The 53,415-nt window shown below is 58.5% G+C and carries 66 protein-coding genes and 1 CRISPR repeat array (1 of these 67 only partly in view); of the genes, 17 read left to right on the forward strand and 49 right to left on the reverse strand.

What is annotated here, in order from left to right; translation table 11 throughout:
- Positions 1–96: 96 nt before the first annotated feature.
- Positions 97–846: a C39 family peptidase gene (locus LKE08_RS11365; protein ID WP_324704339.1), complete on the reverse strand. Its 750-nt coding sequence runs from the start codon at positions 844–846 to the stop codon at positions 97–99.
- 124 nt (positions 847–970) lie between these two features.
- On the opposite strand from LKE08_RS11365, the gene LKE08_RS11370 reads away from it, so the two are divergent.
- Positions 971–1,186: a hypothetical protein gene (locus LKE08_RS11370; protein WP_324704340.1), complete on the forward strand. Its 216-nt coding sequence runs from the start codon at positions 971–973 to the stop codon at positions 1,184–1,186.
- Between the two features lie 99 nt (positions 1,187–1,285).
- Here LKE08_RS11370 and LKE08_RS11375 read toward each other — a convergent pair whose 3' ends face one another.
- Positions 1,286–1,639 carry a hypothetical protein gene (locus LKE08_RS11375; protein ID WP_324704341.1) on the reverse strand — a complete coding sequence of 118 codons (354 nt, stop codon included), beginning with the start codon at positions 1,637–1,639 and terminating at the stop codon, positions 1,286–1,288.
- 68 nt (positions 1,640–1,707) lie between these two features.
- On the opposite strand from LKE08_RS11375, the gene LKE08_RS11380 reads away from it, so the two are divergent.
- The gene (locus LKE08_RS11380) at positions 1,708–1,938 is read left to right on the forward strand and encodes a hypothetical protein (protein WP_324704342.1); all 231 of its coding nucleotides are present in this window, start codon (positions 1,708–1,710) and stop codon (positions 1,936–1,938) included.
- On the opposite strand, the gene LKE08_RS11385 is transcribed toward LKE08_RS11380, so the two are convergent.
- The 17 genes from LKE08_RS11385 to LKE08_RS11465 all read right to left on the reverse strand — a co-directional run bounded on the left by LKE08_RS11385 (position 1,935) and on the right by LKE08_RS11465 (position 13,920).
- Positions 1,935–2,216, reverse strand: coding sequence for a hypothetical protein (locus tag LKE08_RS11385; RefSeq protein WP_324704343.1), 282 nt, complete (start codon positions 2,214–2,216; stop codon positions 1,935–1,937). The genes LKE08_RS11380 and LKE08_RS11385 overlap by 4 nt on opposite strands.
- An 82-nt stretch (positions 2,217–2,298) precedes the next feature.
- The gene (locus LKE08_RS11390; RefSeq protein WP_324704344.1) at positions 2,299–2,697 is read right to left on the reverse strand and encodes a hypothetical protein; all 399 of its coding nucleotides are present in this window, start codon (positions 2,695–2,697) and stop codon (positions 2,299–2,301) included.
- The gene (locus LKE08_RS11395; RefSeq protein ID WP_324704345.1) at positions 2,690–2,869 is read right to left on the reverse strand and encodes a hypothetical protein; all 180 of its coding nucleotides are present in this window, start codon (positions 2,867–2,869) and stop codon (positions 2,690–2,692) included. The genes LKE08_RS11390 and LKE08_RS11395 overlap by 8 nt, the downstream gene beginning before the upstream one ends.
- Before the next feature lie 72 nt (positions 2,870–2,941).
- Positions 2,942–3,160, reverse strand: coding sequence for a hypothetical protein (locus LKE08_RS11400; protein ID WP_324704346.1), 219 nt, complete (start codon positions 3,158–3,160; stop codon positions 2,942–2,944).
- 75 nt (positions 3,161–3,235) lie between these two features.
- Entirely contained in the window at positions 3,236–4,696 is a 1,461-nt protein-coding gene (locus LKE08_RS11405; protein WP_324704347.1) for a hypothetical protein, read from the reverse strand.
- An 86-nt stretch (positions 4,697–4,782) separates the two neighbouring features.
- A complete protein-coding gene (locus LKE08_RS11410) occupies positions 4,783–5,481 on the reverse strand; it encodes a hypothetical protein (RefSeq protein ID WP_324704348.1) in 699 nt (232 codons plus the stop codon).
- A gap of 167 nt (positions 5,482–5,648) precedes the next feature.
- The gene (locus LKE08_RS11415; RefSeq protein WP_324704349.1) at positions 5,649–6,299 is read right to left on the reverse strand and encodes a hypothetical protein; all 651 of its coding nucleotides are present in this window, start codon (positions 6,297–6,299) and stop codon (positions 5,649–5,651) included.
- A 115-nt stretch (positions 6,300–6,414) separates the two neighbouring features.
- Positions 6,415–7,227 carry a hypothetical protein gene (locus LKE08_RS11420; protein ID WP_324704350.1) on the reverse strand — a complete coding sequence of 271 codons (813 nt, stop codon included), beginning with the start codon at positions 7,225–7,227 and terminating at the stop codon, positions 6,415–6,417.
- A 121-nt stretch (positions 7,228–7,348) separates the two neighbouring features.
- On the reverse strand, positions 7,349–9,634 hold the full coding sequence (locus tag LKE08_RS11425) for a hypothetical protein (protein WP_324704351.1): 2,286 nt from the start codon (positions 9,632–9,634) through the stop codon (positions 7,349–7,351).
- Between the two features lie 82 nt (positions 9,635–9,716).
- Positions 9,717–10,247: a hypothetical protein gene (locus tag LKE08_RS11430; protein ID WP_324704352.1), complete on the reverse strand. Its 531-nt coding sequence runs from the start codon at positions 10,245–10,247 to the stop codon at positions 9,717–9,719.
- A 114-nt stretch (positions 10,248–10,361) separates the two neighbouring features.
- Positions 10,362–11,144 carry a DUF4326 domain-containing protein gene (locus tag LKE08_RS11435; protein ID WP_324704353.1) on the reverse strand — a complete coding sequence of 261 codons (783 nt, stop codon included), beginning with the start codon at positions 11,142–11,144 and terminating at the stop codon, positions 10,362–10,364.
- Between the two features lie 108 nt (positions 11,145–11,252).
- Positions 11,253–11,717 (reverse strand): macro domain-containing protein, encoded by a 465-nt coding sequence (locus LKE08_RS11440; RefSeq protein WP_324704354.1) that lies wholly within the window; start codon positions 11,715–11,717, stop codon positions 11,253–11,255.
- A gap of 314 nt (positions 11,718–12,031) precedes the next feature.
- On the reverse strand, positions 12,032–12,478 hold the full coding sequence (locus LKE08_RS11445) for a hypothetical protein (RefSeq protein WP_324704355.1): 447 nt from the start codon (positions 12,476–12,478) through the stop codon (positions 12,032–12,034).
- 153 nt (positions 12,479–12,631) lie between these two features.
- Complete coding sequence (locus LKE08_RS11450; RefSeq protein ID WP_324704356.1) at positions 12,632–12,988, reverse strand: hypothetical protein; 357 nt, start codon at positions 12,986–12,988, stop codon at positions 12,632–12,634.
- Positions 12,960–13,166, reverse strand: coding sequence for a hypothetical protein (locus LKE08_RS11455; protein ID WP_324704357.1), 207 nt, complete (start codon positions 13,164–13,166; stop codon positions 12,960–12,962). The genes LKE08_RS11450 and LKE08_RS11455 overlap by 29 nt, the downstream gene beginning before the upstream one ends.
- Before the next feature lie 155 nt (positions 13,167–13,321).
- Positions 13,322–13,594, reverse strand: a complete 273-nt coding sequence (locus LKE08_RS11460) for a hypothetical protein (protein WP_324704358.1) — start codon at positions 13,592–13,594, stop codon at positions 13,322–13,324.
- Between the two features lie 83 nt (positions 13,595–13,677).
- Positions 13,678–13,920 carry a hypothetical protein gene (locus LKE08_RS11465; protein ID WP_324704359.1) on the reverse strand — a complete coding sequence of 81 codons (243 nt, stop codon included), beginning with the start codon at positions 13,918–13,920 and terminating at the stop codon, positions 13,678–13,680.
- Positions 13,921–14,035: 115 nt separating this feature from the next.
- Between LKE08_RS11465 and LKE08_RS11470 the strand changes: the two genes are divergently transcribed.
- Positions 14,036–14,185, forward strand: a complete 150-nt coding sequence (locus LKE08_RS11470; protein ID WP_324704360.1) for a hypothetical protein — start codon at positions 14,036–14,038, stop codon at positions 14,183–14,185.
- 234 nt (positions 14,186–14,419) lie between these two features.
- Here the strand turns inward: LKE08_RS11470 and LKE08_RS11475 are convergent, their stop codons facing one another.
- The 4 genes from LKE08_RS11475 to LKE08_RS11490 all read right to left on the reverse strand — a co-directional run bounded on the left by LKE08_RS11475 (position 14,420) and on the right by LKE08_RS11490 (position 16,174).
- The gene (locus LKE08_RS11475) at positions 14,420–14,980 is read right to left on the reverse strand and encodes an SLOG family protein (RefSeq protein WP_324704361.1); all 561 of its coding nucleotides are present in this window, start codon (positions 14,978–14,980) and stop codon (positions 14,420–14,422) included.
- A gap of 84 nt (positions 14,981–15,064) precedes the next feature.
- Entirely contained in the window at positions 15,065–15,298 is a 234-nt protein-coding gene (locus LKE08_RS11480; RefSeq protein ID WP_324704362.1) for a hypothetical protein, read from the reverse strand.
- A gap of 116 nt (positions 15,299–15,414) precedes the next feature.
- Complete coding sequence (locus LKE08_RS11485) at positions 15,415–15,678, reverse strand: hypothetical protein (protein ID WP_324704363.1); 264 nt, start codon at positions 15,676–15,678, stop codon at positions 15,415–15,417.
- An 85-nt stretch (positions 15,679–15,763) separates the two neighbouring features.
- Entirely contained in the window at positions 15,764–16,174 is a 411-nt protein-coding gene (locus LKE08_RS11490; RefSeq protein WP_324704364.1) for a hypothetical protein, read from the reverse strand.
- A gap of 183 nt (positions 16,175–16,357) precedes the next feature.
- On the opposite strand from LKE08_RS11490, the gene LKE08_RS11495 reads away from it, so the two are divergent.
- The gene (locus LKE08_RS11495; protein ID WP_324704365.1) at positions 16,358–17,452 is read left to right on the forward strand and encodes a hypothetical protein; all 1,095 of its coding nucleotides are present in this window, start codon (positions 16,358–16,360) and stop codon (positions 17,450–17,452) included.
- Positions 17,453–17,479: 27 nt separating this feature from the next.
- Here LKE08_RS11495 and LKE08_RS11500 read toward each other — a convergent pair whose 3' ends face one another.
- A complete protein-coding gene (locus LKE08_RS11500; RefSeq protein ID WP_324704366.1) occupies positions 17,480–17,731 on the reverse strand; it encodes a hypothetical protein in 252 nt (83 codons plus the stop codon).
- 27 nt (positions 17,732–17,758) lie between these two features.
- Here LKE08_RS11500 and LKE08_RS11505 point away from each other — a divergent pair, with 27 nt between their 5' ends.
- The 3 genes from LKE08_RS11505 to LKE08_RS11515 all read left to right on the forward strand — a co-directional run bounded on the left by LKE08_RS11505 (position 17,759) and on the right by LKE08_RS11515 (position 23,135).
- Complete coding sequence (locus tag LKE08_RS11505; protein WP_324704367.1) at positions 17,759–18,412, forward strand: hypothetical protein; 654 nt, start codon at positions 17,759–17,761, stop codon at positions 18,410–18,412.
- A gap of 1 nt (position 18,413) precedes the next feature.
- Entirely contained in the window at positions 18,414–19,625 is a 1,212-nt protein-coding gene (locus tag LKE08_RS11510) for a hypothetical protein (protein WP_324704368.1), read from the forward strand.
- Between the two features lie 303 nt (positions 19,626–19,928).
- Positions 19,929–23,135, forward strand: coding sequence for a hypothetical protein (locus tag LKE08_RS11515; protein WP_324704369.1), 3,207 nt, complete (start codon positions 19,929–19,931; stop codon positions 23,133–23,135).
- Between the two features lie 3 nt (positions 23,136–23,138).
- Here LKE08_RS11515 and LKE08_RS11520 read toward each other — a convergent pair whose 3' ends face one another.
- Positions 23,139–23,339: a hypothetical protein gene (locus tag LKE08_RS11520; protein WP_324704370.1), complete on the reverse strand. Its 201-nt coding sequence runs from the start codon at positions 23,337–23,339 to the stop codon at positions 23,139–23,141.
- Between the two features lie 98 nt (positions 23,340–23,437).
- Complete coding sequence (locus LKE08_RS11525; RefSeq protein ID WP_324704371.1) at positions 23,438–24,028, reverse strand: hypothetical protein; 591 nt, start codon at positions 24,026–24,028, stop codon at positions 23,438–23,440.
- Between the two features lie 132 nt (positions 24,029–24,160).
- Here LKE08_RS11525 and LKE08_RS11530 point away from each other — a divergent pair, with 132 nt between their 5' ends.
- The gene (locus tag LKE08_RS11530) at positions 24,161–24,481 is read left to right on the forward strand and encodes a hypothetical protein (protein ID WP_324704372.1); all 321 of its coding nucleotides are present in this window, start codon (positions 24,161–24,163) and stop codon (positions 24,479–24,481) included.
- A gap of 20 nt (positions 24,482–24,501) precedes the next feature.
- On the opposite strand, the gene LKE08_RS11535 is transcribed toward LKE08_RS11530, so the two are convergent.
- Positions 24,502–24,861, reverse strand: coding sequence for an HU family DNA-binding protein (locus LKE08_RS11535; protein WP_324704373.1), 360 nt, complete (start codon positions 24,859–24,861; stop codon positions 24,502–24,504).
- A gap of 5 nt (positions 24,862–24,866) precedes the next feature.
- On the opposite strand from LKE08_RS11535, the gene LKE08_RS11540 reads away from it, so the two are divergent.
- The 4 genes from LKE08_RS11540 (at position 24,867) to LKE08_RS11555 (ending at position 26,426) form a co-directional block, all read left to right on the forward strand.
- On the forward strand, positions 24,867–25,118 hold the full coding sequence (locus tag LKE08_RS11540) for a hypothetical protein (protein ID WP_324704374.1): 252 nt from the start codon (positions 24,867–24,869) through the stop codon (positions 25,116–25,118).
- On the forward strand, positions 25,115–25,636 hold the full coding sequence (locus tag LKE08_RS11545; protein WP_324704375.1) for a hypothetical protein: 522 nt from the start codon (positions 25,115–25,117) through the stop codon (positions 25,634–25,636). The genes LKE08_RS11540 and LKE08_RS11545 overlap by 4 nt, the downstream gene beginning before the upstream one ends.
- Before the next feature lie 156 nt (positions 25,637–25,792).
- On the forward strand, positions 25,793–26,029 hold the full coding sequence (locus LKE08_RS11550; protein WP_324704376.1) for a hypothetical protein: 237 nt from the start codon (positions 25,793–25,795) through the stop codon (positions 26,027–26,029).
- 37 nt (positions 26,030–26,066) lie between these two features.
- Positions 26,067–26,426, forward strand: a complete 360-nt coding sequence (locus LKE08_RS11555) for a DUF6009 family protein (protein WP_324704377.1) — start codon at positions 26,067–26,069, stop codon at positions 26,424–26,426.
- Positions 26,427–26,440: 14 nt separating this feature from the next.
- On the opposite strand, the gene LKE08_RS11560 is transcribed toward LKE08_RS11555, so the two are convergent.
- From LKE08_RS11560 to LKE08_RS11590, 7 genes are all read right to left on the reverse strand, one after another.
- Entirely contained in the window at positions 26,441–26,761 is a 321-nt protein-coding gene (locus LKE08_RS11560) for a DUF6794 domain-containing protein (RefSeq protein ID WP_324704378.1), read from the reverse strand.
- Between the two features lie 226 nt (positions 26,762–26,987).
- Positions 26,988–27,563 carry a hypothetical protein gene (locus LKE08_RS11565; protein WP_324704379.1) on the reverse strand — a complete coding sequence of 192 codons (576 nt, stop codon included), beginning with the start codon at positions 27,561–27,563 and terminating at the stop codon, positions 26,988–26,990.
- Positions 27,564–27,589: 26 nt separating this feature from the next.
- On the reverse strand, positions 27,590–28,015 hold the full coding sequence (locus tag LKE08_RS11570) for a hypothetical protein (RefSeq protein WP_324704380.1): 426 nt from the start codon (positions 28,013–28,015) through the stop codon (positions 27,590–27,592).
- Positions 28,016–28,320: 305 nt separating this feature from the next.
- Positions 28,321–28,542 carry a hypothetical protein gene (locus tag LKE08_RS11575; RefSeq protein ID WP_324704381.1) on the reverse strand — a complete coding sequence of 74 codons (222 nt, stop codon included), beginning with the start codon at positions 28,540–28,542 and terminating at the stop codon, positions 28,321–28,323.
- A gap of 43 nt (positions 28,543–28,585) precedes the next feature.
- The gene (locus LKE08_RS11580) at positions 28,586–29,170 is read right to left on the reverse strand and encodes a hypothetical protein (protein WP_324704382.1); all 585 of its coding nucleotides are present in this window, start codon (positions 29,168–29,170) and stop codon (positions 28,586–28,588) included.
- On the reverse strand, positions 29,163–29,684 hold the full coding sequence (locus LKE08_RS11585) for a hypothetical protein (RefSeq protein WP_324704383.1): 522 nt from the start codon (positions 29,682–29,684) through the stop codon (positions 29,163–29,165). Before LKE08_RS11585 ends, LKE08_RS11580 begins: the two co-directional genes overlap by 8 nt.
- A gap of 86 nt (positions 29,685–29,770) precedes the next feature.
- Positions 29,771–30,730 (reverse strand): HNH endonuclease, encoded by a 960-nt coding sequence (locus LKE08_RS11590; protein WP_324704384.1) that lies wholly within the window; start codon positions 30,728–30,730, stop codon positions 29,771–29,773.
- Positions 30,731–30,762: 32 nt separating this feature from the next.
- Here LKE08_RS11590 and LKE08_RS11595 point away from each other — a divergent pair, with 32 nt between their 5' ends.
- Positions 30,763–31,002: a hypothetical protein gene (locus LKE08_RS11595; RefSeq protein ID WP_324704385.1), complete on the forward strand. Its 240-nt coding sequence runs from the start codon at positions 30,763–30,765 to the stop codon at positions 31,000–31,002.
- A gap of 50 nt (positions 31,003–31,052) precedes the next feature.
- Here the strand turns inward: LKE08_RS11595 and LKE08_RS11600 are convergent, their stop codons facing one another.
- The 9 genes from LKE08_RS11600 to LKE08_RS11640 all read right to left on the reverse strand — a co-directional run bounded on the left by LKE08_RS11600 (position 31,053) and on the right by LKE08_RS11640 (position 45,456).
- Positions 31,053–33,869 (reverse strand): helicase-related protein, encoded by a 2,817-nt coding sequence (locus LKE08_RS11600; protein WP_324704386.1) that lies wholly within the window; start codon positions 33,867–33,869, stop codon positions 31,053–31,055.
- 80 nt (positions 33,870–33,949) lie between these two features.
- Positions 33,950–35,563: direct repeats of the CRISPR family, unit length 36 nt; unit sequence GTGTTCAACGCCTAATGGCGATCAAAGGATTCTTAC.
- Positions 35,564–35,834: 271 nt separating this feature from the next.
- Positions 35,835–36,128, reverse strand: a complete 294-nt coding sequence (gene cas2 / locus LKE08_RS11605) for a CRISPR-associated endonuclease Cas2 (RefSeq protein ID WP_324704387.1) — start codon at positions 36,126–36,128, stop codon at positions 35,835–35,837.
- A gap of 12 nt (positions 36,129–36,140) precedes the next feature.
- A complete protein-coding gene (locus tag LKE08_RS11610) occupies positions 36,141–37,787 on the reverse strand; it encodes a type I-MYXAN CRISPR-associated endonuclease Cas4/Cas1 (protein ID WP_324704388.1) in 1,647 nt (548 codons plus the stop codon).
- Between the two features lie 108 nt (positions 37,788–37,895).
- Positions 37,896–38,576, reverse strand: coding sequence for a CRISPR-associated protein Cas5 (cas5, locus tag LKE08_RS11615; protein ID WP_324704389.1), 681 nt, complete (start codon positions 38,574–38,576; stop codon positions 37,896–37,898).
- The gene (gene cas7i, locus LKE08_RS11620) at positions 38,576–39,439 is read right to left on the reverse strand and encodes a type I-B CRISPR-associated protein Cas7/Cst2/DevR (RefSeq protein WP_324704390.1); all 864 of its coding nucleotides are present in this window, start codon (positions 39,437–39,439) and stop codon (positions 38,576–38,578) included. Before cas7i ends, cas5 begins: the two co-directional genes overlap by 1 nt.
- A gap of 59 nt (positions 39,440–39,498) precedes the next feature.
- Complete coding sequence (gene cas8a1, locus LKE08_RS11625; RefSeq protein ID WP_324704391.1) at positions 39,499–41,001, reverse strand: type I-MYXAN CRISPR-associated Cas8a1/Cmx1; 1,503 nt, start codon at positions 40,999–41,001, stop codon at positions 39,499–39,501.
- 591 nt (positions 41,002–41,592) lie between these two features.
- Complete coding sequence (gene cas3 / locus LKE08_RS11630) at positions 41,593–43,842, reverse strand: CRISPR-associated helicase Cas3' (RefSeq protein WP_324704392.1); 2,250 nt, start codon at positions 43,840–43,842, stop codon at positions 41,593–41,595.
- A 1-nt stretch (position 43,843) separates the two neighbouring features.
- A complete protein-coding gene (gene cas6, locus LKE08_RS11635) occupies positions 43,844–44,470 on the reverse strand; it encodes a type I-MYXAN CRISPR-associated protein Cas6/Cmx6 (RefSeq protein WP_324704393.1) in 627 nt (208 codons plus the stop codon).
- Positions 44,467–45,456: a WYL domain-containing protein gene (locus LKE08_RS11640; protein ID WP_324704394.1), complete on the reverse strand. Its 990-nt coding sequence runs from the start codon at positions 45,454–45,456 to the stop codon at positions 44,467–44,469. Before LKE08_RS11640 ends, cas6 begins: the two co-directional genes overlap by 4 nt.
- A gap of 710 nt (positions 45,457–46,166) precedes the next feature.
- Here LKE08_RS11640 and LKE08_RS11645 point away from each other — a divergent pair.
- Positions 46,167–46,406 (forward strand): hypothetical protein, encoded by a 240-nt coding sequence (locus tag LKE08_RS11645; protein WP_324704395.1) that lies wholly within the window; start codon positions 46,167–46,169, stop codon positions 46,404–46,406.
- Between the two features lie 197 nt (positions 46,407–46,603).
- Here LKE08_RS11645 and LKE08_RS11650 read toward each other — a convergent pair whose 3' ends face one another.
- The 6 genes from LKE08_RS11650 to LKE08_RS11675 all read right to left on the reverse strand — a co-directional run bounded on the left by LKE08_RS11650 (position 46,604) and on the right by LKE08_RS11675 (position 50,563).
- The gene (locus LKE08_RS11650) at positions 46,604–47,515 is read right to left on the reverse strand and encodes a hypothetical protein (protein WP_324704396.1); all 912 of its coding nucleotides are present in this window, start codon (positions 47,513–47,515) and stop codon (positions 46,604–46,606) included.
- Between the two features lie 318 nt (positions 47,516–47,833).
- Entirely contained in the window at positions 47,834–48,397 is a 564-nt protein-coding gene (locus LKE08_RS11655; protein WP_324704397.1) for a hypothetical protein, read from the reverse strand.
- Positions 48,398–48,556: 159 nt separating this feature from the next.
- Positions 48,557–48,841 (reverse strand): hypothetical protein, encoded by a 285-nt coding sequence (locus tag LKE08_RS11660; RefSeq protein ID WP_324704398.1) that lies wholly within the window; start codon positions 48,839–48,841, stop codon positions 48,557–48,559.
- Positions 48,828–49,748 carry a 3'-5' exonuclease gene (locus LKE08_RS11665; protein ID WP_324704399.1) on the reverse strand — a complete coding sequence of 307 codons (921 nt, stop codon included), beginning with the start codon at positions 49,746–49,748 and terminating at the stop codon, positions 48,828–48,830. Before LKE08_RS11665 ends, LKE08_RS11660 begins: the two co-directional genes overlap by 14 nt.
- Before the next feature lie 46 nt (positions 49,749–49,794).
- Positions 49,795–50,019 carry a hypothetical protein gene (locus LKE08_RS11670; RefSeq protein WP_324704400.1) on the reverse strand — a complete coding sequence of 75 codons (225 nt, stop codon included), beginning with the start codon at positions 50,017–50,019 and terminating at the stop codon, positions 49,795–49,797.
- 139 nt (positions 50,020–50,158) lie between these two features.
- On the reverse strand, positions 50,159–50,563 hold the full coding sequence (locus LKE08_RS11675; RefSeq protein WP_324704401.1) for a helix-turn-helix transcriptional regulator: 405 nt from the start codon (positions 50,561–50,563) through the stop codon (positions 50,159–50,161).
- A 320-nt stretch (positions 50,564–50,883) separates the two neighbouring features.
- On the opposite strand from LKE08_RS11675, the gene LKE08_RS11680 reads away from it, so the two are divergent.
- The 3 genes in view from LKE08_RS11680 to LKE08_RS11690 are tightly spaced (at most 14 nt apart) and all read left to right on the forward strand, a layout consistent with a single transcriptional unit that may run on beyond the window.
- On the forward strand, positions 50,884–52,056 hold the full coding sequence (locus tag LKE08_RS11680; protein WP_324704402.1) for a helix-turn-helix domain-containing protein: 1,173 nt from the start codon (positions 50,884–50,886) through the stop codon (positions 52,054–52,056).
- Positions 52,047–52,484: a hypothetical protein gene (locus LKE08_RS11685; protein ID WP_324704403.1), complete on the forward strand. Its 438-nt coding sequence runs from the start codon at positions 52,047–52,049 to the stop codon at positions 52,482–52,484. Before LKE08_RS11680 ends, LKE08_RS11685 begins: the two co-directional genes overlap by 10 nt.
- Before the next feature lie 14 nt (positions 52,485–52,498).
- Positions 52,499–53,415, forward strand: partial view of a hypothetical protein gene (locus tag LKE08_RS11690; RefSeq protein WP_324704404.1) — the 5' portion only. It continues 484 nt past the right edge of the window; only the first 917 of its 1,401 coding nucleotides appear in the window; it begins with the start codon at positions 52,499–52,501; its stop codon lies beyond the right edge, outside the window.

Consider the following 53,415-nt stretch of genomic DNA (forward strand, 5'->3'; position numbering starts at 1 on the left):
GAGAGGAGAGAGGAGAGAGAAATTCTGGGGTTTCCTGATTTCTCCCCTGTGTAACTATGCCAGCGCACAGTGCTATATTATCGAGGTTGGCGGGGTTCAGCGGCTCAGGTAGTGGGTCCACAGGTTGCCGTCCGGCATACACAGGCGGCGGATCAGAGAATAGGAGTAATGGAGGAACGCGCCGGACAGGTCGGTGCGATAGCCGCTGGCAAACCACTCCCCATAGGGGTCGTGGACGATCAACCCGTATTCGTCGTACCCCACCACGACGATGATATGCCCGAAGTCGGTAAAGTACCCGTGGATGATATTCGGATTTCCGGCGGCGACCCACGCCCTGATGCGATCGATATTCCCCGCCTCGAAGAAGCGATCGCGCACCCCGTAATCCCGGGCAATCTGGGCTAGGTCGTAGGGCGAATGGCGGCTGTACCCGTTGGCGATCGCGTATTCGTACAGTTCATCCTCGAATTGACCGGCGCGGGTGCGGCGCTCGGCGCCCAGGTACTCCAGACACATGGCCAGGGACGTGACGTTGCAGGCACCGGTGGGGTTGAACCGATTGTCGAGCTGGGATTTGTAGGGGACGTCGAGGGTGACGGACGGCGGCAGCGACAGCTCCCCCTCGCCTTCTACCAATTCGCAGTGGGGCGGATAGACGTAGAGTTGTCGGTAATCAGCCACCGGCTCGACCAGGTGCAGGCGCCAGTGGGAGTGGGCGACTTCACAGGCGTAAATATCTTTGCAATCCCCCTGCGAAAAATTCCACTTCTCCCCCTCGGATAATTCGCCCGATTGGAGCGGCGACAGCTTCAATACCGTCGAATGCAGTGCGACCACTTTCATTTGCGTTTCTTCCCCCCCGGATTGTACAATCCGACCGTTATAACCCACCGCGACCCCGAGCCGCACCCCTAGAACAAATGGGTTAAACTGGATTGCTGAGGGCGACGGACGGAGGGGGGAACCGATGAAGTGGACGGTACTGATTTACGACCGGCGGACGGAGTGCTGGAGTCCGCACCTGCCACCGACGGAGGAGGAAAAGCACTGGTACTCTATGTTCGAGACGGCGCACCAGAGGGCGCAGCCCATGTCCTTGGCAGAAGCCGAGCGCATCGCCCTGGAACACGACCGATTCTGTTCTCACTACAAACCGCTGATTACGACCGTTTGGAAACGATGACGGACGAACTGACCCAACTGGTGGATGCTCGACGAGCGGCTCGATTACCGGGCGGGGGGGTCGATACCCCCCGCGTGACGGGCTGCGGAAACGGGAACTCTATTTCACCTCGGCGATCGACACGAATTCGACATTCAAATCCGAATTGCCGGTCAGTTGTTTTTCGAGCCGTTCGCTCAAATTTTCGTAGTAGTAATAGAAATCCGAATTGTACCGCTCGATATCGTGCCGCCCCTCCACGGTATCTTTCACCTTCAGGCGGACGGTCACGAACAGTTCGACCTCCATTGTCTCCAATCCAGGGTGCATGGTTTTGACCTCCAATTGTTGCAGTCTTTTCAAATTTTTATCGCACCGTTCGAGCATTTCGTCGCAGTTGGCGATGAGTTGCCCGATCGACGCCACATCGGCGGCGGTGTCCCGCTCGAAATCGAACGTTTGTTTTTCTGTCAAAGGGTGAACTCCCAACTCCGATATCCGCACCCGGTCACGGGTTCCGCATCGCTTCGATTTCGGATGAGATGATGCGCCACCGAGTACAATGGAAGGCGGACGAAAGAGACGAAAGAATGGGAGGCGATCGCGTGGAAAAAAGTCAGAAGAAGCGGTGGGTTTCTCCGCAGAAAATCGACCGGTGCCGGGGCTGTGGCGTGCGGCTCACCGACGCCAATTCCGACTCGCAGAACCGCTACTGCTACGACTGCCGGAGTCGGTATGCCCCGATGGAAAATCCCGCCACCGACGGGCTCTAACGGTTCCGCCCCGCGACGGACAGCAGCGCCGTTGCCAGCAGCCGGAGGACGCGATCGCGGCGGTAAGCCCGATAGATGCGATCGATTTCTTTCCGACAGCCCCGGCGGGTGGGGAAGCGGCGGGGGACGGCGACGCGGGGGATGCCGTCCCGGAAGTAGCCGATCTTGTAGTCGAAGGAGCCCGTCGGCACGGGTGTCAGCCGGATGCCGCCGTCCATCAGTTGCCGGACGGATTTTCGCCCCGCCCGCTTGGGCGATACGCTCGAACGTACCCTCATTCATCAACTCCCGTAAGCTGCGATCGATGGGGGAGCCGGTCGCCCGACTCCCCTCAATCCGCACCGCGTAGCCCCCGGAGGGTCAGGTCGGGTCGAACATCAACTCGGTTTCGGGCACGTCGAGCGTCCAGATTTTCAGGTGTCCCCGGCAGAAGATGGGCTGGCGTAAGAGGCGGGGACTTTCCAGCTTCCAGTGGTAGTGTCCCGCCATCGCCCAGGGGTCGTCCATAAAGCCCTCGAAGCGGCAATCGACCACCCGCACCGACCCGAGTATCTGCCCGAGTGGCAGTTGCATCGGCATCCGACGTTCGGCGCCGACGCGGCGGATGAACGCGAACCCGTCGCGGTCGATAGACCGTCCGGCGTGGACGAACAGTTCGCCCCGGTAGGACGTTTGCCAGCGCCGGTTTTCGACGGACTTGCCGCAGAAGATGGCGGACGCCCACGGTTGCTTCAGGGTGATGACGTTGATTTCAACCATTCTTCAGGTGCCCCATCGTCCGGTTTATTTCTCCCTCCGCCTCCGCCGTCAGTTCCGGGAATCGGTCGCGCAGGTTTCGCATCACCGCGTCGGTTTGTTGATTGAGAATCGACTGCCAGATGGCGGCTTTGATGGCGCTCCGTTGTGCGTCGGTCATCGTCTGTCGCGTCATGGTTTTTCTCCAGAATGATTGTACCGTTTTCGGGGGGAGAACCGTCCCCCCAATGGGAATCGAGGGATGCGATTACCCCTCCAAAATCTGTCGGTTAATCAACCCCTCGAACCGCTCGATAAATTCGTCGCCGACTTCCTGGGTCAGGTTATACTTCGTTCCATTTGCCATGAGAACAAAGGTCGCACTTCCCTTCTCCCCAATCAGCCGATCCACGGACGCAATGTAATTTACGTTCAGCCAGCGGTAGGAGCCGGGATGACATTGGCTTTCAACTCGGATAAAGTTCATGTTTTACCTCCATGAATACTCCTCGACCCGCACGGCGTAGCGGCGGACTCCCGTGGGGGAACCCGCCATTGCCGATTACCGCTTCACCTTCCAACCCGTGCGCGGGTGCAGGTTTTCTTTCAGTTCCGCCACGCCGTCGATGTCGTGGCCGTCCTTGATGAGTTGCTTGAGCGCCGACTTCTTCACCTTCAGCGTCACCACCTCCTCGACGGCATCCGGCGCGACCCGCCGCACGTCCTCGGGCTCGGCGAGTACCTCCACCGCCTCGGTCTTGTGGAATGACAGGACGCGATCGCGCCCCTCGTTGCGGATGCCGAGCTTGCCCTGCTCAAAAAGCCACAGGGCGTAGCGGTCGATGCGGTTGATGGCGGAACGGACGCGGACGAGCGGCGTCTCGAATTCCTTCACCAATGCGTCGAATTTCGCTTTCTGGCCCTTCTCCTCCGCCTTCAGGCGATCGCGGACGTAGCAGATGGCATCGAGTCGCTGCTGGAACAGGCGGACGATGTGGCTCTCGTAGGCTTCATCCTCCGGGTCGAGGGCGATGAGTTCGTCGATGATTTCGTGCATTTTCAGCCGCACGGTTTCATCATCCTCGGGTGCGTCGGGGTCATCCTCGGGCGGGCGGGAGCCATTGCTGCTGCCATTGCCATTGCGGCCGGATGCCATGCCCACCAACTTCGAGGTATCGAGGCTCAGGTTTGCAATTCCCTCGGGGGTGAGGTCGTCATCGTCGGCCGTCATCGGGGCGGGCGTCACCGGGGCATCGGGTGCCACCTCCAGCTTCGACGTCAGCACCGACACCTTCTTGCCGCCGTCGTCCCAGATGACCCGCACCTTCCCCGCCGGGGTCGCCGTCGATGCGGTCACACCGTACCGGGGTTCGGCGCCGGGATACTTGCGGTAGAGGATGGCGGTTCCCTCCGGCCAGTCCCATTGCTCGGGTTGCTCCGACTGTGCGGGTTGCTCGGGTTGCTCCGACGGTGCGGCTTGCTCGGGTTGGGCGGGCGCGTCCACCGCCGCGATTTGCCGCAGGTAGTTGCGCTCGTCTTCGGTCAAGTCCCGGTTCCAGAACTGCTTCGCCCGTGGGTCGCCGAACCGCCGGATGAACGATTCTTTGCACTCGGTCAACTGCTGGCGGTTGTTGCACAGCATGAACTTGTCCTTCCAGGCGTAGAGGTTGGGGACGGCATCGGGTGCGGCGATCGCCTCCTTCAGGTTGGGGCGCCACTCCTTCGGCACCGCCTTCCACACCGCCGCCCAGCCGTCATCGCCGTGGGCGGACGCGATTTCATCCATTACGTCGGCGGGTTCGGTGCTGCTGAGGAGTTTCTTGCTCCAGGCCACCGCGTCGAGGAGTTCGGGCGCTTGTTCGAGGGCCTTCAGCCGCGCCTTCACGTCTTCGGTCAGCAGCTCCCACGCTTCCTTCACCCGGCTTTCGGGGTGGGCGCTCAGGAGGGTCTGGTAGCCGTCGCGGGTCGTACACAGCCGCATCTTCTTGGCCAGTTCTCGGATGTTTGCGAGGGTAGAAGTCATGTGTTTTGTTTCACTCCAATTGATGGACTCCTACCCCCGCACGGCGTAGCCGCAGACCGCCCCCCGAAGCGATCGCCGAGTCAGACCTACGGCATCGGCACCACGTCCCCGGCTTCTGCGGACTTCATCCCCTCGGGCAGGGCGTTGGATGTCACTTCGGATGTCTTCGCCGCCATCAGCGTCGCCACCTCGTGGGGCGACAGATTATCGAGACACAGCATCCGCTGGGTGCCGTCCAGGTCGATCATGCGGGTGAGGTTGGATGAGTCCGCCAAGACCGCCGCCGCCTGTTCCAGCGGCGCCCAGTCTGTGCGCTCCACCCACGACCACTTGAGGGAGTAATACGACGTGGGTTTGAGCACGCCGGTTTCGTCCGGTTTCTGGCCCGTGTGGCGGACGAATTCGGGGACGAAAATGCCCGTGGCGGGCTCGACGCCCCGCGCCTGGACGGACGCCACCAGCCGGTTGAAATCACTCAGGGAACGGCTCTTGATGTACGTCACCATCACGACCCCCTGGGGCAGTTCGCCAGACTCGGCGACGAACCAGATTTGCCCCCACAGGGCGTTTTGGGTCTGCCCCAAATCTCCGAAGAATTTCGAGAACTTGAGGATGGTCATCGACACCTTGGAGCCGTATTCCTCATCGCCAATCATCCACTTGCCCGACTGGCAATTATTGCGGGCAGCCAGCGGCATCTCGGGGATGAGAATTTCGTTTTCATTCTTGCGCCCGAAGACGTTCAGTTCGACCGATTCGCCGTTCGCTTGCGCTTTTGTCGCCATGACTTTCACCTCTGATTTCGATTCATTTTTTCGTTGCGGGGGAGTCGATTTCCCCCTCCATTTGTACGGCGTAGCATCCTTTGCTTTTCTGTTGTGTTCTCCCAAAAAAATCCCCGCGATGGGGGAGGTGGGAAAGTGGAGGATGCTCACCGGCGATGCCGTCTCGGTCAGCGGTTTCGGTGCGCTTCGATAATCCGCCGCAGTTCGGCTTTCTTCATCTTGTACCAACCCTTGGGTCGCGGGGTCATGCCCTTGGCGATATGCCGCAGTTGGTCGAGGGTCAGGTCATCCAACTCAATCGCGGCACTGCCGACGCTCTGGAACCGGCGGGTGGGTTTGGGCGGTGCATCGGGGTCGTCGGAGTCGGGGTCGTCGTCGGGGTCTGCGGGGTCGTCGGCTTCTACGGCTTGCACCTCCACCTCGTCCGCATTCACGTCAACGCCCTCGTCTGTTTCACCGTCAGCCGCACCGTCTGTTTCACCACCGGGGAGGTCGGGTTCGTCCGGGTCGTCCGCCGCTGTTTCGTCCGCGTCCGCCTCGGGCAGGTGGGCGATGGTGTGCCCCTCGAACAGGCTGAGGACGACCGCCCGGTAGGCGTCGAGTTCCTCGGGACACACTTCGCGGACGGTGGCGATCGCCTGCTGCATCAACGCCGCGGCGCTCTCCATCTTCGACTCGCAGCTCCCGATCCGCTGCATGAAAGCTTGGATCTGCCGCTGTTGTTCTTGCAACTGTTCGATTTGCCCTTGAATGGCGTCGAACTGGCTCTGCTGTCGGGCCAACAAGTCGTTCAATAACATCGCAATTTTCTCCTGCATCAATCTCCGAAGTTCGCACGGCGTAGCCAGAAAAAAAGCGACCGCCCCCCGGAGGAAGCGAGTCGCGTCATTCACTGTACCTATGTTGGGGATTTTCCCCTCGACCCGAACGGCGTCAGCGGTTCCCCCGGTCCGTCTCGAACAGGGTCGCGATCGCCGACACGATATCCCGGAAGGCGCGGGTGGGGACGGTCAGCTTCAGGGTCGCCTCGGTGCCGTAGTAGTTGAAGTCGAGGTCGCACCGCCAGGGACAGTCGCGGGGGAATCGCCACGCCAGCTCCAGTTTGGGGACGCCGCAGTATTGGGTGTCCGACGTTTCCACCAGGTACAGCCCGTCCGCGTAACCCGCCCGCTCGACGGTCGCCTCGTTGCTGGCAATTTTCTGCTGCCGCGCCGCCTGGATTTTCACCGTCATCGCCCGCTTGTCTTCGATGCACCCGTCCACCATCCGCTGGATTTGCTTGGCGACGGACAGCGGGTCGCGACCGATGGCGTAGGTGGCGGTCTTCTGCGGCCCCTCGTCGTCGCGGCGGCGGTAGCTCCAGAAGCGGACGGTTTCGGTCGCCGGGGAGTAATGGTCGGTGAATTGGCTCACCACCTCGACGGTTCGCCCGCCCGACTGGATGTTGTCGTAACGGACGACGGGCAGGGTGATGAAACTGCCGTACCACTGGCAGACGACCCGCCGCTTCCGCCCGTCCACCTCGAACCGCAGTTCGCAGTCCGTGCCATCGATGTGGGCTTTCGCCACCAACCAGTGCGATCGCTCCGACAGTTCGGATGTCCAGGTGCAGCCGTACAGTTCCGCCAGGTGGGTCAGCACCGGCGATACCGCCGCCGTCAGCCGCTCGGTCCGCTGCCGTTCCTCCAACTCCATCCGCTCGGCGAAAGTCAGTTGGGATTGGGTTCGTTCCGTTTCTGCGCTCATCTTTGATGGCTCCGAATTCTTCTCGACCCGCACGGCGTAGCCCCTCACGGCATCCGGAAGCAGGGGAGGCTCCCACCCGCAGGCGGAAGCGTTCCCCTAGAACGTCGGTTCCCCTAGAACGTCAGTCCAACCGCCCGATGAGTTTCACCTCGACGGACGAGCCGGTGTTGCCGTAGTCGTAGAGTCGGCAGCGGTAATCGCCCGAGCCGAGTTTGTCGCCCTTGCACTGGTCGGGGAACTCACCGATGGGCGTCTCGCCCACGAACAGCTTCTGTCCCCGCACCGTCAGCGTCGCCACCTGCCCGGTCAGCGGATGCCCTGCGTACACGCTGCGGTTCTTCCCGGCGAACCAGACCGTCTCCACCGGACGCCGGATGCGATCGCCGATGATGTCCGGGAACAGGTTGAACACCAGGCTGGCTTTCTCCACGCGATCGCCCCACACGCCGCGATTGTCCCTGTCCGCTTCGTACCGCTTCGGGTTGTGCTGGAGCTGCCACAGGGCGGTGCAGGCCTCGAAGCGGTCGCCCTCCCCTTCGGGACACTTGCACCGCAGGGTTTCCACCAGGATGCCGATGGCTTCCGACAGCCGCCTCGGACTCTCGCCGTACTTCTCTTTGATGGCGCGGATCTTCGCGTGGTACTCGTCGAGCACCGCCAGCGCCCACCCGTCCCACCGCGGCGATCGCTCCGACGGAAACAGGTACCGCCAGTGCTTGTTGGGCGAAACGTAGGGCTGGCACTCGCTCCAGGCCTTCGATACCGCGTCGGCGAGGACGTGGTAGCCCGCTTGTTCTAGGGGAAAGCGCCCGGGTTCGGTGAGGAAGAGTTGGTCGTTGCGCTTCTGGTCGAACAGGGCGACGGGGTGGGCTTTCTGCCAGACGGCGCACTCTTTCTCCAGGGTCGGGTAGATGTCCGCGAAGCGGGTGGCGGACTTGGGCGAATCCACTTCAATCTGGAGGGCGTCGAACAATCGGTCGAGCAGCCGGTGCCGGTCGGGTCGCTTGCTGGCTTCCACCACCCCGATCCACGTCGCCACCAACCCGATGGAGTCCGACGCCTGGGCGTTGACGATCGCTTCGATGCTGCCGGTGTAGGGAACCTTTTCCCGCTTCACCACGGGCGGATGCTTCGGCTCCTCGCCGGCCCAGCGCACTTCCGCCGCGATGTGGGGGATATCCTCGGCGCGGGAGAATACCAGCGCGTCCCCGTCGAAATCGCATTGGTGGTTGGTCATGGCGATGTCCGGGTGGATGGCGCAGCAGCCGTTGAGGGTGTCGGGTCGGTGTACGTTCCGATACTTGCGGATGCCGTCCGAGTTGACGATGGGGTACCGCGTCACCACCAACACCTGACCCTCGGCGACGCCGTTGATGCTCACCTCGTCCGGCGCCAGGGTGCGGTCGGGTTGTGCCATCGCCGATTGGTGGCGGTGCGCCCCCCCGTAGGCCAGCCGCTTCCACTCCCGCCGCAGTTGCTTGAGCGCCCACTCCAGGCATTTGCGGTGGGTCGAGAGCCGTCCGTATTTGTCCCCCGCCAGCAGTTGTGCCATCCGATCCGGTGGCGTCCCGGCGATTTCCGCCCGTTTGATGCCGCGATCGCACATCTGGGCGATCAGGTTCCGCTGATCGGATTGCAGTGCCTTGAGGCGATCGCATTCGAGCAAAACGCCGGGGAGTAAGTCCGCCGCGATCGCCTCTTTGCTGAACCAAATGTTGAACTGCCAGGAGTTGGAACAATCACTGATGCGGCTGTTCATCTTGTTGCCGATTGCCACCCGGGGCAGGTGGTATTCGCCGCATTCGATGTCATTGCCCTTGATGCTGCTCCTGTCCAACACGATGTCCCAGGTCAAGCCGTCTATCGGCGCGAGAGTTCCTTTGGCCAGGAAACTCTTTCCCGGTCCGTTGAATGTCAGCAGGTTGGTGTCATCCGGCAGCCAATCCTGGAGCCACACCATGCGGAACTGGAAGGCGCGATCGCCCCGGCCGTCGATGGCTCCCAACAATCGCGGGTGGATGAACCCCCGGCAGTCGTCGGTTCCCCAGCCCCGATATTCGGACGCTGTGAAGTCCACCACCTTGATTCGCACGGACTCGTACAGGTGGGCGGCGAAGGTCTGGGAAGTCAACAGGGAGCCGTACCGGGCGCAGTCGGGTTTGTCGGCAAACAATGCTTGGACTTGTGGCAACCTGACGTCATTCACCTTCATGAAGTAGGCGGTGGTGCCGCTGCTGAATGCCAGTGCCCACCCTTTCATCCGCAGTTTCACCGACTCGTTGGGGATGAGTTTGATGCCCCGGAGGTCTTTGTGGATGCCGGGGAATATCGTGCTGAGAATGTTGCGGGGAAATTCTTCGTTCGTCCACTCGGAAATGGCGGACTCGAATACTCGAATTTTATCCATAATGAAGCGAGGGGGAGCCATGAGACTCCCCGACAATATGGGCAATTAATGTGGGTTGAATGGCGGTTTATTTACCCGGTGATTACCCGGCGAGAACGCCGAAGTCCAGGTCGAGGGTCGAGGCGACTTCGAGGATGATGGGTTCCTCCTCGCGCCGGATGTGGGGCGCGTCGATGCGGCACAGCCCGACCGCCTTCTCGCCGTTTTCGTACTGTTGAACGTCCCGACTTTCCCACGGGAAATAGATGATGCCTTTGTGTGACGCGGCGTTCACCCGCTGCAACTCGCGGTAGGTGTCGTTCGGGTCGGGGACGAACAGTTTGCAACTGCCGTGAATCCACATCGAAACCCGCTTGCACTGCTGGCGTGCCGCAATATTTCCGAGGGTGTGAATCGCCCACTCGGTCGCTTCGATATCATCCGCGTCTCGGGGGAATTCCTCCGCCGCCAGGATGAGCAGCCATTCGCGGTACGCTTTCATCCGGGTTTTCCCGTAGAACGGATTGCCCAGCGGATTCGGGCGGGAACAGTCGAACCGGTACACCGGCTGGGTGAGTTTCTGTCCTTTGAATCGCGGCAGTTGGCTTGCCAGTTTGATGTCGATGGGGTACATTGTTCCTACTTCTCCGAAAACGAAATGTGCGACGAAACAACCCCCACAGATGGCCGTCTGCGGGGGCGTTTGATTGGATGGAATGGTTGGGATTTCTCCTCAATTGGAACGGCGTCAGCCGTCTGTTTCTCGGTTGCAGGCGAGTTCCCGTTCGAGTCCGCCGTTTGCCAGCCACAGCAGCGCCGCCTTCACCACGTCGCCGTGGCATCGTGCGGGTTTGCAGTAGCAGCACAGTTCGACCGGCACGTTCTCCTTCGCCACCTCCAGGATCGTGCGGAGCATATAGAGGATCTGCCGATCGCCCGCCAGGATGCGCCCTTTCAGGTGGCGGTGGTATTTGGCGACCACCTCATCCCGGGAGCCGTCCTCGCCGATGCGGTACGGATTCTGCAGGGGGGACGCAGCCAGCCCCAGGCGTCGGTTCTCACGGCCGATGTAGATTTTCCCCTCGCCCGTCCAGCCGTCCACCTTGCCGTTGACGACGGTAATCTTCTCGTGCAGGGGGGCGAACTTCGCGTAGGCGCGATACAGGCAATTCACGAACGGCGATCGCAGCCCCTCCCCTTCCCAGCGTCCGGGTTCTCCGTTGCGGTGGCGGACGATGTGGGTACACCGCCGCAGCCACGCCAACCCACCCCGGTCGGCGATCGCATCTTTGAGCCTCGGGTGCTGGTGCAGTTTGGCGGTGAGAATCTCCACCATCAGTTGTTGGTCTTTATCGAAGTCGAGGCTTTTCAAATCCTGGTAGGCTTCCTCCGCGTCCGCGTACCAGTTCCCCCGCAGTTCGACGGGGTACTTGTGTTTGATGCTGCCCTTCTTCAAAGCCAGTCGGGTGGGGTTGGTGAGGGCGCCGCCGAGCCCTCGGGTGCCGGAATAAATGTTGATGGGTCTGTGCATTTTCAACTCCGTAATACTCCTCAATTCGTAGGGCGTTAGCCGCCGATAAAAATGGGGAGGGCGAAGCCTCCCCGACACCATCCCCCGCGCCAGCGGTGGCGGTTCAATTCAGTTGCGATCGGGCAATTTGCACCAGCGACCGTCCACGTCTCGGAAGATGCGACCGACAACTTCCCAGTCGCCGCCGCCCAAGCCGCAGCCCATGCCGTAGGGCAGGTGGATGGGTCCGAGTTCCCCCCGTTCCTGCCTCAGTTTCAGTTTGAGCGCGATCGCCCGCAGCGCTTCGTAGTCGGTGTTGACGTTGGTGCGGCTGTGGGAGATATTGAACTGGCCGAATAAGTTGAGCACCAGCAGTTTCCGGCTTTCGTCCGCCCACACGGGCTGCACGGTTCCCAACAGTAAGCCGGGGTACGGTCTGTGGCGATCGCAGTATTTGCTGTACTGCCGGTAAACCCTCGGATACTTCCGTTTGATTTGCAGGGCGATTCCGGCGCCCATGAAGCCGAGGCAGTTGGTCTGGTGTCCGATGATTCCTGCGGTGATGTCGAGTAGATTTTGGTCGATAATTTCCATTGCCGTGAGAGAATGAAAGTCCCTGATATATGTGATGGGATGTCGGCTGACACCCCATCTTTTCTATGCGTCCGAGGGGCGGTACGGTTTGCAGCCGGGGAGTTGCCCCGACCGGATCAGCGGTATTTGTCCTTCAGCGTCCACAGGTTGATGCTGTAGCGATCGCGATCCTTGCCGAGCGTCGCGTGGGGGTTCTTGGAGTCGATGCGGTAGATAATTTCGAGCATGATGGGTATCGTCAATTGAAGGGTGAAGGTGGGTCATTAAAAAAAGGGAAAGCCCCGCCGAGAGGCAGGGCTTAGGGGTCAAGTTTGTCAATCTTCGACCATGAACGATTCAAAAGCAAAGCCGAAATTCTTGCCGTACTTATATCGTTCGTTGATGTAGGATGGTTGCGTCTCACTAACTGTGATGGCAAATTTCTCACCGGCTTGCACCAATCGCTCGAACTGCTTGCCTGGTTTGCGGACTTTGTGACCTGTGAGAACCCCGGTCAACTTTTGCTCTTGGTTGCCAACCAGCACAAGTTTCAATCCGGCTTTGCAAGCGAGGGCTGCCATCTCGATCGCTCTCGCATCCTGCCTGATGTCAAACACGAGTGTCTTATCTTTGACAAACTTGACATAATCGGCGAAGTCTTCCCAATCTTCCGCTGACCAGTTGTCGGGGTTTACACAATCATCGATCTTGACGAGCAAGAAGTCCGTGTATTGATAGAACCTGATCCAACTATTTAACTGATATTGGCGGTAATATTCCATGAGTTATTTCCAGTTTAGTTGACTGTGAAAACGCTACGGTCTAGGTGAGAAATCCCCCAATCCCCTCTTCGCGCCAGCGTCGGTCAGTTGTCTTCGAGGGCGGGGGGAACTGCGTCGGTGCGATCGCGGATCGCACCTATCGCTTTCGGTCGGTCACGCTTCCACGGGGACGCGCACTCGGGCGTAATCCTGCTCGTAGGAAACGGCGAGGAAGATGCCGAGTTTGTAGCCGACCAACTTCTGGAACCGCACCAGGTCGGACGGCTCGGCGAAGAACACATCGACGCAATAGCCGGTATAGGAATGGGTCGATTTGCGGGGTGTCGATGCGATCGCGATGGCGTTGTGGTACTTGGACGCGCCGAGGATTTCTGAGTAGTTCATGGCGGATAACTCCGTTCGGATAGAGGACAGTGAATGGCGATCGACGGCGATCGATTGAGAGGAGAAAACCCCGGCGGACGGGCCGGGGCTGATGATGTTAGAACTCCAGGTCTTCGAGGTCGTCATCGTCGAGGCGGTGCAGCATCTCCAGTTCTTCCGGAGTGAGCGGGTTCTCGACGATGGTGGGCAGGAAATTCAATCCCAACATCTGCTGGAGGCGGCGTTCCAACTCGGCTTTCGCTTCCGGGTCGGTCTGCCAGGTCGCTTCCAGGTATTCAACGGGCATTTGCGAGTAATCTTTCATGGGGTATTCTCCAATTCAATTGATGGGAAAGGGGACGGCTCACCGGAGGGCAAACCATCCCAAACTCCCTCCTTCGCGCCAGCGTCGGCCGCTGACGGATGGAGGAGAGATGAATTTAAAAAAAAGAAACCCCGCCGGGGGGCGGGGCTGGGAAATCAATCGATGACGCAGCAGTAACCGAACCGTTCGATCGCCGAGATGAGGCAATTTAAAGAGGGCAAAAGGCTGTCACCGTTAAAGGAGCCGTAGAAAACGCGGCCGTCTTGCGAGGCTTCTTGGTCGAACTCACCATTTTCGATGAGCGTTTTCACTTGCTCAAGAGCTTCAAGGTGCGTCGCGTCGAGTTCGACGGGAGTTGCCGACTCTTGAGTGAGAGGGCGAACAATATATCGCCAAAGGAATTTATCTTGAATCACGGTTTCGTTCATGTTTCTCCAAAGTGAGTGAGCAAAAGAATAGGCAGTTTAACGTCATGCCTGGGACAAGCCTCTATGTAGGGCAATTGACCGAATTATTCGGGGTCGGAATACAGCGAATCCAAGAACGCTTCGGGGACGTGTCGTGCGATGTATTCGTCGCGTTGCGTCAGTTGTACGTTGGCGATGCGGCCGATGAAGGAATCGCGATCGCAACCTACGACGAATTGCTCCAATTGCTCGAAGCGCATCAATCCGAAGGCGAATTGCGCGATCGCTCCGACGGCGATCCGGGTACGGAAGAGAATGGACTCGGCGATCGATTCGATAACGAACATGATTGTTGTCTCCAATCAGAATGTGAAATGGGACTGCCCATCCGGTCGGACGGACAATCCCGAAACCTCTTCTTCGCGCCAGCGTCAGTGAGTGACGGATGGGGGACATTACCAGGTGAGGACGACGGCAATCGGTTCCCCCTCGATGAAGCCCAGCGCCTCGCGATCGCCCCGGTGGGCGGCGGCGAACTCCCAGGCGATCCGCGAAGCGCACCTATCGCCCAGGACTGAGCGGCGGCGGCGGACTCGAACCGCAGGTGGATGAGGACGATATCCCCCGCATGATTTTCGGTGGCGCGGCAGTCCCCGACTCCGGCGACGAAGGCGTCGCGGTCGAAATCTTCGAGCAACGGTTCGAGTAAATTTAAAATGCGTTCCGTCGTTCTTTTCTCCACCATTGACGGATGATTTGCGGATGAGAAATGGGTCGGAATGACGGTTAAAAAAAAAGGGACGGCCCGCCCGCAGGCGAACCATCCCAACTGTTTTCTGTCGCGGACTAACCGACCTCTTGATGGGGCAGAACTTGGTACATCCGCAGGTTTGCCGGGTCGCAATAGATCGTGTGGAGTCCCCGAGAGCTGCTGTACTGCAACTGCCGGTAGGTGCCGCCCTGCCGCCCGTGAGTGCCCAGGTACACGCCCAGGCACATCGACGCGCGATCGGCCATCCACTCGTTGCGGCGGGTCAGCTTCTCGATGGAGTAGCCGCCGTCGGATACCAGGCACACCTTGCAGCGATCGCTCCGCTTCATCCGCTTCACCAACGCCGCGTACTCGTCCTGCGTCGAGCGGGGCCACTTCTGCCAGTGAGTGGGGAACGGCACCGCGCCCACCAGGTACAGGTCGGCTCCCCCGTCGATTAGATCCATGACGTACTTCGCCGCCGTCAGATCGACGCCGCAGGCCATGCCGCTGACGAACACTTTGATGCCGCGCTCCGTGGCGTATTCCACCAACCATTCGACGCACTCCCGGACTTCCAGGTGGAGGCGCCCGATGTGCTGGGGTCGGTGCCCGGTGAAGTGGGCGGTGACGGCTTTATCTTTGGGAAAGGTCACGGTATTTCTCCTCGTGTGATGTGCGATTTATGGGTAAAAAAAAAGGAAAGCCCCGCCACAAAGGACGGGGCAATCGGTCGAAGTTTATGCGTAATAGTCGGGGTACTGCTCCCAGGCGAACAGCGTCCATTCGACGATCTCTTCATCCATATGGAAATAGGGACAGTCTTGGCACTGATTCAGCCCGAGTTTGCAGTGACCTTCGTGTTCGGTCGGGTCGAAGTCTTCCACGCAGAAGAGGCAATCGAGATCGAGCTTGCCTTCACCGATGGGCTTGCGTTTGAGCAAGTAGTCGTTCTTCTGTTGTTTGGTCAACATGAGCTTTACCTGAATGACAACAATGGAAAGGGACTGCCCACCCAAACGGCGGACAATCCCAAATCCCCCTCTTCGCGCCAGCGCCGACACTTTCGAGGGGGCGGGGATATCAACGATTAACGGCAGGACAGGATGCAGCGCAATTCACAACTGGCGAACCCCTCAATCCCGTTCGGTTTGTTGTCGGTGCGGATGCCGATCGGCTCGAAGTCGTTCACTTCACACCAGCGATCGCGATCGTCGGTAGTGTCGAAGTGCAGGTGGACTTCTGCGAGGGTACCGTCGGGCAGAATCGTCAATTCATAATGGGCGATGCCGCAGTCGATTCCTTCCAACAAACTGGCATCGGTGTGGTCGGTCAATTCGTCGATTAATGTCATGATTTGAGACTCCACATTTGTGATGGTGAATGCGTAAAAAAAGAACCCCCGACAGACGAGCCGGGGGCGCGATGATTTTTCAATTCTAGGAGGGAACGTTCATCTGAGAGGCAGTCCAACGAGCGGCACGAATCATCATTTCTGCAAATTCGCGATCGCCCGTATAGATGACCTTGATGGTATCGCCATTGAAATCGCGCAACGCCAACTCAGCAACTTCCGACAAGCCACGACCGGAAATCTTTTGCCAAATAAACATCACATTCTGACAGTCTTTATCCCACAAAAATCGCTGAAAGTGGTAACTATGCATAGACTTCCAGAGCTGTTCGCGGTACTCTTTCAGCGTTTGCCCCTCGACTAAGTAAACACTGCGACCGAGAATGCGGAATTCGGGGCAGTATCCCGGACCAATGTGATAAGTGTTCTTACTGATCTGCCAGCTCACTTTCTCGGTGTTGTACTGGTTGATATCGAACGGTTCGAGAATAATCATCTGCGTCTCCAAAAAACAACCGCAAACCCCCTCTTCGCGCCAGCGTCGATCCGTTTTAATGCTGACGCGGTGCGGTCGGCGGGGGAAAGGTGGGGTGCGATCGCGACAGTGCGTCCACCACGAAAAGAAACCTCGTGAATGCGGTGTATCGTCGAGGTAAACCGATATCGGAGAGATGATGACATGGAAAGGGAAAGTCATGGAGGGGCCAGGGACGCGATCGTATTCGTGCCGGGATTTGACGCGAAGGAGAAGGACTATTACATCGACCGCTACCTGGCATTGGGGTTGGCCAATCGACTCGAAGACCGGCGGGCGTACATGGAGCCGGAGCCGGTCAAGATCGCGGGGCTATCGGGCCGTCGGTTCACATTTGAATCCCAGGGCGGGGCGAAGAAGACGGTGGATATCTACGAAATTTATTGGCGGGATTTGGTCGAAGATTTGAACGAGGGAACCATCCGCTACCGCGTATTTCGGGGGATTTACCTGCTGCTCTACTGGCTGTCCGCGTCGTTCAAAATCGGCCGGATGTCGGGGATATTCCTCCTGCAAGTGACCGCCATCCTGGGATTGATCGCGGCTTGGGAGTACGGCACGGTCATCATGGCGATGACGGCGATCGGCACCGACCCGAATGCCCTCGGATTTCAACTGCCGAGTCAGTGGGCTGAGGCGTTGGGGCGGTGGGGGCAGGCGCTGGGCGGGTGGCAGCTTTGGTTGGTGACGAGCGCCCTCCTCAGTTTTCTGCCCATTTCCATCAACGTGCTGATCCACCTGCTCGATTTTATAGTTCGCTACGCCGAGGACGACACGGTGGGGGGGGTGGCGACGCTGCGCGATCGGCTGCGGCACCGGCTGACCGGCGCTCTGGCCGACGTATTCGACTCGGGGGACTACGGCCGGGTGACGGTCATGGCTCACAGTTTGGGGTCGGTGCTGGCGGTCGATTGTCTGGCGGACTACCGGTTCCGCCCCGGGGAGGCGGTGCGGTTCGTGACGCTGGGAACGCCGCTGAAGATGATGGCGGCGATCTCGACGTGGATCAGGGCGGAAGTCGAGAAATGCCTGCACCGCGACGCGATCGCGGAATGGGTCGATTTTTATTCGGATCGGGATTGGCTGTGTACCCGGGTTCCCCTACACCGGGGAGTCCGAAGCGACCGCTTCCGGGCTGAGGCGATTTCGCTGCGGGTATCCCTGGCGCAACAGTTGACGGCGGAATCCCACCGCGCCTACTTCTTCGATCGCGCCGTCCTCGAAACCCTGCTCGACTGATGGGATGGAGCCGCGTCCGGCTTCGTCCTAGTCCGGGCCGGGGTCGATGATCAGCACCTTGTCGATCTGCACGACCGCCCGGATGAAGGCGACCCGATCCGCCAGCGCACCCCCTTCGATGTCGGCGGGGAGTTTTTTGGACCGGTAATATTCGATAAATTGGGCGCGATCGAATCCGGCTTCGCGGATAATCGCCTCGATCTCCTGCTGCCGCTGCTGCGACCACCGTTTAAATTCCCGGAATGACCGTTCGACCTCGAATTCTTTTTCTAAGTCCATCGCCGTCTGCGCTCCTCTCTCCCACCCATGATAGATCGGCGCGATAGGTTTTGCGGATGGGCGGTGGCGATAATTTGTGGGGGAAAATGCCGGCCGTTTTCCCCCGGTTTTGCCGCCCGATTTCCCGCCGCGATCGCCGACATCCGGTCGGGTAAAATATTGCACAATGGAGGTGGCGTTGACCCGGTGCGGGGGGAGGAAAATTCGATGGAAATGCGGACGATGGACGAGGGAAACTGGCACCGAACCTTCAATCAACTCGGCGGCGCGATTGACCCCCAGGTGCAGTTGCGGGGGTTGTTCGAGAAGCCCAAAAGCCACGGCCACCTGCTGGAGATGCTGTCCTTTACCGATGCGAATGTATCGGGCTATTCCGCGTCCGGCAAAACCCAATGGGCGACGTTCAAACAACTGTCGCAACTGCTACCCTGCTTCCCGTTCGACGACAAGGGGAACGTGACTGCGACCGTCGAAAGCTACGATTATTTGACCGAGCATTACACCCTGATTCAATCCATGTTGTGGGCCTGCCCGAAGTGGAAGGTGTGGCCGTTTGAAGCGGACGCGCCCTACCCCCGGCGATACATCTGCACGGGGCAGTACCGGCAATTGATTCTCCGGGAAAATGACCGCCAAATTGTGACGGGCGGACACTGGGCGGTCATCGTCAAAGGGGCGTGATATGCAGTGGAACGGAGATCCAAAATTCAACGTGTCCCCCTTCTGCCGGGACTTGCTGGCGGGGAATGTGGCGGGCATCATCGGCATCCTCGCCAAGGCGCGGGAGGTGATGGCCGGACTGAGTGCCCAGCAGGAAGATGACCCCAACACGCCGGAGCTCGAAGATGAGTTGCTGGCATTGGAGCCGTTCGAGCGCTACGTCGCCACCCTGCCCGACGATGATGAGGAGAAGGTGAGGATTCAAGCCCACACCCGCCGCTTCCTGGAGACGAGCCACTCGGTGAACCGGTACATCAACTCGAAGAAGTACGAGGATGCCGCCGCCCTATCCGGCGCCTACCAGACCTTCGCCCAAATCCTGCGCCGCGTCACGCCGGGGGGGAAGCGGTTGCAGGCGGATATCGAACGGGTGGCAAAAAACCTGAAGGTATCGGATTACTCCACGTCCCTCGACGTCGGGCTGCCGGGGATGCTCGAAATCATCCTCCGCACCTTCACCCGCTGCCCGAGCGATGACCTCATCCCCGCATCCAATATGGCATCGGCGGTGCTGCTCAAAGCCGAACGGGCCGGCGGTGCCCGGGCGATGGCGATCAAAACGGCGGCGTTCTACCACGATCGCCCCATCGACCCAATGGATATGCGATCGCTCCCGACGTTCGAGGCGACCCAGACCGCCCCGGTGTTCACCATCCCCACCGCCCCGAAAATTCCCGGTGTCGTCTTCAATCCCGGCGTCGGCACCATCGTGCCGGCCCCCGGTGACACCCGACTGCCATCCGGCCGGGAGCGGGCATCGTCTCGGGGGTGGGGTTCCTCGTCCCTGGCTCCGTTCGCGATCGCGGCGGTGCTCATCTTCGGGGCGATCGCCCTGAAGCGCAAGTACGATGTGGATCTGAAACTGGCCAGCAAAGTTTACATCTACGGCCGCAACTCGACGGAACCCGGCGACTACAACTGCACCATCTCCCTCGTCGAAACCAGCAAGCGGGAACTGCCGGAGGACGTGCTGGCCCTATCCGCCGACCTGTCGGGCTACGCGGAACTGTACGGCATGGCATTCGACCTGGCGGAGACGCCGCACCTGTGCGTCGATATCAACAGCCGCGAGCAGTTGGAAGATGGACGGGCGACGCAACTGCTGGACGACCTGCGGCGGCAGATGGGCGCCGAACTCGTCGGTGGCATCTGGACGACGAAGCGTCCCCTCTGACGCGATGCGGACGGCGGGAAAAAGATGCCCGCCCGCGCTAATTTGCAGCAAAAAAAAAGGGGCATTTGCCCCCGCTTTGTACTCGCATCATTTCGGCTATTCACCCCAATGAGGAACGCAATTCGACCTCGGTCGATTCAGACTCGCTTTCCGAATTGACCTATCATACCGGCTCGGTGCGATACCGTCAACCCTCGGAAATCTTAAAATATTCGGAGGAGTGGAAGCGCAGAGTTTCGCCTACCTAAACCGCCACCGCTATCCTGGTTCTTATCCTTCCTTTTAGACGGGGGCGGACGACGGATGAAGCGCCTAGAACAAAAGTTTGAAAAAAAGCCGAAATACAAGACCGAGATGGCGGTGTACGACTTCGGCGGCCAGGAGTGGTTGGACTCTACCATCACCTACCACAACAACCTGATCCGCGCCATGCACCCGGAGTTACTCATGGTGGTGGGCGCGGTCGATCCCGGCATCAAACTGGACTCGCAGGTGGAGGCGCTGCTCATCGACCGCATGAGGAAGGGCATTCCCCTCGTCGCCGGCGCTCCCGTCGGCGATCGCAAGTCGCGGCTGTACCTGGACATCGCGGGGTCGGCGCGGACCCACGGCAACTTCATCTTCACGGACGGCAACGTGGGCGAGGTTTACTTCAAGGACAGCATGGGCCGCATCAATTACGGCAGCATACTCTTAACCGAATGCCGGGTCATCCACCATTTCTCGAACCTGCGGATTCTGTGGGTGGACGAGGAAGACCCGGAGGAGCGCCGCAAGATGAAGGGCGGCTCCGGCATCGAACACGACTACAAGGAGGCATTCCTCCCCGGCGACGCCCACGCCAAATGCACCCCCGATTTCGCCCAGGCCATCGGCGCGTCCGACACCCCCATGCAAATCCGGGTCGGCATACCCGGGCGTTACGTCTGGAAGGGAACCGTCACGGCCAACCCCGATCCGGGTGACGATGACCTCGGTACCTGGTGGCTCGAATACGACGGCGATCGCGGCATCGACCTGATTCTGCCCCACAGCGGCGCGAAGGGCCACAAGCCGCCGTCGGGTACGAAGACGGTGGAGGAAACCTACATCGGGGTGGTCAACTACGTCGAGGAGCCGCGGACGGCCAAGGGGAGTCAGATGCTCTGGGCTTGGTTCAGTTGGGAGAGCCTCGAATTGGATATCGTCCCGCCCACCGAGGCAGAGTGCGCGGAAATCGCCGCGGCTTACCATTCTCCGAAGCGGCTCTCGGCGGTGCTGCGGGCGGGCGTGGACGCGGACATCGACTTTTCCGGCAGCGTGGGCGAGGAAGAAGATTTCGAGGGCGACGACGAGGCGGACGATGACCTCTACACCGACCCGCTCCTCGACATCATGGACTCGGACAAGTGGGGCGAACTCCAACACCACCCCTGGATGGCGACCCGCATCCGAGAGCGGCTGGCGCGGCGGTGGCGGCGGCTGGCAATCAACGGCAAGCCCGCCTTCGTATCCGCCATCGGCCTGCCGGACGAGACGCTGATGGACGACACCTTCGCCACCCGCTCGGTGAGTCCGGGCCGCCACCTCATCTTTCGCAACCCCATCCGTCACTGGGGCGACATCAAAACCTGGGTGAATGCCCGCGGCACCAACCCCCATCTGGATATCAACCGGGGTTCCATCTGGTTCAATACCCGGACGGCGGCGCAGATCGGCGGTGACTTTGACGGCGATTGGTACCAGATTGTCGAGGGGAGTCGCTACCCCCGCATCATGGCGGAGGCGCGGCAGCTCGATACCCTCTACGGCACGCCGCCCACCGTCGAGAAGTTCGCCAAAGAGCCCATCACCGGCGACCTCGAACGGGTGGCATTGCGGGCGATGGACAATAAGACCGGCGTGATTTCCAACCTGATCATGCGATCGCAGGCGAACGGGACGCTGAAGTACGCGGTCAAGATTCCGAATATCGACGTGCGGACCGGGCAGAAAACGGGCGGGGAGGCGGAGATGACCGTCATCGCGTTCCTGAGCCAAGAGATGCAGACGGCCGTAGACCGGATGAAAAATAATTTGTACCACAACGAGGTCGGCATCGCCAGGGTGAAGGAAATCGTCGAGGGAGCCGGGGATGCGCCCTGGATCAAAAACAGCATCTACAAGCACCCCGACGCCTACAAGTCGTTCCCCATCCCTGCCGCCGACTCCCAGGGAAATGTGGGCGCCGATTCCGTCTCGAAGATGATCGACGTGGTGAACTCCTACTGGCGCCCCTACACCGACCTGGCTCGCGACCTCGCCCACTACCGGGGCTATTTTCCGACCATCGCCGTGTTCGACCGCCATTGCGAACCCTACACCCGCGATATGGTGAACTTCGCCGTCCGCGCCAACGTCTGGTACGGCCGGCAGATGTCCGAGGCGATGAATCACGGCAAGGGTCCGGGCGGGTCCGACCCCACCCCCTGGATTTACGTCGAGGAGCGCCGCCGCCGCATCCGCGAAGTGCGCGATCGCATCCTTGCCATCAAACAGCAGATGGCCGATCGCATCGGGCAAGCAAAGGACTTGGCGATCGCCATTCGAGCGGCAGCATCCCCGGTGTCGATACCCGACCTGATCGATGAGTGGAACGAGATGGGGGACGCGATCGAGGAGGCGTACCTGGAGCGGGTCAAACAGATCCTCCCGTCCGCCCTCCACCCGCTGCTCGACTTGTTGAACGACACCCCCAAAGCGCTGCGGGATGGACTCTACAGGCAGATTGCCGATGCCTACCGCACCTTTGCCGACACCTGGGGCATTCCGGACGGCACTCCCACCACCGCCTACGACCTGCCCGCCGAACACCGCCGCCGCCTCCAGTCCCTCGCCTTCACCGAACCCGTCGCCGTCATCCCCCACCCGAATGGAGAATTGCCGGGGTTCGAGCCGGGGCTGCGGTTGAAAATCCTGACGCTGCACGACTGGGCCGCGGCTTTCTGGAACGGCATCCACCGGGAGGGAGCGTCGGAGGGGTCCACGGCCGGCATCTGCTTCGTCATGTGGGGCGACGAAATCATCGATCGCTCCGAGGAGGAAACGCCTAACCTGCAGGTCTTCCAGGCGGTGGGTTGCCAGCACAACGACCTGGCTCAAATTATCTGGGGCGAGTACGCCGCGGTGCCGGACCCCAATTCCCAGCAGCATCCGCCCAAAGCCCTGCCGGTCGAAGGCTACCCCCGCAACGTCTACCCCCCCAGCGACGCCATCAAAATTCCCCTCGGCGCCAACTGCAACGTCGGGGTGATGGGCTTGATGGCGGACGGCATCGGCACGGGGACGGGCGTGTACGTCGCCTCGTCCATCGACCGACCCCTGAAGCGGCTCGGTTCGGTATCCCGGGATGCCGACGCCGGCCGACTGCCCGACCTCACCGACACCCTCGGCGGTCCCAACTGTACCTGTCGCCTGTGGACGCAGACGCTGCACCGCCAGGACGGGCAAGTGTACTCCAAAACCGTGGCGGTGGCCTGGGGGTACCGATGAGAGTCAGCGGGAATCGCCCCGGCCTTCTTCGATGAGGTCGGCGAGGCGATCGATGACCCGCATCAAGTTTTCCCGCTCCTCGTTGTCCCGGAGCCGGATTTCTTCAATCAGGTGTTGGTTCTGTTTGAGGACGCTCCAGATCAGGTAGATCGCCACGCCCTGAAGTCCGGCGTCCAGCAGCAGTTGAATCGTGATGTCGTCCACGCGATCGCCTCCGCGTCGGTTATAAAAAAATCCCCCGGTGCGGGGGAATCGGTAGAAGGTAGAAGGTAGGAGAAAGCTGGAAGAAAAGGGAGCGCGGATCAGGCGTAGTTTAGGACATCCGCGTAGGTCGGCAGCAGCGGACTCGACAGGTTCGTCTCTAGATTCGCCCGCAGCCGGTATTGTTTGCCCGAAACTTCGCCGCCGGAGATGCGGATCTTCTGGTCGTACTCATCCGCCGTCGCGCTGGTGTCAAAGGTATTCAGGATGATGGCGGCGTCGATGAGTACCTGGAGGGGACTGACGGTGAATGCGGTCTGGAAGAACGGCGAATCGGACAGCAGGGGATTGCCGCTCAGGTCGATGCCCGCCACGCCCAGGTAGCCGTTGGGTCCCGATTCGTCCGGCGCGGTGATGAGGCTCCGGGGGGCGAGGCTGGAGACAATTGCGGTGACGGTGACATCGCAGATCCGCTCGGACTCCCGGATGCTGATGGGGGACACGCGGGAGGTGCCGGCCGGATATTCGTGGGCATCGTTGAGGGCTTTGGCTGCCGATGCCAAACTTACCCAATCCTTGGCGAATTGTTGGTCGCCGCTCACGCCCAAACTGCCGAAGAATTCTGCCGATGGGAGTCCGCTGCCGGCCATCGCCGACGCCACCGCATCTCTCGTTGCTGCTGCAAGGGTCATATCTTACTCCTGAAGCTCGGAAAATTTAAAATCCGCAATCTCGATATTTAATGATTCCGTAAGTTGCGGATTACAGAAATAGGATACACCAAAAAAAGTGAAAATAGAGTAACCGATTTATTTTCCGTTGCCATGCTTCTCTCGCAAATTGTCATCGACACCGAAATTTTGTCCGTCATCTTGACGCTGGCGAGTTTCTTTATGACCGGGACAATTGGACTCGCCACCGTCGTCTTTCGCCTGTCCCAGCATTACAATAAAACCCTAGGTCGGCTGGAAACTCGGATCAAAAATAATAAGCGGGACATCGACGCCTGCTTTCATATGCAGCGCCGTAATCTGTCCATTTTGCAGGTGCAGATTTCACATCTCCAAGGATTCCTCGAAGAGCGGGACGGCTACTCGATTCAGTCCCTCGATTCCCTCTTTGATACCGACAGCGATCGCGGATGAGATAAGTTCCGCCGATTGTTTCACCGCCTGCGGGTCGCCCGCTTCTTCGCCGGGGCTGTCTTAGCCTCGGTTTTTTTGGCTCTGGATTTCTTTTTCGGAGGCGGTGCGGGATTGAGGGCTTCCCGCCACGGGATGGAGGCTTTGAAGTGGGGGTAATACTGCTCCCGGCTCATGCGAAGTTCCTGGGTATTGGCGACGGGAATCGGCCGGGACGGGCGCAGCCGCTTGGTGAAGGTGCCGAAGCCGACCAGCAGCACTTTCTGGTCTTTTTCCACCGTCTCTTTGACGCAGTTGAGGAAGGTATCCACCACCTCCTTCACGTCCCCTTTGTGCATCTGTAGCTTATCCGATACCACATCGATCAGCTCTGATTGGTTCATGGTCGTTGCAATCACTCGACTCCTTTCAGCATATCGCCACCGCCACCGCAATGGTCCGTTTCGACCGCGATCGCACCAGTCCGAACGCCGGAAATGTCGCATCAAAAATGCGCCGCGATCGCCATTTTGTTCTGGGGGAAAAGGTGTCGGCAAATGGAAAAGATGCGGGCGGGCGCGGGTTTATTTGCCGGGGAAAAGGACGGCTGACGCCATCCGCAAGTCGGAAAATTTATCTGGAGCAGAAGGAGGCAAAATGAAAGCGGACATCGACGCGATGTTTCGGTGGGTCGGGTTCGGCAACGGAAGCTGGTACGACTGGGACAGCCAATGCCGGGTCCGGGTGTGGCGGCGGGCGAAGGGAACCGTCGCGGTGATGAGCGACCTGGACGAGGAGGACACCGGCACCAGCGTCACCAACTCGGTGGAGAATGTCATGACCCTGGTGCGGCGGCAGTTCGAGTTGACCGACCCGATTCAATGGGTGGAACACTACCCGAGGCACAACCGCAGGGCGGAACTGGTGCGGCGGCACGGCTGGGAACGGGCGGAACGGATGATGCGGGGAAACTTCCTCTACCGCGAGGAGTTCGCCCTGGTGACGGCAACCTGGGACGGGCGGCGGTACCGTCACCCCGACTGGGAACACCTGTCCGCAGATGAACTGCTGCACCGCCTCGGCATCGCCATCGACCTCGACCTCGACATGGACGGGTGCGATGCCCTGCCCCTGACCGCCGCTCAGGTTAGGGTGGGCGATCGCGTGGTGGAACGCTGAGTTTCCCCTAGAACCAACGGACGGAATGCGGGGGAGGGCGGTGAACCTTTCCCCCAGAACAGATGGAGGACGAGTGCGCGAACTGACCCGCCCCGGTGACAAGCTGACGCGGTGCGGAACGAGGATAATTCCCCTAGAACAAAAGGAGGACCAGTCATGAAATGCCCAGACTGCGACGGACGGAAGTTGATTCACATTCCCGCAGAACCGGGAGTCCATCAGCGCTATGACATCATCTGCCCCACCTGCGACGGAACCGGGGAGCTACCCGACCCATCCGAGTTTCCCGACCACTGCCCCGCCTGCGGTGAACCCATCCGCGCCGGACAACGGTGGTGCGACGTTCACCGGGGCGCCGCCGATATCGAATCGGAACTCGACGGGTTGTTCTAGGGGAGATGAGTTTCAACAGGCGAAGGGAGGGAGCGGGATGATGGTGAGGGCGGACATCGAGCACGAGGTGGCGATTACCTGGCTCGAAGATGTGGAGGCGTATCCCTGGGTTCGGGTGTGGACGGCGACGCTTCCGAGGCGGCGGGGCATCGCGAAATCGCGGGTGGCGGAACTGAAGCGGGGCGGGAACATCCTGGTCGGGTACGCCGACCTCTCCGACGACGCCCCCGAACCGTCCGAAATCCCCAGGGGAGGCCGGCCTTATTTCTTGAGGCGGGTCTTTGTCGTGGAAAAGGGCGACCGCCTGCACGGCGAGTCGGGAACATTCCCAGCCGAAGCCGTCGCAACCCAGACCATCCGGCCCGGAGTCGAGGGGATTCACCCCAGCCAGCGGTGACGGCAATGGTCGGGTCACTCTTGAAGCGATCGCCAAAATTCTTTCAGAATCCGGTCGGACTTGCCGTCGGCATCGAACCCATCCAGCGATTGTGCCAGCGGGCTCTGGCGCCACAGTCCCCAGTTATTCCTGAGCCACAGTCCCAGATCGAAGTGGGCGGTCGCCGCGAATTCGTTCATCGGCATGGCTTTGATTTCGTCCAGGTACTCGGGGTGCAGCATCGCTTTCAGTTTCGCGATCGCTTCCTCCAAGTTCTCGGGGATGCGGATGTCCCCGGTGTCGGGGTCGATGGGGGGGTCGAGGTGGTATTTGTCGGGGTTCTCGGGTTCGCTCATGGTGATGCTCCCGGCTGCGGATTTTTGCCTCCAGCTTATCCCCGCCCGCCCGCGTCCGATGCCGTCGGTTTACAATTCTTATCCGCCCGTCCGGGGCCGACGCGGTTCTGGGAGAGGGGGGATGGAGGTGCGATCGCGCCGAATGCGGGTCGAGCGTGAATCGAACGGCGATCGCGTCCATCATCTCACCGTAAATTCCGCCGTGTAATCGTAGCCCACATCCGTTTCACTCGAATCTCTCCATTTCTCTCAACCGTGCCGCCTGAGCATTTCGGAAGCGCCGCGCCATTTCCGCCGAAGCCGCCTCCCGTTCCTCTTCGGTGAGCGTCTGTTGCCTCATAAGATATTCCACGGTTTCGTCCATCTGGATCTTGAGTGTCAGCCCGAACTTCATCCCCTTTGCCAGGGCGATACTCCCCAGGTTGTCGGGTTCCGGGGGGATGCCGTAGCCCTCCCGCCCTTTCTCGACACCCAGTAGAAACAGGTCTTGCAGCTCCTTCTTCGTCCAGTCGGTCTTCGTCTGCTGAGGAGCAGGCATCCGGTCAGGGTCGAACTCCTCTACAATCTCTCGGCGGTACGCTTCTGCCTCCTCGAAGTTCTCAAAGTAGTAGTCCTGCGGCTGAGACTTTGGCTTTTTCAGACACCACCGCCCGTCTTGGCTCCATCGGCCAATCACTACCTCGGAGCCATTTTCATCCTTGGCATAGGCGTACTTACGTTTGGTTTGAACGACAAACACTTCCTTAATGCTTAAATCCGGGCTCAAGACGAAAAGCGTCTCCCCCCCATTTAATGTTTTCATCTTCTGTTCTCCACAATACTTTGGCTTCATCCTTTCGTGTGGACGGCGATCAACTGCTTCAAATACTCGAAATTTTCCGGCGCCGTCCCCGGTTTGATGTACCGGACGATCAGCCGCGTCTCCAAAATACGGCGCTGCAATCCCCGACGCAATTGCCCGAACCGCAACCCCTTCAGCTCGGCAAGGTAGTCCAGACAGGTGAGGGGGTAGCCGTCGTCTAGGTAATGTGCGATCGCCCACAGCCGCTTTCGACCGTCCACGATTTTTAAGGGTTGCACCTCGCGGCTGTCGAGCCAGAAATCCTTGATGGGAAGCCGCACCAGGATCGATTCGATTAACAGGGAATTGGTGCAGGTGTCCCACGCCTCCGACCGCTCGATGTCGATCTTCGGAATCAGGTCGGCGATCGCGGGCGTCTGCTCGTCGATACGGATTTGAGTTGGATCGAACATTTAACCTCCGGATAATGCGACGCTCACCTTCACGATTCTTTGCAGTTGTTCCGATTCAAAGCTACGGAGCAATCCGATCGAACCGGGCAGGGCGTCGAAGTGTTCGGTTGCCTTTCTGTGGCGACCGCCGCGATCGCTTCGCCAAGGCGGGGGGGTGTCAATTTCCGCGCCTCCGAGGGGAATCTTTCATCTTGATAGTATAAATCTTCCCGTGCGAACGTTTGGGTGTTAAGAAATGATGGCGCATCGACTGAAAGGCGACTGAGGACACAGCCGCCCCCCTCCCCCCGCACGGAGTCATCCGCTCACGGTCGTTTGTCGGCGTCCGCCGCGATTTCCTTGAGGATCGCCAGGGTATCCTCCAGTTGCGCGGCGGTTTCCTTGATGAGATTCCATTGGGTGAAAGTCAGGGTATCAACCTCGCAGCCCAGTTCTTCGACCGACCCGGCGAGGAGTCCCGCCACATTCTGGATGGCGAGGATGGCTTCGGTTTGTTCCACGGTGGATTGTTGCTGGTTCGAGTTCATGGCTGATTGAATGAGGATTTGACAGGGTGCAGCCGCCCGACGGTCATCGGTTCGACCGCTTCGCAATCGAATTCACCCAGTCCCGTAGGAAGGCAAAGTGGGCTTCGTCGATCTTTTCTTCGGGTGAGTGCGGTGGCAGCTCCCGGATGGATTCGGTGATGACCGCCTCGATCGCATCGCAGACGTGGGAGGGCCAGTGGCCGTGCATCCCCCTGGCCGACGCGATTTTGAAATTTCGGAACAGCGCCTCGGGCGGAATGGATGCGACGGCGTAAACCGGAGTCCGGACGTATGCCCCCGTCTGCAGATTTTCGACGGACACGGGTATCTCGACGCAGAGGAATCCTCGCTCGGGGCTTCCGAAGACGGCGCGGCTGTCGTCGGTCTGTTCGACATCGCCCGGAACTGTCCCCGCCCGCATCCCGTAAAACTCCGCCCACTCGCCGACGCGACCGTGCAGGTGCAGTATCGCCCGGACGATCGCCTCCCAGTTCGGCTCCTTTTCCAGGTCGAGTATCGCCCGATCCCAACGCCACAGGATGATGCGGTACTCCCCGCCATCTGCGGGGAAATCGGGTCTGGGGTGGTGGACGTACAGCGGATATCGGTCTTCGGGATTTTCATTCATGTCGCCTTCCCTCCCGCGATCGCGAGTGAAACTTGGGATTCAACATCCCGTCCGCGAATCCGTATTTGAGCAGCGGGAAGTCGAACTTGTAATCGCTGTCCAGGATGGCGTACTGCCGCGCCGCTTCCACCCTTTCCCCCACGAACTTCCGCTCGAAGACGACTCCGAAGTAGGCGGTTCCGCCTCGATTCGTCCAGGTCGGGTCGATGACTTCGCCGCGATCGTTCACCAACCAGGCGTGAATCAACGCCAGCGGCAGGTTTTCGTGGGTGGCGAACCCCTCGCAGTAGTGCCAGTTGGAGTGCAGCAGCAGCCCCTCGTAGCAGTTTTTGTAGCAGGACTTGGGTTCGCCCGGAATCGGCGCCGGATCGACCCGCTTCTCGAACGGGATGCCGTAGGCGAGAATCAGGGATTCATTGCATTTGTATTGGGCATCAAATCTGCTGTTGGCGGTGGTGCAAAACTCCGCGTGTACTTTCAAGTACGACCGCAATTTTTCCATTTTTTCTGACATGATTTGAGGTTTAATTGTCCTTATTTTGTATCCTGTAAAGGATCGGATTTTTAATTGTAATTAATGTCGCTTTCTGAGTGCGACGCTCACGCCGTTTTGTCCGCGAATGCCCGTCGGTGCCAAGCCAGCGCATCCGCCCTCGGGCAATACCGTTCGTTGTTGGGGAGCCAGAGCCGTCGCCCCCGGAACTGTTTCATGGGCGGGGCGTCGGGCGAATCTTCGTGGAGGGTGTCGGCGACTTCGATGGTGTAGTCGTCGTTGATGGTGAACCAGAAGCTATCGAACGCCCAGTGGTGATTCTTGCAGAGGCACAGGCCGTTGTCAATCCGGTCGTCGCCGAATTGGGCGAACGGCATGATGTGCGCCCCATCGACGATATTTTCCGAGCCGTTCAATATCTGCAACCCGCAGAACGCGCAGCGGTAACCGTAGACGTTGATGACCAATCGGCGGAATGCCGCATCTCGGACGATTCCCCGCTGTTCGTCTTCCCCTTCGACTTCTTCGGGGCTGTACACTTTGCCGCCGGTGGCGCGGAGTTGTTCCTGCAAATTTTCAAAGGCATCGATCTCCAGGGAGTGTTCGACCCGTTGTGTCTGCTCTGCAAACCAGGTTTGGATCAGCGCGGATGTCAGTTGAGTTCTCTGTACGGGATCGAGCAGCATGGCGAACAGTTCCGCGTCCAGGTAGGCGTATGCCACCGCCTGCCTCAACGAGCCGACCGCCCTGACCTTGACCTTCGATTTTTTGGACTCGACGAATTCAAAGCCGGGATTGGCCCTGAAATGCCAAAAGCCCTCCGATCGCAGGTGAAAGAAGGGTAGACCAATTTGAGGGTCGCGCTGGATGTCGAGATCCGTCCACAGGTTCAGGAACGTCGCGATCAACTCCGGCGACAGTTCGATGCGGTTGCGTCGGATCTGCCCCCGGCGGATGAGTTCGATGACCGACAGCAGCAGGACGGGTTTGTTGGGAGCCACGCCCCTCGCCCTGTCTACTCTCAAGCGGGAGAACTTGTTGCTGTAGTAGGAAAGGTCTTTAATCATGAGAGGTCACGTCAATCAGGTCAGGTCAACCCGTGAAAGAATACAGATGCACCCGCAACGCCCTCTACACCCACGACTGTTTGGGCCACGACGATCCGATCGCCAGACAGGGGTACTACGTCAAAGCCCACACCGCCGAGGAAGCCTGGGAGAAAATGGCGATCCGCTTTCCCGAGGAGGTGGATGCGGGGTTCACTGTCCAGGAGTGGGAGGGCTTCGATGTGGAAATCGTCGAAGTCGAGCGGGATGATGAGGGCAACATCATCGAGTAGTGTCGGGTGCGGGAGTGCTGTACGAATCACTTCAGTGTACCCCTGCGCGTTCACTCTGGCTTCGAGAGCAGGGCGCTCAAATCGCCGTCGTCCCCTTCCGGTTTCAGGTACAGGGTGCAGATCCGCTCGACTTCATCGGATGGCACCCGGTTGTCATCACACCAGCGCTTGACGCAGCGATCGCCCATCGTTTCCACCCATTCGTAATCGACGTTGGCGGTGGGAGTCTCCGCTTCGCAGGCGATTTCGTTGAAGGTGGCGACAATCTCAGGTTCGGTGACGCGCCCGGTGTCGGGTTCGTAGAACAGTCCGCGATACTTGCCGTCGTGCAAAAGCAGCAGGTACAGCAACGGTTTTTTGCCGGGGTAAGTTTTGGCACTCACCAGGTCGTCCCGCAGCGATTTGGCATAATCCCGGTTGAGTTGCAACTGCGCCGTGTGCCGGTAGTAGGGGGAGATATCGAGGCTGGCCAGCGCGTCCAAATTCATCTTTGCGGATTCGACGGTGACGGATTCGGATGCCATTTCCGCCATGTCTACCAGCTGCGTGACTTCTGTCGTCAGAACGGGCAGGTCGGTGAGCTTCCGAGATTCCCGGTGGCGGGACATCAGATTGTCCCACCGCTTTTGTATTTCGATCAGGTCGTAGTTGAATGGGCTGTTCTTGTGGGTTTTGGGGAGCGTCGGCACGAAGGTGTAGATGTTGATGGTACGGGGGGAATGCCAAAACCGCAACACCCTCCCGGCCCTCTGAATTGGCCCGATGGGCGTCCAGTCGATATCGTAGTTGACCACCACGGATGCGTCCTGCATATTGACGCCGACTCCGTAGGCATCGGTCGAGATGAAGATGTCGTAGTTTGTTAAATCCGAATCCGGATAGTTCTGGACCCTCCCATTGGCGACGGGCGCAAAATCTCGGATGAGCTTTTCGACATCCCTGCTGTCTTTTGTCTCATATTTGCCCTCCTCGACTTTTTCGATGGTTGCGGCGATTTTTGATTTGGGCAACAAGACTTGAAATTGATTGTAGAGGTAATAGACCGTGGCTCTCCTCTCGCAAAAGATGATGATTTTTTCTCCCGCGTCAATTTTCGCTTTGACGATCCTGGATAATGTGACAACCTTGATATCTTCGCGATCGCCGCCAATTTTTTTCAACTCCTCGATGATGGGAGACAAACATTCCTCCCTGTCTCGCCGAGGAAATTTGAAGCTCATTTTTTTGAGGTCGTAGCTGTTCGCACCCCCCGGCGTATCGACGATACATTCTAAAACGCCCCGGAGTGCCAGGGCGGAACTCGCCCAGGCGACCTTCACCAACCGCTCGAAAAAATGCTTGTGGATGGGAGATTTGGTATTGACTTGGAAGTAGCCCGCCGATATCGCTTCGGTCAAATTGTCGGCGAGAACCAGCGGGAAATTGACCGTGTGGAGGATGACTTCGGGAACGTAGCCTTTATTGTCCCCGAACTCGATGTAGGTGCCGCACTCGTCCCGAATGCCGTAGTATTTGGCGACGTGGGGGGTCGTCAGTTGGCTGACGACGGACAGCTTGATGAAGTCGTCGGTATTTTTGACGGCCCAGGCATTCCGGGTTCGGGTTTCGCTATCGAATAAATGTTGAGATTCGGGGCATTTCTCCAGGAAGTAATAAACCCCATCAGAGCGGGTAGAAGCGGTGTGCGGGAGCAAGTGGAGTTGATTGTTGATGTCTTCTATTTCCTTGGCGTAGGGGGAGCCGGTGAGGAGCAGCACTCTCAGGTCGCCCGTTTCGACAAATTTTCGGAGCCTGACAAAAGCCAGTCGCTCCGGCGGGTTTTTCGTCCGGCTGAATAAATCTTGCTTGAAGCGGTTCCTCAATTCGTGGCTTTCGTCGATGACCAACAGCCAGCGCTGTTGCTTGGATTCTTCCAGAATGTCCTCAAAGTCATTGAGGTTGCTGTCCTTCTTCGCGTTCGTTGCGTCGAACATTTGACGGACGAAATAGGTGCAGGGCAGACTCGCCATCCGCATTTCTTTTTCCCAGTTGGGGCGCACAGCTTTGGGTCCGACGACGCACACATTATCGATCGCGTCCTCTTCTTTCAGGTGCAGGGCGACGTGGACGGCGACGACGGTCTTGCCCAGTCCGGTGGATGCCACCAACATCGACCCCCGAAATTCCCGCAGGTGCCGCAGGGTTTGGGCGATCATATTCACCTGGTAGGAGACGGGTTTCTTGGCATAGCGGGTCTGGGGGGGCTGCACGTCCTCGAAAGCCAGCATGGTTTTCAGGTAGATATCCCAGGGGGAGGCGAATTGCAGCCATTTGCGTAGGATATCGAGCAATTCCCGGGTCAAATCCTGGGCACCGGCGAAATACTCGTCAAACTCGCGGACGAGCGCCGCCACCTCGGCGAAATTCGTGATGACGTTGCCTCCCTCTACCTGCTGCATCAGACCTTTCCCGGTCAGGTTGGACGACGTTTGGATTGCCGCCCGTCCGTCGCAGATGTACAGCTTGTTGTGGTGGTCTGTTGCCCTGGCATCGACAATCTCGAACCGGTCGGACTCGATTTTTTGTACCAGGTCGATGACCGCCTGTCGCCTGTCCCGATCCAATCCCGTCCGCAAATCCCGCATGATTTCCTTGACGAGCGCTTCTCTGGCCCGCTTTTCTCCCGGCTCGTCCAATCCGACGAGGAGGTAAGTTTGTTTCTCTTTGGTATAACGACGGATCAGATTCCACCCCTTGATGGTGAAAAATCCCGTGGCGATGCGAATTTGAGATTTGGCTTTCTCCAGCCCCGAAGTGATATACTCCAGGGATTTGCCGGGCTCAAACCAACTGGAACGCCGTTTTCTGGATGTTTTGGGTTCGCTCATTTTTAAATTGGCTCCGTCGATTAAACTTTATCCGTTTGCTTTCAACTGTGATAGAAATCAGATGATTGTCCGAACTCTTTCCGTTCAACGCCTAATGGCGATCAAAGGATTCTTACTCCATCAGCGCCTGACCTCCTTGCGTTCGTATTTGTGTTCAACGCCTAATGGCGATCAAAGGATTCTTACGCCCATTCCCCATCTTTAAAGGTTTGGGGCAAAAAGTGTTCAACGCCTAATGGCGATCAAAGGATTCTTACCTGGAAGGTACTTTGCACCCTTCCGGTTTCCAAATTGTGTTCAACGCCTAATGGCGATCAAAGGATTCTTACGATATCCCCAGATACTCTCCGTCGCGTCATACTTCGTGTTCAACGCCTAATGGCGATCAAAGGATTCTTACGGCGCTGAATCCAGCACAGTCTCGTTTGCCCAAACGTGTTCAACGCCTAATGGCGATCAAAGGATTCTTACCTAATATATCTGGTGTATTCTCAATAGCAGATTCAAGTGTTCAACGCCTAATGGCGATCAAAGGATTCTTACTCGCGTGGAGTGGAAGCGATCGCCCCGAGAACTGTGTGTTCAACGCCTAATGGCGATCAAAGGATTCTTACCTAGGTCGATCCATTCTTGAGGAACTTTGATTGAGATGTGTTCAACGCCTAATGGCGATCAAAGGATTCTTACCAGGGGCGTGGCTACGACGTGAGCATTGAAAACGGATAGTGTTCAACGCCTAATGGCGATCAAAGGATTCTTACCCCTTTTTGATTTAGAACATTGCTCTTATTTTCATGTGTTCAACGCCTAATGGCGATCAAAGGATTCTTACTACTTCCCCCATAGTGTCATGCAGCAGGCGAGGACAGTGTTCAACGCCTAATGGCGATCAAAGGATTCTTACTCCTTTGAAGTTTGCAAAACTGTTCGACCGACCTGGTGTGTTCAACGCCTAATGGCGATCAAAGGATTCTTACCCTCTCCGAGGAGAAGAAAGCCCGCCGTATCTACACGTGTTCAACGCCTAATGGCGATCAAAGGATTCTTACTATTAGGATTTGTCGAGTCATTGACACTTTCAATTTGTGTTCAACGCCTAATGGCGATCAAAGGATTCTTACGTCCTTTACATCTACCAATATAGGGTATGTCATCTGTGTTCAACGCCTAATGGCGATCAAAGGATTCTTACAACCTCCCGGGCTAGGGGAGGTGTGTGGTCTATTCGTGTTCAACGCCTAATGGCGATCAAAGGATTCTTACACGTTTGAGGCAACATACATAGCGTGACATACTACAAGTGTTCAACGCCTAATGGCGATCAAAGGATTCTTACCTTTCAGAGAATTGGCAGATCCCCGATCACGGAACGTGTTCAACGCCTAATGGCGATCAAAGGATTCTTACCGGGCCATGCCGCCAGGGATCGACAACATCCACCTGGGGTGTTCAACGCCTAATGGCGATCAAAGGATTCTTACATTTGCCGGATTCGGCACCTACGACGGTTACGGCGGGTGTTCAACGCCTAATGGCGATCAAAGGATTCTTACTCGCCGCCCTTGACGCGGAAGACCCCCGGCAGACGGTGTTCAACGCCTAATGGCGATCAAAGGATTCTTACTCGCTCTGGGAAGGTAAAAATCGTAATCAAATTTGTGTTCAACGCCTAATGGCGATCAAAGGATTCTTACGCCGCGGTCTGAAGTGACCTCCAGCGACAGCTTCTCCATCAATTTTACAAGGTACTCGCCACCCAACGGCGATCGCGGAAAAAACTGTCGGTCGATGCGGGTCGGGCAATCTCCGAAAGCTTTGTAGCCGGAGGGTTTCGGGGTTTGACAGGCACTAATCCGCACTTTCGTCGGCCGAAAATGCCTGCCAGGTATGGCGTTCGGCGGTTTTCGGGGCATTTGAGGAGCCGACGTCGGGAGGATCGCGAAAGTCATGCGACAGTCCGACGCCCTACAAGAGTCGGTACGGCAATTCATCCAATGCCCACACTTCGGGGCGGTTGTATTGCGGCAGTTCTCGGACGCATTGGGCGGACAGGCGGATCAGTAGCAGATCGTCTTCCGATGCCAAAATCGATTCGAGCTGCCAGCGCATCTTTTCTCGTTCCCTCGGATTCAACCAGCAGCGGAACATCGAATATTGCAGGCGGGTTCCGTAACCCTGCAAAAGTTGGTAGGCTTTGCGCCAGCGTTTGGGGGAGCGGATGTCGTAGGCGACGATGTACCAGTGGTGCAATTCGGCCATTGTTGCCACCCCCTAGCGGATCGTCAGACGCGCAAAAACGTCGCTTTCGCCGGACCACTCCTTTTCCAGCAGGCGCACTTCCAATTCGAGGAGGCGGCGGTAGGTCAGGGAATATTGGAGGACGGGGTGCTTCCAGCTTTCCGCCTTGCGCCGCTCGTAAATTTCCACGAACTTGCGCCGCCCGCGATCGCTCAACCACACGCGGTTGTCGCAGAGGTCGAAGTCCGTCGTCGCGTCCCACTGGCCGCGGTTGACCGATGCCAGGACGGGCATATCCACCAGCAGGACACGAAAAATTTCCATCAAATCCAGAGCCAGGGGCGATGCCTGCGTCCGGGGCCGGTGGTAAAATCCCAGCGACGGTTCCAAACCGACGGACAGGATCGCCTGGGTCACATCTTTGAGCAGCAAGGCGTAGCCGAAACTCAGGAGGGCGTTGAACCGATCTTTGGGCGGACGGCGGTTGCGGTTCTCGAATTGCAGCAGCGGGGCGTCCGGCGACACCAACCGCGACAATCCCGAAAAATAGAGGGCGGCCAGATTGCCTTCCATTCCCAACAGCGTCTCCGGGGAAGAGGCGGAGCCGACGTTCGCCAACTGCACTTTCATCTGGCGCACGACCGATTCCAAGGGTTCCGACTTCACTTTCAAACCGCGCTTGCCCCGCATCAAAAATTGGCGCTGCCCCCGACCCCGGCAGGCGACCAACCGCTTCGCGAGTTCCAGGCACATGGCGCGATCGCCCAAAGCTTCGTACTGTCGCCGTCGTCGCTGGATGCTGCCGCGCCGAAAGTCCAGGCTTCCGACGTAGCGGCCGCCACCGGAAATCCAGTGAATGCCCACGTCCTGAGCCTGACAGAGGTGCAGCGCCTGGGTGGAAATTTGGGAAAAGCCGTGCAGAACGACCTGGCTCACCTGGCGGACGGCGACCAATTCGACGGAGCGATCGCGTTTCGTTACCTTCAACCGTTCGCCGGTGCGCCCGACCCGAGAGCCCGATTCGAGGACGTGCAGCACTTGGCGGTCATCGTCGGCGGGAAACAACCGTTGGGGCCGTCGGTCGGCATCGGCGACAAACCGCGTCTCCTCGGGCAGGCAAACGGGGGAGAGGGAACAGTTCTGGCAGAGCTTTTCGTTGTCCGCCACCGGGGGGCGCTCCGACGATTCCCGCAGCGATCGCGCCCGTTCGACAGCCCCCTCGACCGCTTTTCGGGCTTCGCCGTCGAAGGGAACTTTCACCAGGGTGTTGTCCCCGTGGTAGCGAATCCGACCTTCCCGGATCGGTCGCTCGGAGACGGTTTCCAACAGGCAGCAGTAGGCGAGAATCTGGAGGCGATCGCTCTCCCAGGCTCGGGGTTGCTTCCGCTCGTCCCGGCACGACCGGCCCTTTTTGTGTTCGTAGGGGATCAGTTCTCCGCTTCGCAGGCGCAGGGCATCGACGCGGCCGCGCAGCCCCAGAGTTTCGTCGGCGACGAACAGATCCTCCCATTCCCCATCTTCGAGCCGTTCGAGTTCGGCGTGGAGGCGCCGCCCTTCAAAGACGGAGCGGTTTTGGACGTAAAGTTCTTCGACTTCTTCGAGGTAAAATAATCGCGGACAGTAAGCCATCGCGTGGAGGGCGCAGACCCGGAGCGTGTCGGAATTGTCGAATCCGTGCATTTTGCTTTCCTCAATTGTTATCGCGGGCGACGGATACGAGCATAAAAAAACAACCCCGAAGCCAGAGTTCGGAGTTGAAAATTTAGAAAAAATGAATGGGGGATAAAATTATCGGTATTTCTTTCGCTGTTTTGATGATGCTTTCGTCGGGGCGACGGGGGCGACGATGGGAACCCAAGACTGTGGGACAAATTCGGCTCCCGATTCAGCCAGGGTAAAGCGCTGAAATATTCCCCGCGTCGTCTGGCGATCGATCCAAACTGGCAAACCGATCAAGCCCCGAGAGTCGCGCACCAACCAGCGCACCGAACCGTCCGCTTCTCGATAGTACCGCACTCCGTTGACCATCGCCCAAGACTCCCCCAAACTCAATCCGCCAAAGCGAGAAATATTCTCGGGATTTGCCAGGGCAATATCGACGCGATCGCCCAACGTCACCGGCGCACTTTCCTCCTCCGAATCAATGCGGATTGCCAGCCGCACGTCCGTCAATATTTCTTGAAAATTCGGCTTGGAAAACTTCGCCGTGCTGTAAACCCCCTGGTGCTGCTTGCTAAATTTATGATGGCGCTGTTTGCGAAGAATGCGCGAAATCGGCACGTCATCACCGATCATGCCGATCGCCAACTTGACGCCGAGATGAGCGTTCAGATCTTCCTCGCCCACCAGCGACAAGAGCAAGCCGTAAACCGTCGAAGGGGGCGGATAGCGATAGGTTTCCTTATAATCCCGCGCAAAACTGCGGGGGAAACTCGTGCAGGGACAGTCCAGATACAGCCAATTGTCCATCAAGCGAAAACCCCCACTTGACTCAGTTGCTCTTTTGCCTGGTCTTTCGCCTGTTTCACGCCCTCGAAAACTCGAACGCCAAGCCCTTTCAAATTTTGACCGTAAGGCGTTTTGGCAATTTTCCCACCGACAAACAACTCGTTTGCGGGAATATCTTCCGCCTGAATCAACCGCTCCAATTCGGGACAGCCGACTTCTTCACCCATGCGTTTGAAACAGCCCATAATCCAAGGACTCGGATCGGAAGTGACGCGGAGGATAATCGATTCGGGACGAAACTCGAATAGGAAACGGGAGTGGTTGCCCCCCACGTGGCGAATTCCAACCAGCGCGTCGAGCAACAACGAGGCGCGTTCCGGCTTTTTCAAATGTTCGGGAGTCAGGGCGATCGTGTATTGATAGGCGGTCAGGTGCATTTGAGTTTGGTGAATTGAAGTTTTACCTTTTTCACCCCCTTTCGACCCAAAAGCAACGTCACCCCAGTACGGATCGAGACTGACGGCGCGACACACTTCCAAACCGCCCCGCCGTTTGACGGTCGCGTTTTTATTGTCCTTATCTTTTTTGGCATCCATGTAGCCAAAAAGGTCGTCGTCGATGAATCGATCGGCGCTGCACGTCTCGTCTTTGAACTCGTACTTGTCGCGATCGGGGTCGAACGTGCGGTTGATTTCATCGGAATGGTGATGTTGGAAATATTCTCGCATCGCCCAACGAATTGCATCCGCGCTCACCGTCGTATATTGGTCGTTTCCCCGCGTAATCGTTTGCAGGGTGGCAAGGGTACTGCCATCACCTTCACCGCGATTGTTGGCGGCGACGGCCGTGGGGGTGACGATGGTTGCAAAAAGATGAATTGACATGGAAAACTCCTTGATTTTTTGCGAAATTAAAGCTTGAAAATTGATCGGGGCGGGGTTGGTTAATCTCCGAGGAGATTCATCTCAAATCCCTCCGAGTCGGACTCGGCTTCACCCGCAGTTTCTCCCGATTCCGATTCCTCCGAAGCGTCTGGAGACTTCTTCTTGTAGGTGGCGATCGCCAGCAATGCCAAATCCCGAGCTTGTCGCCAGTTGCCATCGCTGTGAATCCAACGGGCAATTTCAAGTCCTTGACCTTTGGCGGCGTTGCTCCGAAATCGAGATAGAAACTCGACGAGCGCGGCGGAAAACTGTTGTTTGGTGCTGGGACGCTGCAATCGATAAATTGCCTTATCCGTCACTTGTTCGTAATCCAACAGCCGTCCCTGAGCCTTGGCTCGTAAAATTTCCTCGCGCAGCAAAGTTCTAAATGCGCCTTGTACGGCTTCAAATAAAACTTTTTCATTTTCGGTCAAACTGTCTGTCATGGTAACTAATCCTTCGCGATCGGCTTTGTAGATGTTCTCGGACTTCTGGAACTCAAAAAATCCGCAGTACCAAGGCCGATCTGAAATCAAGTTTTCAGCCAGCCACGGCAAAACCTTTGACGTTGCCAACCAGGTTCGTTGGGTTTCGGTATCGGTAACTTGAACCCGGGGAGGAAATAAAGCCCGCGCCCTCTGGTAGAGTTTTAAGATGTCGGGCTGGGCGCGAATGCGATAAACGGCTTGTTTGAGGTAAGGTTGGTTTCCGTCCCAAACTTGCTTGCCCAGTTGATAGACTTCGCAATATTGGACGCCCATCTGCTGGGCATTGTCGCCAACTTTATCCTCTAGTAAAAACCGCAAACCCGCTTCTCCCGCACCTGTGGCTCGAAATTGTTCGTAAGGTTGTCCCGAGAGATTCCGTCGCCTCCTCACCCACTCGATGAGATGGGTCACTTCCGGAATGGCGAGTGCGGAACGCAATCCCGGCCCGGGTAGTTTGTAGTAGCCACAGGCGAGGGGCAAAAACAGTAAGGCGACGAAACCCGACGGAGATTCTTGATAGGGTCCGCTGATAAAGCATTCGACTAAGCCCGGGAGGTGATGACCTTTCAGGGAAATTGCCGATTTGAATTTCCCCTTGCTGGTAAATGCTTCTTTGAAATCGCGGGTGTAGTAACAGTCGAGGACGGGTCGAAACTCCAGAGTGATTTCCGGTTGTCCGTCTTCGACCAGAAATCGAAGTGGGCGGGTCGTTTTGTCGAGCGATCGCTGTTGGCTGTGTTGAAGTAGCGTTGAGGTAACGCCCTGGGTAAAGGTATAGCGACCTTGGGAATCGAGGTTGAGTGCGGGAACGTTTAGATAGCCGTTTTCGAGTTGGTAGGTACTGCCAAGCAACCAAGTGACGGCATCGCGATCGCTCCCTTCCCAAGACAACCGAACTTCATCTTCGGTCACTTGCCAACTCAACGGCGCGTCGTCGGGAGACAGTGCATCTAAGGCGAGGGCCAATCCGGCTATTCCGGCCCGATGCGGTAGCAGCGTGTTGGGGTCAAAGATTGAAAGAGTTAATTTGGGCATGAAGGGCTAGTCCTTATTGTTCAAAATACACTCTCCAATAGTCCCGTCGTTGGTGAGTGTAAGCGTACTCAACGGTGACCGTTCCACCCTCAAACCCGAGGATTTGATATGGTTTCCCTCGGCGTTTGTAGCTACTCAAGGTACTCGATGACACACTCAAGCGTTTGAGAACAGTGCTTGTATCTAAAGCAAGGGGTTTCCGCGAAGCTTTACTCCGCAACTCCGTGAGTTCGCTGGCGACGCTATCGAAAAGGGTTAACTGTTGAAGGCTCATCTTTGTTTCCTCGTGGTGTGGGAAATATTAATCGCTACCGTAACACGGCTGTCGAAAAAAACAAGCGTTAGGTTCCAATAGCCACATCATCAATTTTTGCCGCCGACATACAGTCGTCACCCACACCACAAGGCGCACCGACCATTGTAGCCAGTGCGCCTTGCAAACTAGCGCCTTTTGGCGATCTACGATCGACTCGGTTACTCCAAGGAGCCAAGAGCCAGTGTCCAACGCTTGCAAGAGCGCGTCGCGTCCAACGCTCTGAGTAGCGATCGAAGGATTGAGGGAACATGAAGGATGTCCCCTCACTTAGCATATTAAGATATTTCATCAGGCTTGTAGGCTCCTTTTGTCGAACAGTACCGCCATTCTGCCGAGGGGGCGATGGGATAGCCCTTGAACCGCGCCCATCGGCTCACTTGCTTGGTCGGTGTTACCAATGGGACGGTATAAAGATTGAGTCGGGTTCGATCCTGCTGGAACTGCTCTCGGTTTTGTTCGAGTAAAGCCGTCACGGTAACGCCTTCCTGTCGTAAGTTGCCGGGATAGGTTCGCCATTCTCCATCGAGCCAGACCGAATCGCACTCGGGTTTTAGGGGACTTTCCTGTTGTTCGAGCCAGTTAGCCAGATCGGCCTGACTGACATCGCCCGAAAATGCCCGCACCATTTCCCGACCCCGATCGCGTTGAAATTTGCCGTAGGGAAAACGTTTGGTATCCGGATAAAACAGGGCATCCAGCGGACGACCGCAATAGCGGCGGTTCAACCGCCCCAACCGCTGAATCAAACCCGCAGGGTCGGCAATTTGCGACAGGAGCAAGGTAGCGGACAAATCGAGCGACATCTCCGCGACCTGGGTGGCGACCGCCAAAATGGGTTCGGCGCGATCGGGCTTGAACGCATCCACCACGTCCCGATGATGCCGAACTCGGTCTTCGTAGCGAAAGCGGCTGTGATACAGCAGTGCCTTTAATCCGCGTCCTCGCGCCTCTTCATAGACTTTGACCGCCGTATCGACCTGGTTGCAAACCCACAGAACCTTACCCCCCGCCGTCAGTTCGGCTTCCACTCGCTCCCAGTTCGGTTCGTCCGCGTACTGAAATCGATATCGGGGTTGGGTTTCCAACTCTTTCGGCCCTTCGACAATTTTCAGCGGTTCTCCCACCGCCTGCCGGATCGCCTCTAACTGAGATGGTAAAAACGATGCGGACATCAGCAAGACCGGAGCTTTCACTGTTTCGAGAAACCGCAGCAGCGCCCCAAACAGCCTGTTGTCATAGCAGTGAACTTCGTCGAAGACAAAGGCGGCATTGGCGATCGCCGGAAAGGTGTACATCGGACGGCGATGGCATTGCATCAACCCCAAAACGGTATCGACCGTGCAAACTGTAGCCTGGGCGGCGTATTCTTTAAACGATCGCAACTTCATCGCCGCTTCGTTGATCGTTCCATCCCCGACTTCTTCTTCTTCTCCAGTCCTCGCCAGTTCTAAGTCCACATCGGCTCGGGAGTGACTTAAAACCGACTTCAACTCGTCCTGCACATAGTCGAGAAACCCTTCCGTGCTGGTCCCCGTGGTAGGGTAGCAGAAAAACAATTTGCGTCCGACGGCGTGGCGTTTCGCCCAGTAGTAAGCCCCGACGGTTTTTCCCGTACCGCATCCGGCCCGAGCCAATCCGACTCGTTCCGTGATGTTGCCGAGATCCCGCTGAAACTGCCGTGGTTTGCTGCCCTGCAAGCGCGACCGAATCACGCGGTTCAGGTCGCCTTCAGCCAGGGTGCAGTTGAGGGCATCTCTGACCCATCGATCGAGGTCGATATCGCCACCGGCACTCGCCGAACCGATCGAATCTCCCGCCACGAGCAAGGCTTTTAATAAGGCTGTCAATACGGGGGCAGGTTCCCACTTTAAAAAGCCATCCCGCAAAATTTCTGTCCGTTGATCCTTCAGACGAGAAAGCGACCATTCCAAAGCGGGCTTTCGAGACAGTTTGAGTTGGGCGGGACAGCCCATTTGACACACCCCAAATTTCAGCAAACTTTTGAAGTCGCAATGGTCGAAATAAAATCGAATGCGATCGTCGCCACAGCCCCAGCGAATTTCGCCGAGATCGTTGGTTTTCGCACCTCCTTTCCCCCCCAACTTGAGATGATGACCTCCCGCAACTGCCAGAGCTGTCATAAAATCGCCGTCGGCTTGCTGCAACCATTCTCGGAATTCCCAAACCAAGAACATTGAGAAAATTTCATGGCGTACCAGTTGGGGATTGACTTTGGGATTGCGTTTGGGTTTCGCTCCGGGCATATCCTTGCGGACAACCCCCTGAAAGTGGTTGTTGGCTTTTCCCCAGTCATGGAAATAAGCGGTCAATCGGGCGGTTTTCATAAATTCGTCGAGACTGCATTCGAGCTGGAATTGCTCGATGAGGCGATCGCCCAGAATGTCTGCCAGCAGCGTTACCGCATTGACCACATCAGCCGTATGGCCGACGAGGCCGTAAGAAGCCTTCCATTTTTGGTCGAAGGATTTCGCCAGCAGGCGATCGGGTTTCAGTTCGGATTTCATTTCAACACTCCTTTACCGGATAAAACCAGCCACAGCCGAAGTGTTTCCGACCTCCCAAGCCACAACATTGCAGTTTGATGGAGTCTTCGTCTTTCAATCCTTCAACGCAGACACCGAAGCCCAAAATATTCTGGTGGCGAACTTGCAGCGCCCGCAGTGCCAAATCCCCATCGGCGTTACTTTCGATGTGAACGGTCGCGTCAATTTCGAGAGATTTCAGCGCCCGTTGACAAGACTCTAAAAAATGTACCGGAGCTTCTTGGCTGTGCCATTCTTTGAGTTTAAAAGTCACGAGTCGCGATCGCAACAGGGGACTGGGTTGGACGAGCGACATTCGCGGTTGAACCAAGCGAACCAGATGACCGCGCACGTCGAGAACCGCGTTTTGCAAACTGCGATACCACTGTTGGACTTGTTCGGCCGGACAGCGCAACCGCAGGCGAGAAGAACGATTGAGGAAAATGGTGCCGTCGCGATCGCCGACTCCCGGAACGCTGCACAGCAACACCTCGGGGGGAAATGTTTTTCCCTCCAATACCGTTTGCTTCAGAGCCGAATAAATCGAATAGCCGTGGTCGGCCGGGAGCGTTTTACCCCTGAGTTGAAATTGAATTTCCAGATAATTCATCGTTCAAATTTTCCAGATTCATTTTGTCGGGACATCGCGTTTGTTTCCTCTCGAAGCATTGCCACCAATTCGGGCGGATGTCTGGCGATCGCCCCCTTGCCGTAGCCGAGTACCCAGCGCTTGATGTCGTTCAAGCCCGCAGCCGTGAAGCGGAGCGCGATCGACCCGTCGGGGCGTTCCTCGATCGTCTGCGTCCCGTGCCAGGTTCGCTCGGTGATGTACGGCGCCGTTTCCGCGTCGAAGTCGATGACGACATCCACCGGTTCGCCGCCCACCTCGTACTGAAAGCTGTCGCGCAGTTTTTCCTTTAAATTGAAGGTCGGGTCGCGCTCGAACGTCTCCTCCAAAACCTTCAGCTCCCGGATGCGATCGACCCGAAAGGAGCGGATTTCTTCCCGCAGGTGGCAGTAGCCCCACAGGTAGGGATTGCTGGCCCGGTAGATGTCCAGGGCGTAGGGATCGACGTACCGCTCCGTGGGGGTCTGCTTCTTGGGCGAAAAATATCGAATCCACACCCGCCGCGATCGCGCATTTGCGTCGAGCAAACGGGTCCAAACGTCCGGGTCGAGGCGAATTTCGCCACCCGCCCGAAAGTGGACGCGCTCCTCCGCCAACTGCTGCAAATCGACCTGAATCGACTCCGGCAGGCGTTCGGCGAGGCGGTCGATCGCCGACTGCAAGACGCCTTGGTAGACCGAACCCGAATAGGATTGCAGCATCCGCGCCCCCAACGTGAGGGCAAACAGTTCGCCCTGAGCCAGCGGCAGGCTGGGCAGACGCCAGGTGGCGTCGGTGTAACGCCAGCCCTCTTTTTTGGAATACCGGAGCGGCGCGTGAAAGCGATCTCGCAGAAAATCCAGGTCGGCCGAGAGGGTGCGCGTGCTGACTTCGCACCGTTGAGCGAGTGTATCAGTTGTTTGCCGTTCCACTCCTCGAATTAAGTTGTCGATGACGAGCAACCGTTCGAGTTGGCGAGATTTGGACATGGACCTTCGATGTAGGGTATGAAATCAGCTTAAAATCCCAACTCTGCAACCAGACTTCAGACTTCGGATTTAATTTGAATGCCCGTCCGCGAAATTCTTCCAAACGATCTCAGGGGAAGAATGCGACGACCGTCGGGCGGTCGGTGGCCCGTCGCATCGCCACCTCGTGAACTCGGCGTTGCCATCAGGGGCGTGGAGCTCCGTTGAGAATGGTTCTGTCGGGAATGCGATCGATATCGGGAGTTTTCGTAGAGGTGCGGACAGGGGCGATGAATTCGGCACTCAAACGGACAGTGCGCCATCGAACGCTCCTCTCGCCGTCCGTCGGAGGGGGGCTGACGGACCGGACAACCTCAAGCATACGCCAGCGTGGATATCGCCAGCCCGGATGTTTTACAATTCTTAATTGATCCGCAAATGCCGGGGCCATTACAATGGGTTTGCGAGTCCCCGCCCGCCACCGTCAAACAGTGGGAAAGGTGGGAAAAGTGGGTTGATTTATCTTTCAAAAATGCGGGAGATTCGGGAGTGCCGCCACCCGCGAAATGCGCCCGCCCGAGCGATCGCGCACTTGCTGCCCCCGCCACCACCATTGAAAAAAGCCCGTCAGCGCGACCCTTTGGAATTGTCGATTTCAATGCCGTCACCCCCGGCGACGCGAATCTTTGCGGGGTGGGGATAATGGAAGCATCCGTCCCAGGTACAGACTCATGTTCGCCGAACTACTCGCCGCCTTCCTCGTCGCCCAAAATCAACAATGCGACCCATCCTACCCGTCCGACATCTACGGGAACCCCATCTGCATCCCCATTAACGTCCGGGACTTGGACTGCGAGGATTTGGAGGAGGCGGGGATGACCCTGCCCATCGTCGTCAGACAACCCGACCCGCACCGGCTGGACGGGGACAAAGACGGCCTGGGCTGCGAGGGGGGGACGCGGTGGGAGTGATGCCGTCCGGCAAGTGGAGCGATCGCCCGCACCGAAACAATTGCCATCCGGCAACCCGAATGGTCGGAGGACGACCGCCAGGGGACTGCTTGTACCTCCCATCTCCATCGTTTCCCGCAGAACAACGGCGGGGGCAAACGTTCGTTCTAGGGGAGAGGGCGCGATCGCGTGCAACTCTGTCGGTCGGGAAATGTCGGTCACTGGCCGTTGCTCAAGCCGGTGATGTCGATGACCTCGTTCAGGTCTGGAATTGACTCGGCGTTCAGCTTGAAGGTCAGAGAATAGGTTTGGAGAGTTTTATTAATCTCACCAATTAAATTTTCGGGGTAGTCAGGTGGCAGTGGGGGATTATCTGTTGTTTGACGACTTGCTGGCAGACCTTTGAGAGCCAGCGCGGTGAACAGATATTCTTCGAGGTTGACATAGGTTTGGTATAGGGTCATGTGCGTCTCCGCATTTTCCTCCAGTTGGAAAACGGTGGTGAAGGACGCGGTAAATAGGGAGACTGTGACGCTGGTGATAAAAATCCCCTTCGTCACGTCACCGACCCCATCCCAACCTTTCCGAATCAAGGTGGAAGCTGCCACCCCCGCTATGACCGTAGCTATGCAGGTCATTGTCGTGAAGATGGTCAGCCAGTAGTACATATCCCGGGCGATTCGCAGGTTGGTGATGGCTCGATTTCTGATGGTATAAATTTGTGCTTTAATTCTTTCCTGATGAAGGGTGCTAAGAATCGCGCTGTCGAGATATTTACTCAGGTCAGGATAAGGAGTTCTCTTGTTGTAGTAAGTGCTGTTGATGGGATTGACGGGAGTTTGCTTGATCCAAAATATTCGCCAGAGTTCGATCCGGGAATAATATATCAAATTGTCTCCCCACCTGTTGCACAGATTTGAGGTGGTATGAGAAATGGTAATGCCGAGAAGGAAATAAAGTAAGGATGTTAGCAGCATCGATGTGGGGAACAATATCAGTCCTAAATTCTGTCTGACGAAAGCTCCAAGTTTAAGGCGATTTTTTACGAACAAGCTAATTCTTTGGAAATCGATGCGATTGAGTTTTTCCGGTGCCTGCGCCGCACCTCCGTCACCGTCGGAATCCGTCATTTTGGGAACCTCCCCATTTGCTGATTAGTCGTGAACTGCCAACTGCGGTCGTCCGCAAGTTCAACTGAGTCAACGGCTCTCAACCGTCGCTTCACTCGCGGTTTGTACCACAATTGGACGAGCGCCATTGCCCCGTCAATCCCGAAGATATCGACGGCGATCGCGCCCGAACGTTCGATTGCAAATCCGTTATAGCCTGCGAAAATCCGAGGCGCACCCATTTGGATACAATTCTTCATCAACTGAGAATGCGACCGTTTAAAGAATAGTTTAGTGATGGCCATTTCTCTGACGAAAATGCGGGTTTTCCCACCGCCGTCACCCGAACGGTTTGCCCCACCACTTCCAGCATTCTTTGTTGAAGGGCGATCGCCACTTGAGGATGAGTTCCCGCTCCAACTTTAGTCGGGCGGTTCGGTCGGTTGGAACGTCCCACCAAAAGCCCGTCCGCACGAATACCTGTAAGCCGCAGTCCCGGTGCAGTTGGATGTAATTGCCGATGTAGGTGCGGCAGTCGTGGACGCCCCCCCACCGTTCCTCCGGCGATCGCTTCGTTTCGCCGACGTAGAGCAGCAGCGGCGCGGGTTCAGCCGCATCGGTGACAAAGTAGAGGCAGGTCTGGCCGCCCGTCGCCCCGCCGTCGAAAAATTCCCAGGGGTGGGGCGCGAGGGAGAAGGGGTCGATGGCGTCCGCATCGTGGCGGTCGGGTGCGAAGTCGAACAGCGCCGGCTGCTCGGGTCCGATGCCGTCCCGGACTGATTGTTGGTGGCCGAATATCTGCCGCTTCCACCGCAGCAGGGCGTCCGCGTCCATCTTCAGCTTGGGCTTGCGCTTCGGGATGGGGGGCGGTTCGGGGAGGTCGAATAAATTGAGCTGATCCATTGCATCGGTACGCTGGCGGACATTCCAGGGTAGCACGGCGATAAGAATCGTTTCCCCCAGAACAAACCGCTGACGGCGACCGCACCCGCTGGGGCGGACGGGTCAACCTCGAAGAACGCCGTCCCACGGGCAATCGGGCGTTTCCCCCAGAACAAAATATTACTGTCCGTCCGCGTCCCTCGCCTCGACAAACTCCAACTCTCCGTCAACGTACCGCGTCCCCGGCGGCGCCCAATTCTCTTCGGGGTCGGGATGCCAGGGATTGTCGATGGGTTCGGCATCCTCCCCCAGCCCCAGGAAGTCTCGGTACCGCACCGCATCGGCGGTGGGGTCGGACTCGAAGTCCGGGCAGGCATCCCCATCGACGCCGCTCGGATGGACGGCGCAGACCAGGTAATGGCTCCAACTGTAATAGCGGCACCGGAAGCAATCATCGACGATCATCGGCGTCCCCCGCTGTCAAGAACGGCTTCCATTCTTCGGGCAGGCGATCGCGGAATTCGGGGTAGGGGCAGGCGAAGAACTCGGAGGCCCCCGCCATCTCCTTCAGCAGCTCCAGGGCGGCGAGGCAGTCATCCAGGGCCCGGTGTCCGCCGCCGAGGGGTTGCCACCGATAATTCCCGTGGTGGTCGTCCCACTCGCCGCAGTACCGGGCGTAGAGCTCCATCAGGCACAGGGAGCGATCGCGGGCGAGTCCCAACTTCGGCAAGCCGCAGATTTGGCGGGAATGTCGCAGCGCCCCCAGGTCGAAGGACAGATTGTAGGCCAGCACCAACCGGCCCGCGATCGCCCGACGGAGTTGTTCCCAGATTCGGGGCAGCGTCGGCGCGTCTTGCACCATCTCGTCGGTGATGCCGTGGACGGCGGCGGCTTCGGGTTCGATGCTCCCGGACGGTTTCACCGGGGTATCGAGGAGGGCGTTCCCGGCGCGGTCGATGACGGCGACTTCGACGATCTCCGGCGCGTCCAGGCCCGTCGTCTCGGTGTCCAGGATAACGAACTCTCGGTCGTCGAGGATGTCCCGGGCTTGAAGGATCGCCAGGGCGCGATCGTGGAGCCGCCAACCGTCGAATTCCATCCACGCATCGAACTGCCTCGAACGCTCCCGCCGCTCCCGCAGGTTCGCCAGGTGTTCGAGCTGCTTCGGAGAGCATCGGCGCTTCGGCTTGCAGGCGGCGGGGTCGTAGAGCTTGAGAATGTACTTCTTCGTCTCGATGTAACCGACGGGTTCGGCCGGTCTGAGTCCCATCTCCGCCAACTGCTTCTGAGTTTTGAGGTGCGGGGGCGGGGGGTTGCCGCCGCCCCACCAGGAATATTCGGGCAAAGGTTCGGTCATGGGTCGCACTGACATCGGCATCGCTCCCCCCATTTTCCCCCACTTCCCGACCCGCACGGCGTCACCCGCCGGGGTCGCCCCCCTGCACCCTTTCGGCCAGGGCGCTGAGGATGCGATCGACCTGGAGGTGCCTCGCATCTTCGATGAGGGCGAGGATCTGGGCCGTCGGGATGTCGCAGATCTCCTGCGTTTCCCGGCACAGCCTCACTTTTTCGTCGAACGGAAGGGCGACGACCAGCCGCTTGGCTTCCTCGTAATCCGTCGGAAAATACTGTCGCTTTCTCATTGGGACCCAAGTTATATCAATCCGATACATTCAAATGTATCAATATGCCGCCGCGACTCGAACCGCCGCGACCGGCCGTCATTAACCTCACGTTAACGTTTGAGGCAAAAAAAATGCCCCGGGGGGGCAAAAGCGGGGATTACCGCAGGGTGGCGTGGAGTTCGCGGCCGTTTTCGGAAGTATCGGGTTCGGACGGCTTGCGGTTCAACTCGTGAAAGCGATCGGCCATCACTTTCATCAGCTCGGCCAGCTCTTGCTGATCGAGGGTCATGACGGTTTCCTTGAGTATGGCGATGTCGTCGGCGCTGCGGGGGTCGATGTCCTTTCCGTCGTAAGCCATCGTCAGCCAGACTTTGCGGCGGGAGCCGGGGGCGAGTGTTTCCATCGCCGTCAAAATTTTGTCCAACATATCGTCGGACGGCGAAACCTGGCCCCTCCGAATCCGGCTCAGATATCCCGATGACGTACCCGCACCCGCGGCGATATCTTTGACTTGCAGTTGGAGCCGATTTTGTACCAGGCGCAGGGCTTCATAAATCTTCATCTAAAAACCCCGGAAAAATGTTCTAGGAAAGGAGATTATCCGCTAGAATTTACATCTAGGGTCGCTCAATTAAACTTTAACGTTTTAATTCCCGTTCGCTGACGGGGATAAAGAGGCGACCCGCTAATCCCAGCGTACCACACAGAGGAGGTGAGAATGCCCGTCGGCGAACATTCGCCAAATTAAAAGCCCCGGAACTATTGACGTAGCTCCGGGGCGCCTGAAAGCAAAGGGCTTTCAGATTGATCACTTAATACTGAACAAAATTATGACACACGACGCATCATTTCGTCACCCCTCCGCAAAAAATGGAGGTGGACATGACTTTTAATTCAACGATCCTCGGCGAAGTCAAGCACCCGACCAACCTCCTGAAAGAGTACCTCGCCGCCTTCAAGAACCGCTGCCAGGCCGCGATCGTGAGCTGGTTCGACGGCTGGGGCAAGTGGGCGTGGGCGACCGTCCGGGGGCTGGCAGAAGAACTGGGCTACCACAAGGACACCATCTGCACCCACCTGAACAAATTGGTGCGGGCGGGCATCCTCCGACGAAGGGAGGCGAAGCGGTGGCCCACCGATAAGGCCTACGAGTACCGCATCGACCCCGAAGCCCTGGTCGCCCTGGTCTGGGAAAAGGCGATCGCGTCCCTGATGTCCCTGCCGCCGAAGGCTTTGGCATCTGTCGGAAAATTCGGACATGGACGGGCGGATATTCCGACGCCGACGGGCGGAAATTCGGACAATAACGTAAATCTTTCCGGTAAAGAATCCGTAAGTTCACAAACGGCGTTCGTGGAAGAAAAAATTTTGGGGGGACGAGAAGAGGAAACCCGAGGTGCGGGTGATGCCCCCGACCTGGCGGACGCATTGGAAGCCGTCGCCCGGGCGAAGGCGGAGATAGTCGAAGCGACCGATACCCGCCCACCGGAGGCGATGAAAGGTGCCGCGCCACAACCGGAGGACAAACCCGAGTCCCCCGTCCGACCCAGACCGTCGGGTGGGGACGGATCTTCCCCGGCGGATGTAGCACCGAAGGATTACAACTGCGCGACACCCGAAGCCGATCCGAGGTACGGGGAGATGAACCCCTACGAGCAGGAGGCGGTGGATCTGGCGGCGGAGGGAGCCGAGGAGCTGATGGGGGGGCGGCTCACCCCCGGCGTGGTCTGGCTGCTGTTGAGCAAGCCCCCGGCGGTGATTCTGACGGCGGTGAAGGCGGCGCTCAAGTACGCCCGCGCCCAGCGGGGGAGCGGACGCCGCATCGACCGGCCCATCGGAGTCCTGACCAAGGCGATCGGAGACGAGTGGAAGCCGAACAAGCCGCCGCAGAAGGGACAGAATGGCGCGTGGCGCGAGTACGAAGCGCCGGTGCAGCCCCTCCACAAGCTGAAGAAAATGTACGGCGCGGGCTGGAGGGAAGCCGCCAAGCACTTCGGACACTCCGATACGGCTATCGCCGAGTTTGAAGCCGGGGGAGGTGCGCCATGCCGATGAACCGGAAGCTGTACCCCCGAGACTGGGACGACATCGCCCGCCGCGTGAAAGACCGGGTCGGGTGGCGCTGCGAAGAATGCGATCGCCCGTGCCGCCGGCCGGGTGAATCGTGGCCGGAATTGGTGGAGCGCCTGTACGCGATCGACTTCCGCTGGTACGCCCAGAGCTGCGAGGAAGTGACCGACCCCGAGACGGGCGGGTGGACGGCGGTGGAAAAGCCCGGCCGGTTCGTGCTGACGGCGGCTCACCTCGACCACGACCCCCAAAACTGCGACCCGTCCAACCTGCGGGCGCTCTGTCCGGCCTGCCACCTCCGCCACGACCTGGACCACCACATCCGAACCCGCAGGGCGAACCGCCACCGGCGCAGGGAAGCGTCGGGGCAACTGACCCTATTCGACACCGACCGACCCGACCCCCTTCGTTAAATCAGGAGTCCACCATGTCCACCCTGTTCGACCTCTCCGCCTACACCGCCGACCCCTCGGCCGTCGGCGACTACGACATCGATGCCGACCCCCGTTCCGCCGCCGACCCCGCCTGGGACGACCTGGATCTGCTGGCGGCGATGGGTGCGCGATCGCGGATCGCCCGCTCCCCCGGCATCTCCGAATCCGAACTGGCCCGACACCTGGGCTGGACGACCCGCCGCCTCCGGCAGTCCCTCGATCGCGTCCGCGATCGCGTCGAACCCCACGGCGACGGCTGGCGGTTGCGGATTCCCCCAGAACAAGCGGACGAAACGGCCGACGCCGACCCTGCCGCCATTCCCCTAGAACAGACCGACGAAACGGCGTGGAAACCGGGCGATCGCGTCGGGTATCGCAAGGCTCCGCATCTCGCCGGGGAGGTGGCGGAAATTCTGCCCAGCGGCCGGGTGAAGGTGCGCTGGCCGGACGGCTCCCGATCCGCCTGCCACCCCCGCAGCCTCGTCGCCGCCGATGCCGCCGACGTTTCGCCCGACTCCGACGATGTTGTTCTAGGGGAAACACCGAGTTGGGAGCCGGGGGCGCGGGTCTTGCACCCGAGGACGGGTCGCCGGGGGGAGGTCGCCGCCGTGCTGCCGTCCGGGCGGGTGCGGGTGAGTTGGGATGGCGGGGGTCGGCGCAGCGCGGTATTGCCGTCCGGCCTCGTCACCGATCCGTCCCCGTGGAAACCGGGCGATCGCTTCCGGGAAAATTCCCGCCTCGGCATTCTCATCGAACGACAGCCGTCGCGGCGCGTCCCCGATGGTTGGTACGCGGAGTTCGACGGCGGGCGCCGCTGCCTGGTCAGTGAGCGGTACATCGAACCGGCTCCCCTCGACGCCGACGGTCAGTTCTGCCTGCTGGCGTCCGACAGCCCAGCCGACCCGGACGA

The sequence above is a fragment of the Lyngbya sp. CCY1209 genome, from assembly GCF_035615495.1.
Taxonomy (GTDB): domain Bacteria; phylum Cyanobacteriota; class Cyanobacteriia; order Cyanobacteriales; family Microcoleaceae; genus Limnospira.

Excerpts from the sequence above, each read along its gene's own strand:
- LKE08_RS11365 (WP_324704339.1), bottom strand. The coding sequence starts at position 846 with ATGAAAGTGGTCGCACTGCATTCGACGGTATTGAAGCTGTCGCCGCTC.
- LKE08_RS11370 (WP_324704340.1), top strand. The coding sequence starts at position 971 with ATGAAGTGGACGGTACTGATTTACGACCGGCGGACGGAGTGCTGGAGT.
- LKE08_RS11380 (WP_324704342.1), top strand. The coding sequence starts at position 1,708 with ATGATGCGCCACCGAGTACAATGGAAGGCGGACGAAAGAGACGAAAGA.
- LKE08_RS11385 (WP_324704343.1), bottom strand. The coding sequence starts at position 2,216 with ATGAGGGTACGTTCGAGCGTATCGCCCAAGCGGGCGGGGCGAAAATCC.
- LKE08_RS11390 (WP_324704344.1), bottom strand. The coding sequence starts at position 2,697 with ATGGTTGAAATCAACGTCATCACCCTGAAGCAACCGTGGGCGTCCGCC.
- LKE08_RS11395 (WP_324704345.1), bottom strand. The coding sequence starts at position 2,869 with ATGACGCGACAGACGATGACCGACGCACAACGGAGCGCCATCAAAGCC.
- LKE08_RS11400 (WP_324704346.1), bottom strand. The coding sequence starts at position 3,160 with ATGAACTTTATCCGAGTTGAAAGCCAATGTCATCCCGGCTCCTACCGC.
- LKE08_RS11405 (WP_324704347.1), bottom strand. The coding sequence starts at position 4,696 with ATGACTTCTACCCTCGCAAACATCCGAGAACTGGCCAAGAAGATGCGG.
- LKE08_RS11410 (WP_324704348.1), bottom strand. The coding sequence starts at position 5,481 with ATGGCGACAAAAGCGCAAGCGAACGGCGAATCGGTCGAACTGAACGTC.
- LKE08_RS11415 (WP_324704349.1), bottom strand. The coding sequence starts at position 6,299 with ATGCAGGAGAAAATTGCGATGTTATTGAACGACTTGTTGGCCCGACAG.
- LKE08_RS11420 (WP_324704350.1), bottom strand. The coding sequence starts at position 7,227 with ATGAGCGCAGAAACGGAACGAACCCAATCCCAACTGACTTTCGCCGAG.
- LKE08_RS11425 (WP_324704351.1), bottom strand. The coding sequence starts at position 9,634 with ATGGATAAAATTCGAGTATTCGAGTCCGCCATTTCCGAGTGGACGAAC.
- LKE08_RS11430 (WP_324704352.1), bottom strand. The coding sequence starts at position 10,247 with ATGTACCCCATCGACATCAAACTGGCAAGCCAACTGCCGCGATTCAAA.
- LKE08_RS11435 (WP_324704353.1), bottom strand. The coding sequence starts at position 11,144 with ATGCACAGACCCATCAACATTTATTCCGGCACCCGAGGGCTCGGCGGC.
- LKE08_RS11440 (WP_324704354.1), bottom strand. The coding sequence starts at position 11,717 with ATGGAAATTATCGACCAAAATCTACTCGACATCACCGCAGGAATCATC.
- LKE08_RS11445 (WP_324704355.1), bottom strand. The coding sequence starts at position 12,478 with ATGGAATATTACCGCCAATATCAGTTAAATAGTTGGATCAGGTTCTAT.
- LKE08_RS11450 (WP_324704356.1), bottom strand. The coding sequence starts at position 12,988 with ATGACGACCTCGAAGACCTGGAGTTCTAACATCATCAGCCCCGGCCCG.
- LKE08_RS11455 (WP_324704357.1), bottom strand. The coding sequence starts at position 13,166 with ATGAAAGATTACTCGCAAATGCCCGTTGAATACCTGGAAGCGACCTGG.
- LKE08_RS11460 (WP_324704358.1), bottom strand. The coding sequence starts at position 13,594 with ATGAACGAAACCGTGATTCAAGATAAATTCCTTTGGCGATATATTGTT.
- LKE08_RS11465 (WP_324704359.1), bottom strand. The coding sequence starts at position 13,920 with ATGTTCGTTATCGAATCGATCGCCGAGTCCATTCTCTTCCGTACCCGG.
- LKE08_RS11480 (WP_324704362.1), bottom strand. The coding sequence starts at position 15,298 with ATGTTGACCAAACAACAGAAGAACGACTACTTGCTCAAACGCAAGCCC.
- LKE08_RS11485 (WP_324704363.1), bottom strand. The coding sequence starts at position 15,678 with ATGACATTAATCGACGAATTGACCGACCACACCGATGCCAGTTTGTTG.
- LKE08_RS11490 (WP_324704364.1), bottom strand. The coding sequence starts at position 16,174 with ATGATTATTCTCGAACCGTTCGATATCAACCAGTACAACACCGAGAAA.
- LKE08_RS11495 (WP_324704365.1), top strand. The coding sequence starts at position 16,358 with ATGGAAAGGGAAAGTCATGGAGGGGCCAGGGACGCGATCGTATTCGTG.
- LKE08_RS11500 (WP_324704366.1), bottom strand. The coding sequence starts at position 17,731 with ATGGACTTAGAAAAAGAATTCGAGGTCGAACGGTCATTCCGGGAATTT.
- LKE08_RS11505 (WP_324704367.1), top strand. The coding sequence starts at position 17,759 with ATGATAGATCGGCGCGATAGGTTTTGCGGATGGGCGGTGGCGATAATT.
- LKE08_RS11510 (WP_324704368.1), top strand. The coding sequence starts at position 18,414 with ATGCAGTGGAACGGAGATCCAAAATTCAACGTGTCCCCCTTCTGCCGG.
- LKE08_RS11515 (WP_324704369.1), top strand. The coding sequence starts at position 19,929 with ATGAAGCGCCTAGAACAAAAGTTTGAAAAAAAGCCGAAATACAAGACC.
- LKE08_RS11525 (WP_324704371.1), bottom strand. The coding sequence starts at position 24,028 with ATGACCCTTGCAGCAGCAACGAGAGATGCGGTGGCGTCGGCGATGGCC.
- LKE08_RS11530 (WP_324704372.1), top strand. The coding sequence starts at position 24,161 with ATGCTTCTCTCGCAAATTGTCATCGACACCGAAATTTTGTCCGTCATC.
- LKE08_RS11535 (WP_324704373.1), bottom strand. The coding sequence starts at position 24,861 with ATGAACCAATCAGAGCTGATCGATGTGGTATCGGATAAGCTACAGATG.
- LKE08_RS11545 (WP_324704375.1), top strand. The coding sequence starts at position 25,115 with ATGAAAGCGGACATCGACGCGATGTTTCGGTGGGTCGGGTTCGGCAAC.
- LKE08_RS11550 (WP_324704376.1), top strand. The coding sequence starts at position 25,793 with ATGAAATGCCCAGACTGCGACGGACGGAAGTTGATTCACATTCCCGCA.
- LKE08_RS11555 (WP_324704377.1), top strand. The coding sequence starts at position 26,067 with ATGATGGTGAGGGCGGACATCGAGCACGAGGTGGCGATTACCTGGCTC.
- LKE08_RS11560 (WP_324704378.1), bottom strand. The coding sequence starts at position 26,761 with ATGAGCGAACCCGAGAACCCCGACAAATACCACCTCGACCCCCCCATC.
- LKE08_RS11565 (WP_324704379.1), bottom strand. The coding sequence starts at position 27,563 with ATGAAAACATTAAATGGGGGGGAGACGCTTTTCGTCTTGAGCCCGGAT.
- LKE08_RS11570 (WP_324704380.1), bottom strand. The coding sequence starts at position 28,015 with ATGTTCGATCCAACTCAAATCCGTATCGACGAGCAGACGCCCGCGATC.
- LKE08_RS11575 (WP_324704381.1), bottom strand. The coding sequence starts at position 28,542 with ATGAACTCGAACCAGCAACAATCCACCGTGGAACAAACCGAAGCCATC.
- LKE08_RS11580 (WP_324704382.1), bottom strand. The coding sequence starts at position 29,170 with ATGAATGAAAATCCCGAAGACCGATATCCGCTGTACGTCCACCACCCC.
- LKE08_RS11585 (WP_324704383.1), bottom strand. The coding sequence starts at position 29,684 with ATGTCAGAAAAAATGGAAAAATTGCGGTCGTACTTGAAAGTACACGCG.
- LKE08_RS11590 (WP_324704384.1), bottom strand. The coding sequence starts at position 30,730 with ATGATTAAAGACCTTTCCTACTACAGCAACAAGTTCTCCCGCTTGAGA.
- LKE08_RS11600 (WP_324704386.1), bottom strand. The coding sequence starts at position 33,869 with ATGAGCGAACCCAAAACATCCAGAAAACGGCGTTCCAGTTGGTTTGAG.
- cas2 (WP_324704387.1), bottom strand. The coding sequence starts at position 36,128 with ATGGCCGAATTGCACCACTGGTACATCGTCGCCTACGACATCCGCTCC.
- LKE08_RS11610 (WP_324704388.1), bottom strand. The coding sequence starts at position 37,787 with ATGCACGGATTCGACAATTCCGACACGCTCCGGGTCTGCGCCCTCCAC.
- cas5 (WP_324704389.1), bottom strand. The coding sequence starts at position 38,576 with ATGGACAATTGGCTGTATCTGGACTGTCCCTGCACGAGTTTCCCCCGC.
- cas7i (WP_324704390.1), bottom strand. The coding sequence starts at position 39,439 with ATGTCAATTCATCTTTTTGCAACCATCGTCACCCCCACGGCCGTCGCC.
- cas8a1 (WP_324704391.1), bottom strand. The coding sequence starts at position 41,001 with ATGCCCAAATTAACTCTTTCAATCTTTGACCCCAACACGCTGCTACCG.
- cas3 (WP_324704392.1), bottom strand. The coding sequence starts at position 43,842 with ATGAAATCCGAACTGAAACCCGATCGCCTGCTGGCGAAATCCTTCGAC.
- cas6 (WP_324704393.1), bottom strand. The coding sequence starts at position 44,470 with ATGAATTATCTGGAAATTCAATTTCAACTCAGGGGTAAAACGCTCCCG.
- LKE08_RS11640 (WP_324704394.1), bottom strand. The coding sequence starts at position 45,456 with ATGTCCAAATCTCGCCAACTCGAACGGTTGCTCGTCATCGACAACTTA.
- LKE08_RS11645 (WP_324704395.1), top strand. The coding sequence starts at position 46,167 with ATGTTCGCCGAACTACTCGCCGCCTTCCTCGTCGCCCAAAATCAACAA.
- LKE08_RS11650 (WP_324704396.1), bottom strand. The coding sequence starts at position 47,515 with ATGACGGATTCCGACGGTGACGGAGGTGCGGCGCAGGCACCGGAAAAA.
- LKE08_RS11655 (WP_324704397.1), bottom strand. The coding sequence starts at position 48,397 with ATGGATCAGCTCAATTTATTCGACCTCCCCGAACCGCCCCCCATCCCG.
- LKE08_RS11660 (WP_324704398.1), bottom strand. The coding sequence starts at position 48,841 with ATGATCGTCGATGATTGCTTCCGGTGCCGCTATTACAGTTGGAGCCAT.
- LKE08_RS11665 (WP_324704399.1), bottom strand. The coding sequence starts at position 49,748 with ATGTCAGTGCGACCCATGACCGAACCTTTGCCCGAATATTCCTGGTGG.
- LKE08_RS11670 (WP_324704400.1), bottom strand. The coding sequence starts at position 50,019 with ATGAGAAAGCGACAGTATTTTCCGACGGATTACGAGGAAGCCAAGCGG.
- LKE08_RS11675 (WP_324704401.1), bottom strand. The coding sequence starts at position 50,563 with ATGAAGATTTATGAAGCCCTGCGCCTGGTACAAAATCGGCTCCAACTG.
- LKE08_RS11680 (WP_324704402.1), top strand. The coding sequence starts at position 50,884 with ATGACTTTTAATTCAACGATCCTCGGCGAAGTCAAGCACCCGACCAAC.
- LKE08_RS11685 (WP_324704403.1), top strand. The coding sequence starts at position 52,047 with ATGCCGATGAACCGGAAGCTGTACCCCCGAGACTGGGACGACATCGCC.